A 57,671-nucleotide genomic window follows, 5' to 3' on the forward strand; every position below is an offset into this window, starting at 1 on the left:
GGGAAGCCGAGCACGATGTCGCCATCCTCGCCGGACACAACTCCTATCAGTACTTCGAGCACCGCTACGATATCGAGGTACACACTCCGTCCGGCGTGTCGCCGCAGGACGAACCGAGTATTACCGATATTTCGGAGACGATCGACCGCATCGAGGACCACGACATCGACACGATTCTTTACGATCGCTTCGAGGTCACGTCCGAGGATGAACTCCCGCCGCTCGCCGAGACGATCCTGGCGGAGAGCGCCGCGACGAACGCGGTTTCGGTCACGTCTGGGGAGGGAACACTCCAGTCCTGGCAAGGATCGGGCTGGGGGTACGTCGAACAAATGGAAGAGCTAAACGTTCCCGCGTTCAGAGAAGCACTTGGAGCGGATCACTAGTGACTGCAGTCGTCTCTCTCGAGAACGTGACGTTCGCCTACGGCGAGCAGCCGGCCGTCCGCGACGTGTCCCTTACCGTCGATCAGGGCGACTTTCTCGGCCTCATCGGTCCGAACGGCTCCGGAAAGACGACGCTCTTACACCTCATGCTCGGCCTGCACAGTCCCGACAGCGGCTCGATCGAACTCTTCGGCGAGCCCGCCTCGGCGTTCTCCGAGGGCGAACGGATCGGTTACGTTTCCCAGCAGGCGACCAGCCGCGGCGAAACGATGCCCGTTACCGTCCGCGAGGTCGTGACGATGGGCCGGTTCGCCCACTCGGGCCACAACCGACTGACCGAGGCAGATCACGATATCGTCACGGACGCTCTGGAAACGGTCGGTATCACCGCACTCGCCGACCGACAGATCACGCAGCTCTCGGGCGGTCAGCGCCAGCGGGCGTTCATCGCTCGTGCGCTCGCCTCCGAGGCCGACCTGCTCGCGCTCGACGAACCGACCGTCGGCGTCGACGCTGAGTCCCGTGACGAGTTCTATCGGTTGCTCGACTCGCTCAACGACTCGGGCATTACGATCATCCTCATCGAACACGACATCGGCGTCGTCACCGACCGGGCGAACCGCATCGCCTGTCTCAACACGGAGCTGTACCACCACGGCGATACCGAATCGTTCGTCGAGAGCGACGCGCTCACGGAGGCCTACGGGACGACCGGGCACGTCGTCGAACACCATCATTAGTCGATCGAATGCTGGAGTTCACGCCGCTCGCTGACGGAGAGGCCGGTACTGACACTGACGCAGCCGATGCCGACAACACTGACACACACCACACACGGATGCACGACACCAGACGACGACTCGAACTCGGCGGAATCGCCCTGACCGGCTTGCTCGCCGTCACGATGCTCGGATTTCTCACCCTCGATTGGCTACAGGAGTATCCGTACGCGTCGGCGCTATACGAGCAGTTCCGAATCGCCGGGTGGTGGATGGACTACTACCTCGGGACGAACGTCTTCTACCATCCCTACCTGTGGCGGTCGATGGCGACGGGTGTCCTCATCGGCGTCGTCGGGCCGCTGGTCGGGACCTATCTCGTCCACCGAGAGATGGCGTTAATCGGCGAAACGCTCGCACACACGGCATTTGCCGGCGTCGCGATCGGACTGTTGTTCAGTTCGACGACGGACTGGAGCGGCTCGCTCTTGCTCGTCGCGCTCGTCGTCGGGATCCTCGGTGCACTCGGCGTGCAGTGGCTCACCGAACGCACGGACACGTACGGCGACGTGCCGATCGCGATCATGCTCACCGGCAGTTTCGCCGTCGGTACGCTCATCATCAGCTACGGGCGCGGACTGACCGGAATCAACATCGAGAACTACCTCTTCGGCAATCTCTCCGTAATCACGCCCTCCGGAGCGCGATTGATGGGCATTCTGAGCGTCGTCGTCGTGGCCGTCGTCGCGGTGACGTACAAGCAACTGCTCTTTATCACGTTCGACGAGCAGGCTGCTCGCGTCGCCCGGCTGAACGTTACCTGGTACAACACGCTGTTGATCGTGATGACGGCCGTCGTCGTCGTCGGCGCGATGCAGGTCCTCGGCGTGATCCTCGTCGCGGCGATGCTCGTCATTCCCGTTGCGGCCGCAACGCAGCTCGCACACAGTTTCCGCGAGACGCTGTATCTCTCGATCCTCTTCGGCCAAGTCTCGATCATCGGGGGCTTCGCGCTCTCGATCTCGCAGAGCCTCCCCGCCGGCGGCTCGATCGTCGTCGTCGGAATCGCCGCCTACCTGCTCGCCGTTCTCGTTTCGGACCGATCCGCAGCTGCGGTTTCGGTTCACTGACCACCGGCACTATCCCCGTTCACCGTCCTAGTTACCGCCGATTCGTTTCGCCAGCGGTCACCGTCGCGTTTCGATTCAGTACCGCTCACCACCAGCCGGTGGGAACGCCACCCTACGTTTAACACGACTCTCGGCGAATCTACTCACGATGGGACGGTTATCCGAGCTGTTCGCACCCGATACCGTCGGCGTGATCGGCGCAACCGACCGCGAAGGCGCAGTTGGACGAGCGATCCTCGAAAACCTGCGCGACGAGTTCAGCGGCGAGATCGTGCCGGTCAATCCGAGCCACGACGCGGTGCTTGGTATCGATGCATATTCGGACGTGAAGAGCGCGCCGGCACTCGATCTGGCGGTCGTCGTCGTCCCGCCGCCCGTCGTCCTCGAGACGCTTCGTGAACTCGGCGAGTCGGGGACCGAACACGTCGTCGTCATCACGGCGGGGTTCGCCGAGACGGGCGGCGAGGGTGCCGACCGCGAGCGAGAACTCCGCGAGATCGCGGCCGAGTACGACCTCAGTATCGTCGGCCCGAACAGTCTCGGCGTGATGTCGACGCCGGTCGACCTGAACGCGACGTTCGGGCCGGAGGGCGCGTTGGACGGATCGATCTCGTTTATGAGCCAGTCGGGGGCGTTCATCACGGCCGTCCTCGACTGGGCGAACGAGCAGGGGATCGGCTTTCAGGACGTCGTCTCGCTCGGCAACAAGACGGTTCTCGACGAGACGGACTTCGTCCGCGAGTGGGGCGACGATCCGGAGACGGACGTCGTCATCGGCTATCTCGAAGACATCGACGCCGGCGACGAGTTCATCCGGACGGCCCGCGAGGTGACCGACGACACGCCGATCGTGCTCGTCAAGTCGGGTCGAACCGACGCGGGCGCGCAGGCTGCCTCCTCGCACACGGGTGCGATCGCCGGGAGCGAACGGGCCTACGAAGCCGGGCTGGAGCAGGCCGGCGTCCTGCGAGCGAACTCGGTCCAGGAGCTGTTCGATGCGGCGCGGGCGCTTTCGGGGCTGCCGGAGCCCGACACCGACGGGGTCGCCGTCGTGACGAACGCGGGCGGGCCGGGCGTGTTGACCACCGATGCGGTCGGCGACTCGACGCTGGGGATGGCCGAGTTCAGCGACGAAACGATCGCGGCGCTGACCGAGGCGATGCCCGATGAGGCGAACGTCTACAACCCGATCGATGCGATCGGGGATGCTGATACCGACCGCTTCGGCGACGCGCTCGAACTCGCGCTCGACGATCCGAACGTCGGGAGTGCGGTCGTCGTCAGCGCCCCGACGGCGGTGATCGAGTACGACGAACTCGCCGAGGTCGTCATCGAGAAGTGCGAGGAGTTCGACAAGCCCGTCGTCACCTGTATGATGGGCGGCGAGCGGGCTCGGAACGCCGAGTCGGTGCTTCGCGAGTTCGGGATTCCGAACTACTTCGACCCGGCCCGGGCGGTCGGCGGACTCGACGCGCTCGCGCGGTACCGGGATATTCGCGACCGGACGGTCGACGAGCCGGAGCGGTTCGACGTCGATCGCGAGCGAGCCCGAGAGATTTTAAAGCGAGTCGAGCGGCGAGACGACAACCGCCTCGGAATCGAATCGATGGAGTTGCTCGAGGCCTACGGCATTCCGACGCCGCCGGGCGAGATCGTCGACGATCCGGCCCGCGCTCGCGAAGTCGCCGAGAGCATCGACGGCGATGTCGTCATGAAGATCGTCAGCCCGGACATCACCCACAAGTCCGACATCGGCGGCGTGAAAGTCGGCGTGAGCGACGACGAGGTGTACGATGCCTACGAAGACGTGGTCGCCAAAGCGCGCAACTACCAGCCCGATGCGACGATCCTCGGTGTGCAGGTCCAGGCGATGCTCGATCTCGAGGAGACGACCGAAACCATCGTCGGGATGAACCGCGATCCGCAATTCGGGCCGCTCTTGCTGTTCGGCCTCGGCGGCATCTTCGTCGAAATTCTCGAGGATACGTCGGTTCGCGTCGCACCGATCGGCGAGCGCGAGGCTCGCGAGATGATCGACGGGATTCGGGCGGCCCCGCTGCTGCGCGGCGCGCGCGGTCGCGAGCCGGCAGCAATCGACGCGATCGTCGAAACGATCCAACGACTCTCCCAGCTGGTGACCGACTTCCCGGCGATTCTCGAACTCGACGTGAACCCGCTCGTTGCCGGCCCGGACGGCGTACAGGCGATCGACCTGCGATTAACCGTCGACACGGAGGAACTCCGATGACTGATACTGATACCGACACCGACATCGACACCAATACCGACACCAACACCGACACCGAAACTGAACTCGACACGGACGCCACGACGACCGAGGCCGGGGACGGGGACGGGATCGGTACCGGTACCGACACCGAGACACTCCTCGTCGCCTCACTCGAGGAAAGCACCGGCAAAACCGCGATCACACTGGCGCTTGCCCGCCTCGCACAGGATCGCGGTGAACGGGTCGGCTACATGAAGCCAAAGGGCACCCGCCTGCAGAGCAACGTCGGCAAGACCCTCGACGAAGATCCGTTGCTCGCGCGCGAACTCCTCGACATCGACGCCGAGATGCACGACTTAGAACCCGTCGTCTACTCGCCGACGTTCATCGAGCAGGCCATCCGAGGACGCGAGGACCCCGCCGAATTGCGCGAGCGGGTCGTCGAAGCCTACGAGACACTCGCCGCGGACTGCGATCGCATGTTTCTCGAGGGCGGCGGCCAGTACGACCTCGGCGGAATCGTCGATCTCACCGATGCCGACATTGGAACAGTCCTCGATGCCCGCACTGTCCTCGTCTCTCCCTACGAGAAACCCGGCGACATCGACACCCTTCTCACCGCCGCCGACGCGTTCGGTGATCGCCTCGCTGGCGTCGTCTTCAATCGCGTCTCTGGCGTTGCCTACGACCAACTCGAAACCGATGTCATCCCCTTCCTCGAAGCTCGTGACGTTCCCGTCATCGGAATCATCCCCAGCGAACGATCCCTCTCCGGGGTCACCGTCGCCGACCTCGCGGACGAACTCGGAGGGACACTCGTCGCCGAAGCCGGCACCGACAGCTACGTCGAGCGCTTCGCCGTCGGTGCAATGGGTGCCGACAGTGCCCTGCGATACTTCCGGCGAACGAAAGACGCCGCCGTCATCACCGGCGGCGACCGGGCCGAAATCCACACCGCAGCACTCGAAGCCCCCGGCGTCAAGTGTCTCATCCTGACCGGCGGCCACCGCCCATCCGGCGCTATCATCGGCGAGGCAACCGAGCGAAAGATCCCGGTTATCTCCGTCCAGACCGACACCCTCACGACCGTCGAACGCGCCGAAGACATCGTCCGAAGCGGTCGAACGCGCGACGCCGCGACGGTCGACCGGATGGAGACGCTGCTCACCGATCATACTTCAGTCACGTCGCTGCTCGACTCACCCTAAGCCATCCTGCGAGGAAAATCCCTGGCGCGTCGTCGGGCAGCTCACACGCCAGGATCTGCCGGTTTGTCAGAGGCACCCCGGCACTGACCGTTGTCCTCGAACTCTTATCCCTTCATCCGTCGAAACGTGACCCAGACTATTCTTCTTCGACTTAACTGTTTCTACGGTTTATATACTGGTGGGGGATTCGAGTTCAGATAGCTCGTTCCAAAGTGCCACGATTCACCCGACTGCGATGCGTTCTTCAGCTATCGTCAGACAGTACTGTCTGCGATCGGTCACCAGCCTTATCCCACTGTCGACCGACCACTTACTATGGTCGGAGCGCCGGGATTGCTCGCCCTCGTAGACCGACGCGAATCGCTACTTCGCCACCTCGCAGCCACTCCCGACCACCCCAGCGACCTCGCCGCTGCACTCGAGTGCTCCCGTTCGACGATCGACAGGGCACTCTCGGAACTCCGGGACGCCACCCTGGTCGAACGCGACCCCGACCAGGGTTCGTATCACCTCACTATCGCCGGTGAACTCGCGCTCGAGGAGTTCACCCAGTTCTCGACGCGACTCGAGCGGACAGCGGCTGCGAGCAACCTGCTCGCATCGCTGCCGACTGACGGCGATTGCTGGCTGCCGTGGCAATTCCTCGATTCGGCGACCGTCGTCACGAACTCCCGCGATCCTGCACGACTTGCAGCGTCGCTTCCGCCGGAAATCGACCGGCAGACGCTGCGAACTCGCGCCGAGTGTGACAGTCGTTCGGATGGAGAGCGCACGACTGATAGAGAGACGGCTACTGACACGGGGACGGGTGTGGATGCGAGTACGGGTACAGACAAAGACTCCCCACAACCACACCAGAACACAAAGACGGACCTTCCAACCCGGACGCTCCAAGCGCTGCTCGATCTCGGACACAGTCCACACCATCAGGTACTCGTCCCCGGCCCCATGCCCTGCCTCGCCAGCGCCTACCGCGCCACGGCTCCCCCGACCCCCGCCGCAGCCGCTCCCACCGACGCTGATCCCACCCGCCGTGAACTCGAGATTATCGGCCCCAGTACAGTCATCCAGGGCCTGCTCACCGAGTTTCAGACGGCCACCGCCGACGCCCTTTCGAGGGGCAACCTTTCCCTTCACGAACTCGAATCAGTACGGATACCACCGTACGGGTTGGTCGTCATCACGTCGGAGACAGCGACTGCCACTGGGACACCTGAGACACACGAAGTACCCGAGAGAGCGGAGACATCCGACACACCAGTGACGACCAACTCACCGTCAGCAACCACTCCACTCGTCATCCTCCTTGTCTGTCCCGACGACAAACTCGAGGGCTTGCTCGTCGCGACGACTCACGAGGCGTGTACATGGGCTCAGGAGCTGATCGAATCGATGCAAGAGGCGGCACAACCGCTATCAACGCCCTCTCCGGAGTGACGAGTGTGGGTTACTAACACGAGCACGAGCACGAGTTCGTCAACGAGTGACTGTCGCGTCTGACCAACAATTAAGAGTTAGCCGCGCATGGACCCAGACATGGACGACACACCCCAGGAGATAACCTCCCTCGTCGGGCGCGAGGTCTACTCGAACAGCGGCGTCTTCGTCGGCGAGGTCGAAGACCTGCAACTGAACGTTGACGGTCAGACCGTCACTGGGCTTGCACTCGGCAGCCTGAACTCGGAGCTATTCGCCGAGGAGTCGACGACTGGACAGGGCGTGATCGTGCCCTACCGGTGGGTTCGGGCGGTCGGTGACGTGATTCTCATCAACGAAGTCGTCGAGCACGTTCGGGACCCGGACGAGGAGGAGTCGGAACTGGTGGCCTGAGTCGGGTCGTTAGCTGCCGTTCGATCCTTCCGTTCCGTCGACGCCCATCGCATCGAACAGCGTTCGCTTGACCGCTTCCTCGGTCAATTCGAGCAGCGTATCCCGCGTGTCCTCCGAAATTTCGATGCCGGTAAAGATGCCGAGCGGGATCTCCGCACTGGCCTGGGTCGAGTGGCCGGCGGTTTCACCCATCTCGCCGTAGGCGTCGTCTAACACCTTGCCGATGTTGATCCGGATATCCTTCGAACGGCCCGCGAGGAAGATCGTCTCGTCGGCGATGCCGAAGACGGCCGTCGTCGTGACACCCTCGAGATCCAGCAGGTGACTCGCTGCCTGCGTCAGGGCCTCACGGTCGCGGACGAGACCGGCGTTGGAGACGAGGTGACTGCCCTGAACATCGCGGTTGGTGATCGCTTCGGCGAGCACGTCCAGCGTCTCCGGGGACATCGACGGTGATTCGACCTGTTCGAGGGTGTCGTGATTGGCAAACGGATAGAGATAGGCCGCGGCGGTGAGATCGGCGGGGGTTGTGTCGCGTTTGAAATCCAGCGTCTCCGCGCGGATACCGTAGAGCAAGGCCGTTGCGACCTCCTCGGAGACGTTCATATCGAACTCCTGGATGTACTTTGTCATGATCGTCGAGGTCGAAGACATGTTCGGCCGGATGTCGACGAACTCGGGTTCGAACTCCTGTTCGGCCTCGCGGTGGTCGATTACGGCATCGACGGAGAGATCGAGTGCAGTCGAGGTTTCGCGGTCGACCAGCGCGACGGTGTCGTAGACCGAGTGGTCCTCGATTTCGTCCCACTGGACGAGGTCGATGCCAAGGAGATTGACGAACGCGCGGTTTTCCTGGTGTCCGACGTCTCCCAGGTAGATGATGTCGGATTCGACGCCGAGATGACTGGCGACCGCCTGTAATGCGGCGGCACTCGCGATGGAGTCCGGATCGGGGCTGTCCTGGGTGATGATTCCGAGCCGCGTGCCAGTTCCTTCGACGAGTTGGGCGAGTTTGCCCGCGTTGTACTCGAGTTCACCTGACTCGAGGGCGCGGAGTGCGGATTCGGCGATGACGGAGGAGGGATTGATGACGATGTCAGCGCCGAGTTCAGCGAGCTCGTCACCGGAGACGGGATCGCTCGCGCGGGCGACGAGAAACTGGTTGTCGTTGTTGGCGCGGATGTGTTCGACGGCCTGTTTGTTCGATTCGACGTTGGAAGCGAGGATGAGGACGACGTCGCGATCGGCGACGAGGTCGGCGGCTTCGGGTTCGCGGATGTCGGCGGTACGTGCGTCTAAGTCCTGATCACGGAGGGATTCGACGCGGCTTTCGTCGCGGTCGATAATTAGAACGTCCTTGCCCTGTTCGACGAGTTCTTCGGCGACGGCGTACCCGACGCTCCCACAGCCTAAGATAGCGTAGTCAGAGATCGATGAAATGGTTACCCCCGTACTCATGTGAACGTGTGGTCGGACCGACCGCACTTAACCTTCCCGAAGAGTGTGACGTTATGATACGGTGGATAGTTCTCCGATTGTGAGTTGGTGTTATTTATAGCATTTTAGTGGGAGTTGTGACTGTGGCGTGTGGTGTGCGTTTCTGGGTTGGCGTCTGGCTCGGATCAGCGGGGGTGAACTCGTGTGAGTGTCGACGAGATGACGGGTCGTTACCGAGCGATACGGTGGTGTGACGTGCGTGGTCCCCTCTGTCACAACGGTCCTCAAGGGAAACGTATTTTACCGGCCGAGAAAAAGTCGGAGGTGAAGGGCCGGTAGCTCAGTCCGGCAGAGCGTCTGACTCTTAATCAGACGGTCGCGTGTTCAAATCGCGCCCGGCCCGCTTAATTAATTCTCGAAAGTGAGTCAGAATAACCAGCAGACGGCGTAGGGACTGGTTCTGCGCCGACGTAAATCCAGTTTGAATGGGGTAACTCAGTAAACGGCACCCGACGCTGTCTGGCATCTAAGCTGTAGTTCTCGCGCGCGCACCTTCATTCTTCGGTTGGGAGTAACAACTCTCGAATAGTCCAGAGCTAACTCTCACCTCAGACGTCGAGTTCACACAGTGGGGTGGTATACGACACATATTCTGTTGTGAGAGTCTCCTGCAGAAGAAAGAATAAGGGCATACTCTGTGTCATATCTTGTATGGACGCTGAATTCTTGGCGAAAAGTCTCAAACGTGTTTTCGATGAATGCCAAGAGGCTCAAAATCGTGAGGATACTGGACGTGTTGGAACTACTCTCGTAGAAGAGTTTAATGATTTACTTGAGAAATACAAATCTGAATACCAGGAGAACAAAATCATTCAGGAGATTGAACCAGTTGGCTTCCACAACTGGAGTGGTTCAGATGCACACCCAAAGGACGTACAGCAGGTGAAGCAGAACTGCCTGAAGATTGCGGACAGTCTGGAACTTTCTACAGATGACTTTCGAGAACCATCTACGTCTGAGAGTTTTACCACGATTCATTTCGAGGCAAACCAACGAGTCGAGCAGTCTGTCTCGGTCGAGAACGTCCTCGAGATGATCAACCAGCAGATGATGCCTGACAACGAGAAAGAAGAACTGAAAGATGTTGTCGAAGAATTCACTGGTGAGCTGGAAAAAGAGAATCCAGACAAATCCAAACTTGAGCGACTCCTCAATACGGCGCGAGAATATCAACCTCAGATTGCTCTCCAACTAGGCGCAATCGGCCTCAATAACGGTATTGACGTTCTTCTCGGTGCGACGTAACGAAGTTTAGCCTAAATCATACAAACCACTGTGTCAACCCAAGTGTCGAGACTGATTGGTTCCCCAACTCCCATCCTACCTAGAGCGTCATCGGGGCGACGTGCGCGCCAGTTTCAGCGTTACCCCACGGATTCCATCGTCTCCAACTCGTGGGGTAACTTTGCTGGCTCTGGAGCCAGCAATGTCGCAGAGTCGAGTAGCGACTCTGCTAGACTCCAAAGAGACGGTGCGAGGTGACGGACGACGTTGTCCAAGTTACCCCACAGGGTGTACTCTCTCCAAACCGTGGGGTAACTCCCTTCAATCGACGTCGTCCCGATCGAATTCGAGCGACTCCTCGTCGTGGAGTGCATTGATCAGATCATCGATCCGACGGCTGATTTCCTCGTGACGGTCGTCGAGTCGCTCCTGGATCTCCTCTAATTGCTCAGCAAGATCGTCGAACTGATCGTCCATGTCGCCGGCAAATCCTCGATCAGTCGCATCCTCATCGTTACCAAACGCCCACGCGAAGACTGTATCTAGCTTCCGGTGGATGTTCGCATGTTCGTCTTCGAAATCCCCCACCTCATCCTCGAGCGCGTTAATTCGAGATAGAAGACGACGATAGATAATACCAAGGAGCGCAGTGAGAGCACCGACAATCAGCGCTATAAGTGTATCCAGTAGTCCAACAGGGAGAGCAACGTCCGACATAGATATCTTACTATAGCGACAACTCGGCGATTTTAGAACTAAGAACAGAGTAATTCTATTATGAGAGAAACACTTATCCTGGACAATATCATCAAATAAGACATAAATGCATGTGGAAGACATCAAACCAGATCACATCATACAGGGTATTTTAATCGCAATTATAGCACCAGCTCTTATCCCTGCTATTCTAGAAATTTCTGCAGCAAAGCGAGTAGCAGTCAGTGATCTATTATCAACCGGGTTTAGTGTTGAAGGGGGATGGGAATTGAAGATGATTTTCGTTCTAATGGCCGGATTGGTTATGCTATCAATCCCATCGTGGGGAATCCTCAAGGAAGTAATCGAGGCAATCCTGAAATAGGGTGCGATCGATTGAATTCCTGTTTGATCGAATTGATCAGAGTGCGCGTCGGTTTCTGCGGACATCGCGCTGTGCCAAGATGAGCTCGGTATCGATCCGTCCGCTAATATCGAAATCGAGTGACATCGTCTCCCCGCTCCCCAGCGAGATTTGCACCTCGTCTAACTCCCCAACGTGATCCTGATACTCGGCACCGACAACTGTCCCGGCGGATCCATCCGCTGTCTCTGGAGACTGTGCTACACCGTGGTTGACTGCGAGAGAGGGATCGGAGCTATCGTTAAGTCTGTAGTAGATCCCTGCTGTGCCGAGACTTGCTTCAGTCCGGACGAGGTCGTCGAACGCGTGCTCGAGGATCCACTCCTGTGACTTCGAATTCGAACTCGACGTCCAGATTCTGACGTCGGCTACACCACCAACGAACCCGCTCGATCCGTTTGGATCATTGCCGACGTAGTTGGTAACGTCGAGCTCGTAGGGCGAGATGATCGAGTTGTTGATTGCATCTGTCTCCCACTCTACTTGGCCGTTGACGAGGACTCGTGTCGTCTCAATACTCGGGCCCCAGATTACGGACAACCGTTGGCGGTAGTCGTTATCGACGATGCCTAATGGACTTCGACCCTGCCAGTCCGGATCACCACCGTGGATCTCGATACTCCCATCACCGTAGAGCCGAATCCAGGAGGAGGGATCTTCACCGGAAATCTCGTGTATTGTGTAGTACTCGTTGTCGCCCATCGCGTCGAGGCCGTCGGGCCGAATTAGATACTCGAACGTCCAGTACCCTCCTGGATGATCCGATTCTTGAGGGAATTTGTAACTGAATTCGATATGAGAATTGCCGTCGAAATAGAGCGAGTTCTGTCCGATTTGCCCGCCATAGGGGAACGCGTCCCCCCAAGCACTCACATTGTAGGAGTAGCCAGGCATCACCATCTGTGGAACGATCTCTAGTGCTCCAGACTCATCGCGCTCAGTAATTGATTCCTTGAGGAGACGATCGGCTCGCGACTCTACTTCGGCTTCCGTTTCGAGATCGAGACTCTTCTCATACTTCTCGATCACGCCGTCGTCTCCGAGTCCGCGCTCTGCCATGAGATCGATCTCCTCCTGGTGCTCCGATGTCGCCGTGTACGATGATCCATCATCGAGTCGTGCTCCAGTGACAGTGACACTGTTAGCGTAGTCGGTGAGATCTTTCGACCTCGTCGACGATGTAATCCGCCAGTCTGGTTCGATATTGACAGTTCCCACGGGGGAGGTGTCTACTGCTTTGGCGTCGTAGTCTCGGATTGCAAAATTGTAGGATCCAAGATCGTGGAGTTCCTGGAGGATTTCGAACGTTGTTCCCTCGATCTCGGCCTCGTCAATCGCAACAAACCCTGCTTTGTCGGGGGCGAGCACTTCCGTCCGGATCACTTCGATTGGTTCTCCGTTCTCGAGCATTGGTCGGAAGAGACCGTACTGATCTGAGCCGAATTCGAAGTAGAAGTAATGGTAGCGTTGTGGGCGTTCGTGCTCGACAGTCGTCCACACCTCCTCGACGATTTCGTCCGTGCTATTCGGATCGAGATTCTTCATCCCTCCACGGAGCCAATCAGTAGGCTCGTCTGTGACGACGAGCATTGCGATCCAATCAGTCGGTTCGTCCGTCTGGATCGTCTGGAGTTGATCGCCACTATCTGGCTCTTCATCGTCGAGGACAATGTTGGCCTCTTCAAAGACGAGACGGTTGCGCTCGACAGTCACACCCTCCGTCTGGATCGAAGTAGCCGGGTTCCAGGCCCAGAGTGAGCAGTGATCTCGATCTGAGAGAAAGACGCTGTCGTACAGTTCACGGTTCGGTGGGAGGATGAGAGCGTCATAATCGAGATCCGCCCAGAAATCGACAAGTGCGTCGTAGACTGTGGTCTCGTTGTACTCGACAGTGGTAACGTTGCGATCTAACTCGACGAGCACTCCACGACCACTGATCGTTGTCTGGGCAGACTCGTAATCAGCCTCGTACGACTCGAGTTCGCCACGGAAGATGAGATCACCGTCGTAGTAGATCCAGATGTCGGAGTAGATCTCGTCACCGAAGTCGTCTGTGTAGGGGAGTGTCCCAGTCCAGGATCCCATCGAGGACGAGCCCTCAGTGACGTCGAGGCTCACAAATCGAGTAAACTCCTGGGCCCCATCGCTATCGATCGGCCCGCCAAGAGTCAAGACGTACTCAGTCATAGTCCGGCCTCGAACTCGTTTTCGACGAGCGCTCGATCAGAGTACTCTGCTCCCCGTGCCACAACGAATAGCTCGAGTTCTACTTGGCGATTAACGCCGATCGAATTGGTCGAGAAGGTTCCACTAGTAATCACACACCACCAGTCGTCGATGTCAGAGAGAACGTCTCCAGGCACAAGGTGGACAAGTTGCGAGCTATAGCTTGACTGGGGATGGATCGACTCGTGATACCAGGGTCGTCCCCGGATATCGAGCCCCGTATTCGACGTTGAATCGTTGGCGTATCGAACAAACTCGCGTAGGATGTCGATCTCACCCTCAGCCATCTCGTCGACGAGGAAAGCGATGGTGATGTCGTCACCTACACTAAAGGAAGGGAACGTATCACCAGTCGCTCCAGGGATCGTGATTGTCCCTGACGTATCAGTCTCGATGTTCCAAGAAGTATCTACCATAGTATGTTACTAAAAATAAGGAGTTACATCCGCGAGATTCGGTTCGACTTCGACTGTTCATTTTCCTCAACGACGAGTTCAGCATTCTCGCGTATGAGTTCCGCGAGCTCACCGTCGCCCTCGATCTCCAGTCGTGCCGTAATGGTGCCACCACTCACGCTCTGCATGGATCCACGAGTCGTCTCAGTCACTGTTTGTCGACCGACTTCGTAGGCCGTATCGAGGTACCCACTCAGTTTGTCGAGCGGGACGACGGCCTCCTGTCCGGCCTCACCAATCATTGCGATCGTCGCACTATCGACGATGCCACCGTCGGCTAACTGTGGGAGATCAAGTCCCTGTCCACCGACCGTTGTTGATGGGACATTGATGCTGCCACCCCCGACAGTCCACCCACTCTCCCCTGGAACTGGATTGGGGATATCCACTGTCGGAACACTCAGTCGTTGGCCCCCAACAGAGATCTCGGGGATCTCGAGCGTATCGGGAACGAGCTGGTTGAAGAGATCGACAGCACTGTCGACAGTACTTCGGATCTCCCCAAGAACCCACTCTGGTAGCTCTCGGATCATGTCCTTTACCGCCTGAATGGCAGTGTCGATGGGGGAGACAATCGCCTCCTGAACAGCACCAAATGCACCCTCGATCGCATTGGAGCCAGTCTCAGCCACCCAGTTAGCGATGTTGGCAATCGTCCCACTAACACCTCCAGCGAGCTCCTCGAGGAACCACATCAAGTTCCCAATCGTCACGTCGAAAACTGCCTGGAAGGCGTCAGAAATCATCCTGACTGCTTTTTCTCGGATCCACGTTTCGATCTCTCCCAGAGTCGTTTTGAATCCAGTAATGAGATCACTGAAGAACCCGTTAAAGTCAGAGATCGTATCGCTGATCCATCCTCTAATGAATTCGAGGATCTCGTTGAAGGTATCGGGGACGATCGAACCCCCAATCAGGAACTCGTAGATATCTTCGAAAATCCCCTTGATGAAACCGAAGATCATCTCGAAGGCTGCCGTCAGTCCCTCCCAGAAGTCCTCAGTGATGAAGTTCAGAATATCACCGAATGTTGTCTGCCAGAAATTCCAGATGATTCCGAGCGCTTCGTCGAAGTCGCCTCGGATGAGCGCGAGGACGGTGCGAATTACCGTTGAGATCGCTCGCATGGCAGTCCCGATGGTGAGCTCAAGGAAGGAGAATGTCGTTTCGACGATCGTCATTACCTCTTCACCGTGATCGTCCCAGAATGATTCGAGCCACCCGAGAACGGTTTCAACGTGATTGGCTACCACTTCGAGCGTCTCGATCACGTCTTCGACAATCGCTTCGAAGTGCGTCTCGAAGGTGTCTGCCAATCGCTTGAGGAGTGGCATCGCATACTCCTCGAAGACGAACATCAGCGTGTTGTAGATACTCTGGAGGATTGGTTCGAGAGTGTCCCAGAGTTCTCTCGCTTTATCCTGAATCCCGCCGAGATTGTTGCTCCACGCGTAGTAGAGCACACCAACAGCAGCTGCTATCGCTGCAACTGGAGCGAGAATCGGAGAGAGAGCACCAACAATTGCGGGGCCGACGCTGACTGCGATTGCTCCCAATCCGGCGAGCGTCGTCCCGACGAGGGCGATGAGTGCTGGCATCCCATCGAGGGACTCATTAAAGTCGAGGAATGCATCGACCGCAGGACGAATGAACTCGATACTGTCCGTCAGGACAGGGAGGAGTTGCTCGCCAATGTCGATTGCGAGGTTATTGAGCTCGTTTTTGAGGAGCTCAACCTGTCCATGGAACGTATCAGTCTCAGTCGCAACTTCACCAGCGAGGGATCCACCCTCCACCATCGCCTGATTGGATGTCTCCATCGCTTCTCGCATCGTATCGGCCGATTCTGCTGTATCGCGGAAGGCGCGTGCTTGAGACGTAGTGAGCTCGCTATTTAGGGTATCGAGGGCGTCCTGATTGCCACTGATGGAGTCCATTAACTCCATCATCGTCTCCTGGGGAGCCTCGTCGCGCATCGTCTCGAACTCCTCAGCAGCCACTCCCAACATATCGGCGAACATCTCGACGTTATCGGGATTCATCATCGACTCAGACACCTGCTGCATCCGCTGTGCAGCCTGTCGACTCGAAGGGGAAACCTCATTGAAGGCAGCAGAAAGGCCGAGGATCTCGTCGGACTCCAGTCCGAGCGTACTCATCGCCTGCCCAGCACGCTGGGTGGAGTCAACGATCTCGTCGGATGTCGTCTGGTAATTGTTCGAAAGTTCGTTAATGGAGTCGCCAAGCGCTCCGATATTGTCGAGTGGTTCGTCGAGAGCAGACGACATCTTTCCGAGCGCAGTGCCGGCTTCATCAGCAGAGAGCGTCGTCGCCGATCCCATCTGGCCGGCGACTCGAGTGAACTCCTCGATCTCGTCTGAGCCTTCTGCTCCCATTCTGCCGGCCTGAGTGGCTAGTCCAGCGAGTTCTTCCTGCGCTAGCGGGATTTCACCCGAAAGATCCTGAATCGCCTCAGACAGCTCTGCAGCTGTCTGTGGATCTGTCACCTTTTCAACGTCAGCCATAGCCTGCTCGAAGTCAGCAGCAGCACTCGCACTCGCAGCGAGTCCGGCAGCTCCCGCTCCAGCGAGGACACCTCCGGCTCCTGCAACGGCCGTCTCCATGTCGACCGCCGAACTCTCCACGTCGTCGAAGACATCCGCAGCTCCCTCGTCAGAAGCCGTGATTTGGATCGCTAACTCTTGACTGCCGTCTGCTGTAAATGACATCTATCTATTGAATAAAATAGTCTCAGTTCCGTTGCTGATCTAACTCTCTAATCCACTCTTTGTCCGACTCTCGGGCTTCACCTGGAACGCGCTCGTGTGGGCCACTCCCCTGGGTTTGGCCGGAGTTCTTCGCCTTCTGACGATTCTGTTCGTTTGCCCCTTCAAGGAGTACGCGCGTCTCGGGAAGTGTCAGTTTGTAGAATGACGTGTCGCCGGTAAACCGATAGCCAGAATCGTGGAGTTGTTTGATCCAGAGTGCTTGCGTCTTCAGTTCCGACTCTCGGCTAGTTCCATTAACTTTCCCAGTTTTTCTGGATCATCGATCTTCTCCAGCATCTCGAGATTCTCCATGTTGACGCCATTCTGAATGTCGTATCCAGACGCACGGAGGATCGCAGTAAGAAGTCCATCGACGCCGAAGGCAATCATGTCCTCCTCAACCATCTCAGCCGTGACGTCGAGATTGTCGTGTTCGCGAACGTCGTACCAGTGTTCGTTGAAGAGTTCGGCAACCTCTTCGGAGGCGAGCTCGTTCGGGTTGAGTCGATCACCAGATCCGCCGTACTTGTTAATGTCGCCCATCGTCATCGGGACGACTCTGACGTGCTCCTGGACGCCAGGTAGCTTCTGGGTGACTGGCTGGAGTTCGTCATCGTCACTCCGGGTGACGAAAAAGTCCTCGGGCTTTGCGATCGAAAGTTCAGAATCGTCTTGGGTAGACATTGTAATCAGTCTCGTTGGATGAGTCCGGGGTGGACTCATAGGAGTTTGCACAGAGTGTGTGTAGTGCGACAGCGGAATCAGAAACTAACTGTGGGCGTTAGTCGGCCTGGACGTCGATCGACTTGGGAGTAAACGTGTTATCGAGTGTCGAGATGACGTCCCCACTGGCAGGCCCGACAGTCCCTGGCCCAGTCAGAGCACATCCCTCGAACGTGACGGTACCCCCATCAAAGTGCCACTCGAGATCGAACGTGTTGCCCTCGAGGTGGTCGGTGAGTGCCGAGTGATATTCGAAGTTGCCGGCAACAGTCGCCGTGAACTCAGGGCTCTGCTCTCCGGTGTGAATTGCCTGCTCCGTCGTCCCCATAACGGGGTTCTTTTCGTAGCCGTTCTCGAGGGAGAAGCTGGCCGACCGAACCTCGGCAGCCAGCTGGGAACCACCCTTGGTGATCTCGTCGTCAAGGAATCGCTCGTAGTCCTCGCTGATCGGATCGGCGTGACTGCCGTCTCCGAGAGCAGGAACGCCCAGATCTCCCAGTGCACCATCGTAGCTCTCTGCTCCCTTGAGGCGGGCGAGTTCGCTTCCATCGGCGTCCTCGATGACGACGTCGCCTGCAGTCGGCTCGTCGAGCTCAATCGCGTCGATCGAATCGAACGGATCAGTCGTCGACGACTCCGTCTCCCCATCTAGGACAACTTCGGCGGACGTCGTGGCGCCGTCGGACTCGATCGTCACTGTCTGGGTGGTGTCCTCGCCCGACGTCGAGTAGACGCTGAGTGCGTCTCCATCTGGCTGTCCCACCTTGTACATCCGAACCTTCTTCGCCTCATACGCAAGCGAGAGGACGATTGGGAGAGCGCTCCCAGGATCGCCAGAGACATCGTCGATGTTCGGGTATCCACCACGAGCAACGACGTAGGTGCGAGAGTCGCCGTAGTCTGCTCGATCGACGACAGTGTGCGTGTTACGGAGATCACCATCGTCGTCACGTAGGATCGCATCTCCCGCAGGATCGAGAGGATCGCCACCGTCGTCGACGAAGAACCGCTGGAGATGGTATCCGATCGACGCAGTGTGATCCTCTGCCCCGGTAAAGTGATTCTGGACTTCGTGATCACCAAGCCCGCGCTGTTCCTCGTACTGTGCATCCGCATCCCACTGGAACGCCGTATCGAGCGTGTCCGAGTAGAGCTCCCATTCGGGATCGACTGGCGTCTCACCGGGCGTATCTTCGCGGACGAACTCGACACGGTGCTTCCGGAATCCGCTGTCTGCGTTAGTTGCTTGATTCGTCATTAGTAGTGTCTAAGTATGTGAAATATGTCATTCAGAATATGATACAAGTCTGCTCGGACGTCGATCGCTTAGGCTGATGGAGGCGTCTTCTTCCAAGCGTACTGGATCAAGAACTGGACGGAGTGCTCGGTTGGAGTGGCGTCAGTATCGATGAGCTCCGATTTCTGGCCCACAGAGAGCACCTCGAGCGAATCAGGTGACTGGTTCTGACCGATAATGCACTCGATCTCTTGGGCCATCTGATCTGCTTGGTACTCTTCAAGGCCGACGCTGTCGTAGTCGTCCCTGGATCCGGCGAAGGCTGTCACCATCACTGAACCGGAGCGGGTTTGGATCCCACCAGAACCGTCTCCAGTAATCGCACTGAAGCCGGATTGTCCGCCTCCGAATGGGCCCTCATTCGTGTTCGTCACACCAACCTGTGGGAACCCCTTGCCGTCGTCAAACCAGCCAGTGTGGATGTCCCGATCGACAAGCGAAACTGGGAGATCGGAGTTGTCCCATCCGTCGCGAAGGATATCTCGGACTTGGAGCTTGATATCCTGGATCGTCTCCGGCATTAGAGTACCTCACAGTGGACTTCGAACAGTGATCCCTGGTAGTGGTAATCGAGCGCCTTATACCGTCGTTCAGTCGCACTGTCGATGAACTCAGTCGCTCGAGTTTCGTCGCCTTCTCCAATCTCAATCTCAGCGTCGTTGGGATCGACGTAAATCGTCATGTCGCCTGCGATATCTGCCCCGTCAGGGCCAGACTCGTCTTCCGACTGCGTGTTTGATCGGATAGTTGCTGGAACAGTGTTGGGAGTGGATGACGTCTCCACCCAGTCTCCGTCAGCGTAGGGATTGTCATCGCCAGTCGGATCGTACTCGTAGTTGTAGACATCGACGTCTCTCGCCATCGACTTGTGGGCCCGGCGGACGGCTCGATTTGTCTGTCTGTAGAGATTCATTGCTTCTCCACCTCGATCGAATCCCTCAGTGCTCCAGTGTCGACGGGAGCTCTCGACTGTGCATTGTCGGCAATCTCGTTGGCGAGGGTATCGGCGATCGTGTCCGGGTCGAGATCGCTCCCAATGATTCGGTCGAGATCTCGGACAGCCTCCTCAACGGCCGGCCGGAGGAACGGTTGGGCCTGCATCTTGGACGTCCCGTACTCGACATAGATGGCGTAGTCCACTCCTGCCCGAACCGTATACTGTACCGTCCCCGATGTCCTATAGTCAAGACTGTCGAGGAGGCCGTCGAATCCAGAAATCGAGATCCCAGTCATAACTTACGTTGTCGCGATCACGAATCCACCAGGTCGAGCAAGGCGGTTAGTCGGATCGAGGAGAACCGCCTGATGCCAGTATCGATCGCCATCAGTCCCGAGTTCAGCGTCAACACCCTCATGCGAAACCGAGGAGACGCGTGGATCCTTCGACGTCGCCAGGTGGGCTGCAAGATACATCTCGATCGACGCTAAGATGCCCTCGTCGTCGCAGTAGGGCACACACCGATCCTCGACAACGCGGTGTGCGTCGGCGATGAATGCTTCGAGTTCAGCTTCACTGAGATCCGTCTCGAGCACCTCGCTAACGTCGTAGTGATTGATTCGTGTCATAATAGAGCAGAATCCTAATACGGGACGAGCTGGCTCGTTTAACCCTCGATCTTGACGCCAGCGTCGGGACGGACAGCCGTCCACCCCATCCGGGTGCGAACCTGGATGACGCGCTCGTTCGTCGTATCCTTCTCGTACTCGTTCGTCGTCATCTCCGTCCGAGTGCTCTCAATACCGTAGCTCGAGCTGTCGAACATGACGGCCTCTCCAGCACCGACGTGGCCACCGTTGTCGACATAGACGGGGACACCTGCAACCTCACCGAAGGCGCCGTCGCGGACGACATCGTCGCCCATCTCGCTGGCGCGAGTGAACTCGTCTGACTTCATCAGGTCGCCCTTCGACTCTGCGGAGACGACGAGCAGATCGGGATCGAACGCGCTCCCCTCGAGTGCAGTCATCGCATCGATGACATCGGCGTACTCGAGGTTGCCAGAAGCGTCGCCGATGACAGTGCCTTGGAGATTCTCGTAGTTGCCCTCAGCGTCGGTAGCACTGATCTCCTCGAACGCTGCTTCGTCGAGCGCGTCGGCGAGATCCTCCGCTCGCTCCTGAGTTTGGAGCGCGATAACGTCGAGGAGAGAATCCTCGATCGCCTCGTAGGTGATAGCGATCTCGACACCGTACTTGTCGTGCGAGACGCTGACTTTGCGAGTCCCATTCTCCGATTCAGGGTACTCAGTACCCTCGTCGACGATGCCCGCGTCGCGAACCTTGTCCGAGACGGGAATCTCGACAGTGTTCGAGTTGATCGCGGTTGAGTCGATCTGGCTGAATGCCTGTCGCCAGACACGGTTCTCCTGGGCGTACTGATCGACTTCGGCACGAACTGCCTCCTGATCAATAACTTCGTTACTAGAAACTGCCATTTGCGACGTGACTGCTGTCGCCGAATCGACAGCAGCGGGCCTCGTTCAATCCGAGCGTTAATCCTAGAGTATGGTGCTTCAGATGAAGCGACACTCGTTGGTGAGTTAGCTAACTCACCGTAGTTCGGCAAGGCGCTCCTCGGCGTCAGTCCGAGCAGCATCCCAACCCATCTCGTCGTATCGTTCGATCTTCGACTCGAGGGCAGAGATCTCCTCGTCAGTACCATCATCCGTCGTGGAGAGCTCGCTCTGTTCGACGTCACCAGTCTGGGGGGCCGGCGTCGACTCCTCCTGGCCAGGCGACTCGAGAACGAGCGAAGCCTCTGCCTCGTCGAACTTCTCCTTCAGCTCATCGAACGTGTACTTCTCAGCAAGCTCTTCGGCTTCGAAGAACTCCGTGTCTTCTGCGAGTCGTTCGGCATATTCGAGGCGGACACTCTCGAGTTCCCCACGGAGTTCTGCCTTCTCGGATTCGAGCGCTTCGATTGTCTTCCGGAGTTCAGCTTCAGTTTGAGCCGATTCATCGTCGACTTCCACCTCTTCTACGTCGTTCTCAGACTCTGCAACCTCTGCTTCCTCCTTGACGTTTTCGGTGTCAGTGGGAGTCTTAGATTCGTCTGCCTCAACTTCGGCTTCGTCGACGTCTTCGCTTAGCGAAGCGTCGTCGTTGCCAGCCGAAGCCGGGCTTTCTTCCGTAGTGTTTTCAGTTTCTTCAGTCATATTCGAAATCTCGTGATCTGGCTCAGGATCATCCTGTATCAGTCGAGCCACATCGTCTGCTGTAAGCGACGCTAATGCCTCGCTCGGGCTGGATCCTGCTTGGACAAAGTTAGACGGAGAACCACCGCGGGGAACGACAGAAAGATCAAGAAAGCGGACGTCCTTGACGATTCTCGCGCCATCGTCAGTCATACCGTTTGTCTGATGGATGGCGTGGATCGACACCTCAAGTCGTCCTCGAGCGATCTTCATCGCAATCTCCTCGTCGTCGACCTCCGCCTCGAAGACAATTCCGACGTCATCCTCGTAAGCAGCGTCGACGACTTCCCCGATGACGGCATCAACGTCGTTATCCACGTGGTTCTTGTTCAGTGGAACGCCAACGAGCGACTGCACGGCTGCACGGAGCTCAGTCGCCGACCAGAACTTGGGCCCGTTCTGCCCGTGAGTAACCTCAGCTTCTCCAATGGCTACCCCGTGAACGACGTAGGGCGTGTCCTGTTCGTCGAGTTCTGAACATCGTGCAATCCCAGTGGGAGAATCCACTCGGACAGTATGCTCTTGCTCGCCAGTGTTCGAATTCTCAGTAGATTCAGTACTCATACAGAAAATCAGTCAGTGATAATTACGTCGTGGAACCCGTCATTAGGAAATGTCTCCTGAGATCCGTCGGGATAATCCACGATGAAATCAGCTCGAAAACGCCCGGTGAGCTCGGATATCTCGTCTTCGCTCCAGGAGTACCTGACAATCCCTCCATTAGCATCAAAGCTAGTGGCAGCGTCATTTAGAACAGGTGATCCACCACGTGGTTCTTGGAGTCGGAATTGAACCTCGGCATCGTTGAGGTCGATCGACTCGCCGTTTTCGTCGAGTAGCACAGCCTCAAGGACAGGTGCAGTGTCTCCAGACTTGAGATAGAACGATTCACACACCACATACCACCGACGTTATTCAACAGCCATCCCAACGTTCGTGAGATCCAGAACGTCGACTGAGCCGAGATCGTACGTCTGCTCAAGTTCACTGGTGAAGATCAGATCCCCGCTCGAACTATCTCGAACGTAGATATAGTCAACAGCAACGTCAGAATCCCCAACATCGAAACTAATTTCGCCAAGATTAAGCTCAGCATTCCCATTCTCGTTCTGCGAGATGGTATGATTACTCACCGACTGAGGTGCGTAGTTGCTACCCACGGGTTCCGAAGTGATGTCAGCATACGTACTATCCTCAGCAAGTGCATCCGTCGAATTATCGAAGAGCCCTATTTCCACAGTACGTCCGTCGAACGCGCCGTTGAGAACAAGCAGCTCTCCGTCATTGTGTAGATAAGCCATAATTGTCTCTAAAAGTGCTTTACTGCGACTGTCACTGATGAGAACTACTCAAGAAACGAGCTACCCGCGTATTATCTTACGCTCTATACTAATATAAGACTTTATGCTTCCGTGAATGATATAATATTGGGAATAGAGCCCTCATTCGTCTGATCTCTCAGAACTGTATATATCAGCGTCGTTCCCTCCACTAATACGTAGATCATTCTCACCACTGACGCTCATACCATTCGATCCAACGGACAATTTCCTTACAACCTGAGAGTACTGGAATGGGGCATGGAGACTAACCGTGAGATCAATTAGAGTTGGAGTTAGCGTGATACTGGTGAATATGTTGCTCCTCTCTTGGAGTGTAGTAGTGGTATACGTAAGATCTCCACTCTTGGCGTTAGATATAGAGGAGATATCTGTTGGAATCGAAGTAGCAAACACTATCTTAGATGAGGTGGCTCCGCTTGTCTCCGATTCAGGAATCGATATCTTTGAAGAAATCAGTAGCCTTGCCTCGTCACGTTCGAACTTCCCGGAAGTGATCTCGAGAATAGAGATATCGACGACGTCAGCATGGACATCATCAATAATCCCCTGTAGTGTATTAATTTCGCTTAGTGATAATTCTGATTCAACTAGATGAACGTTTGGAGTTGCTACTGAGAACCCACTTGGTGTAAGTTCCTGAGCAGTGAGGGAAATCGTCGAGGAATCTCTGATTGTAGAGTGTGATTCCACAGCAATTGGGTGCGCTGTAGTATCCAACAGAGCGCTCTCTACGAGTGTGTGAGTCGTTTCACTCGGATTAAGGATACTCGCTCCGACTCCGATATCGACATCTTCATTGAGGCTAGTAGCCATCTCATTGGAGTCCAGAATCTCCACTCTTCCATTGTACACGACTGTGCGGTTAGTGGTCAACGACGCTCCAGTCGTATCGACAGGATCTACACCAACACCAACTCTATCCGTATCTGAGACACCCAGTCCAACCAACTCAGGCTCGCCAATCGTCACTGACGTAGGGGTTGACACGGGAGTAGAGTTTGTAGTAGCGATTATATCTGTGAATTGAGTAATGGCCAATTCAGTGAGAACCGGAGCAGTTTCAGTAGACGAGTGTCCTACTGTCTGATCGATATCCGCTGTTGCACTAATACCTCTAGTCTCGGTCGTAGACGAACTTGTGCTCTGTAGGTTCGGGATCCTCACTATTGCGTTGAGTCCCTCTGACTCGTCAACGATTATACGTAGCGGAGTGTGGGGATCAACAGATGCACTGGTGACTTTCAACGAATTATCAGCAACCGTCCGGACGACGGTATTCTTTGCTTCCCAGGCATCCTGACTCCCTGGAAGCTGTGGATGCGAGACGGTCGTGTACGACTCGTCGTCAAGCGTCCACGCTTCAGAGCCATCATCTGCGTTGTACGCTCGGATTCCGTCAGACTCACACCCCACGTAGATCGTCCCAGTCTGATCTATCTCAATCGAGCCCGAACTTGAATTGATGCTTCGCTCCCAGACAATTTCTGCATAGTCGTTGTCGGGGTGAATCGATTCAGATGGATTCTCAGCTATGTACTTGAACAACCTCGTCGAGTTTGATCCATTCGTCTCAATGAAATAGAGCGCATCATCGTCGTCAGCAACGCCATCAATCACATCATTAGAGAAAAGAGAGATGCCGTGTGGATCTGCAGTGCCTTCTGGGACGAAATATAGGATATCTTCGCCAAATACGAAGGGCTCTGGACTACTCACATCGTACCTTGGAATAACACCGACGGGATCGAAGTTGCTCCCGAGACTCTCGTCCATGTACACCGTATTGTGATTGACGTGAGCTCCCTGATCCCCTTCTCCACCAGAGACTACCAAGTATCGCTGCGATTCTGGGTATTCATCAGATGTTTCATCGTCGTATCTGACGAGCTTTGGAGAGTCACCTGCCTCATCGTCAGTTATCGAGTACTCAGGGATATCTGGCCATCCATTGGTGCCTGTGTCCTTGACGAATACACACCAGTCGTCTTCCCAGTCGGTAACTCTGTCAGTTAGAATGTACAGGTATCCCCAGTCGCTGATGTCGATATCAAGGAATTCGATGTCAGAATCACCGAACCCCGCAACATCCTCCTCTGAGACAGTCCATCGAACATTACCATCTGGACTGTAGGAGATAATCCGATCAGGTTGATTGTTGTAGAAGACGTACGCATTTCGGTCGCTATCGACAACAATGTCAAACGGTTCCTCTGGAAGACTCTTCCTCCACGAAACGTTCCCCTCGTTGTCAAAGAAGATGAGCTCACCCGTTGAGCTTGAGTAGGCGTAGTTGTACGGCTCAATCTCACTTTCCTTAGTGGTGAACACACTCGGATTGGTGATTCGAGTGCCAACCCGAGTTACGGCTGGAGCTGCTTCCTCGTTCCCAATTGGTGATGTTGTGTATACATCCCCAATTGACAGCGTACTATCAGCACTAACTATTGACGAAGCCCCCTCTGCAATGGCTGTAGACGTCGAAGCTATCGAATCCCCCTTGATGGCAGCCATACCACTCGTAGAACCCACCGAAGCCACACTATGAACGGAGGAGAATTCAGCAGTGAGAGGCGCAGCAACTCCCTCTATCGGTACTTTCGATGATGCTCTCGAATCAAGTGATAATGTCGATGCACCAATGGTATGTATCCCTGCTGAAACAGTAGAATGGCCGATCGGTAACAACCCATCACCGTTGACACTAACCGTGGCAGGAGTATCTGCTTTCGATGACATCGTCTCTGGTGTCGTTGTAGTAATAGTACTCGTTGTCGTGATCGACACAGGAGATACTGATGAAGTCTCTGAGGGGCTGTGCGGATATCCCTGTAAATCTATCTGTGATGTGATGGGCGAACCCACAGCGGTCGCTGATGGAGAGGTGACAACTGTTTTCCCAGTAGTGACGCTTGCACTCGCCGTCTCAATCTCTACTGTCTGGGTAGAGACGTGGGGTGGGAGTATTTTTGAAGACAGAGTTGTCTTCAACGCAGTTGCATTCTCTATTATTGGATCGGGACTGTCGTCAGTATCTGTGATACGAACACCATCCCAGTGAAATGCAGCTGCTTCCTTATCACCAGCTGAACCACTACTAAACCCGATACCAAGGGCATCAGCTGAGTTACTAGTGATGGTGAGCTGATCTTGTTGCGTTCCATCATAGTAGAACGTCGCGGTTGTCTCTCCAGTGGCAGTAGATCCCCAGTCAACCTCCACCTCAATCCACTCATTTTCTGGTAATACGTAATCCCCAGTGACTTCGGTTCCAGAGTACCCATCATTGAGGGTTACAGTAGAGGTTGAGTCAGCACCGACGCTCCAGGAGTTATCTTCTAATGCACCCTCGTCATTTGTATAGGCATCACAACCGAATAAGAACGAGAATTGCCCATCTAGAATCTCTGTTCGTATCCAGAGTCGAAATACGTGTCCTTGCTCTGGATACGTATTTAGTCCATCTTCTGGATCCGAATAGATCGTTGGGGTGGAATCAACTGGATCTATAAAGAGATGCGATCCTCCGGACGCAGAATCCTCTGATGAGATAGTAGCAATATCGACGTCACCATAATATTCCGTCAAATCCTCATCTTCGAAGTCGTCAATTATCTCAGCCATGTACTATCGAGAGCTACAATCTGAACAGTTCGTCATCGCTCGTCATCTCGGCGATAAGTTCTTCTTGACGTACCCACACGTTGTCAGGGATCTCTTCTTCAGTATGATCAATTTCGAGTGTATCTACGATCCCATTCCTCACATCGTTAACCAGTGAATCATCTATCTCATCAATAGTGCCAATCCGTTCTTCAACGGTGTCTACGAGTTTCCCGTCGAACTTGGAGTCAGGCAATCGGATGTGCTCGTACATGGGCAGTTCGATTCCTCCGTTGATGAACATACCAGCGAGTCCTCCTCCGTATGCAAATCCTGCAACCTTACGCCCGTCTATGACGATATCATTGCCCTGCTGACTATTCTGATCGAGATAGGCATCGTATCCGTGATCACGAAGCACATCTCGCAGCGTAGCAAAGACATCCTTCAGATCACTGAACGAGTAGCCATCACCTAGTATGAAGCCTACTGTCGGAGATGCATCTGCAAGCACAGATGCCTTCGTTGCCTTGAGATGTTTTCCTCTAACAACAGGGTATCCGCTTTCTCGAGCACTCTCGATATCAAGAAACTTAGACTCCGTCGAGTCAGGGAGATAGTAGTGTGGCTCCGTCGTCTGACAAATAAACAGAAACCCGTCGTACGTCTCATCCAGTGCACACCACATCGGAGCGCAATCAATACCGGGGCCTTCGTATCTAAATACTCTCATAATCAAACGGTTGGATGTACCTCTGGTGTCCTGCTGGTAGAGAGGTAGTGCGATTCTTGATATAGTCGTAGAGTGTGGTGTCATCCACAGAAACCTCCTTGATGTCAATCCCGTACCCCTCCTGGATCTGCGACTGTATGTCGTCTACTACATCTGGCAACAGGGTTCCTGGCTCCATCCGAAATCCCTCGACAACAGCTTCACCCTCTGTCAGCTTTTCAGCGTTGTAGTCTTCAAGGTCGATCTCGCTATCGAGTGCCCAGAGTTCGTCACAACTATGTGGATCTCTGGCTAGCTTAACACCGTATGTTTTGGGTGGAGCAAACTGCTCATGTGGTTCGCGAGTATACAATACATACGTCAGATCCTTAGTAGTCATAACGGATTAGTCCTCGAGAGATACCTTCGATCTATTATCTCCAGTCTCGACTGAGTCTGGAGTGGCCGGTTTGTCGTACAGATCCTTTAGCTCAGACTCGACAGCCTGTTCAGTCTCGCTCTTAACATTGTCAGTGCCATTCTGATTGGACTCGTCTCGATCCGGGAGTCCAAGCATATCTCTGAGTTCGTCAACACTCACAACCTCCTGTGGCTCTCCAGCGGTCGCAGTGTTGATTCCCTGTGCAAATTCCTGGAAATCGCCGATGGAGAAGTCGTCCCGCTCAAGGGGGCTCTCGTCGTGACTCTCTTCAATCTTCAGACGGATGCTATTGACGTCAGATTCAGCGTAACCGAGTTCCTCGGCCTTCCGACGGAGAACAGGTTCGAAGGTGGTTGAAAGTCGCCGTCGTTCCATCTGTACAGTCCGCTCGTACTGTGGTGACTGCTCGGAGGTAACGTCGCGATTGACATTATCCGTGAATCCAAGTTTGTACTTGGGGACAGGCATCGCAGAGAGAATCTCCTCGACGTACCAGTCGAGAATCTCCTGGATCTCGGGCACATCGCTCGAGATCGTCTCTACCTTGACATCGCCTGGAACGAAGTCCTTCTGTCCGACTTCCCATTCTCCGTCTTTGTGGGAGTCTCGATAGTTCTTAATCTCCTCCTCGGGCCAGATTCCGGCTCGAGGATTCGTGATGTCTCCGTTGGGCTCACCGAGCTTGAAGATCCAATGGGGATAGCCCTTGCTCCTCACTGCTTCCGAGAAATCACCTAACATCTGGTAGAGTTCGTCGATCTCTTTAGAGACGGGTGCGATCGACGAGTTGCCAAAAATCTCGCTTGTGTCTGGATCCTGAACGAGTTTGACGACATCGTTTTGAGACAAAAAGACGGTATCCTTGTCGTCGAATGGGCCAGTGAGAGCACCATTAGCCCACTGTCCATATGCAGCTGCCTCGCCTCTATGGCTAAGATTGATGCCGTCGAGTTCAGTATCGTCAGGTCGGATCAGCACGGCCTGATTCTCGTAGGTATAGGCTTGCACAGTGGAGGGGTTGAGAAGCCGGAAACCCCAGATTTCGTCCTCACTCTCGGCCTTGGGGACGACTTCGACGAGTGCTGTCCCACGAACCTCCTGCTGCACAATCGAACCATCGAGGATTTCGGAGAAGTCTCGATGACTCTCCCCAGCAATGATGCCAGATTGAGAGAGCCAACTCTCGAGTTCCTTTGCGAGCTCATCGTTGTCAGCATCGACGCGGTAACCCGGCTCCGTGACATCCTCAGCGTACTGGCGGATCGGAACGCGAACAAGTGGACACGTCTGATATTGCTCCCAGTATCTCTCGAGATCACCCTTGTTGGGTCGGATCGATCCAACATCCGCCCCAAGACTGTACAGCGCGTACTCTCCACGTCGATTCTCTGTCTGGACGTCTGGATCCCCGTGACTGAGTAGGGACTCAGCGACACCCCTTGATGCGCTCGAAATCCGATCTCGAAGGTTCATATATGCGACAAAACTGCAGATTCAGTAGCTGTACAATCCATATCCTGCTTCCTCGTGGGCTCTTTCCGTTCGTAGCGCCCAACACGCAAGCGCCATTGCGTCCACAAGATCGGGGGATCGTCCCATCGACGATGTCTTCTTTAATTCCTTCTTCGACGTCGCGTTCCACGCCTGTGACGATCGTGTCGACTTCTCCGTGAGCTCGATATGTCTTGAGGCAGATCGCAACTCAGACGCAAGGTCGGACTGTGGCTCGATCGCACCACTCTCAAGCCATTTGTCGATTGCACAAAGCGCCTCAGTACGCTTGTTGTGGTACTTGTGAGGCTCTATAGCATTCTCCGAACTCTTGAACCGCGTAACGTTGTATGAGCGATTGAGTTCATCTGCAATACCTGATCCTTCACCGACAGCGTCGACGATAACTGGCGTCCGATTATCTTGGATGTTCTGCTCGATAAGGCGCTTATTGACAGAGTGATCCCCTGGACTCTCGACATTCTCGAGGACGTCGACTCGAGAGGGGGTGATGCCGACTACAACTGTCCGGTCGCCCCCTCCCCGCGCTATGTCGACGCCGATTGCATCGTAGTCGGGCGTGTAGTGGGGATTGATCCCGTCCCAGCGATCCTCTGCACGGGCTACACCCTCAGGATAGAACGGGCGGACAGACTGTGCACCATCTGGCGGGAGAACGCCTAGCCGTCGTCTATAAAAGCGCTCGTCGTATCCCGACTCCTCGACGTAAGGGATCCCAGTATCAGGATCCGTTTTAATCATCTCGAGCGACTCCTCGACGCCAGGGAATCCCTTGTTCGGATGCCAGGCGTCGAAGTCCGCCACCACTTGGTCGAGGTCGACTAATCCAGGGATTGGTTTCCCCTCAATCATTCCTGCCTCGAGTTGAACATTGTGACTCTCGAATGACGAGAAGTGGATCACTTCCCATCTATCGCTCTCCATTATCTCGTAGAAGCTGTTGGATTCGTCGTATGGTGGATTCCCAATGGCGATGCACCGATCGCGACTATCCGTCACACTCGAGAGGGCACTATCGAAATGTTGGGCAGAGAGATCCGGCTTGTCGCACTCATCTAAAATGCAAAGCACCCTTTCAGCGTGTCTCCCCTCTAGATTCTCAGGGTACCGACCTGAGATAGCTTTCCAATATCGCTCGGCGTTATCCTCGAACTCGAGACGGGGAGGAGAGTGCTTCATCTTTCCTGGAAGAGGAAAACCCCTGTTTCGAGCACGCTCGAGAAGCGATCGCATCGATTTAAAAACCGTCTCCTCAAGGATCTGGTAAGATCCAGACGTCATAATCCCGATCGCGTTCGGGTTAGTGTAGATCCAGGCTAGGTTAAGGATGGCAACTGTGTACGATTTACCGGCTCCATTGGCCCCTATGACAGCGACATACCTATCCTGGGTGACGGCCCGGAGGAGCTTCTTCTGTACCTCCGCTAGATCGACCCCAAGGATGTCGTCTGCGAACCGAACATAGCGATCTTCGCCAGAAATATACGGGTCGAGAGGATGGCTACTCGCCTCTTCAGCAGACATTTGCGACGATGAAAACTGCAGAAATTAGCCTAGAACAGAGCTATTCGTTGTCAGATGCATCCTTTGCATTGGAAATCCGCTCCATCCAACCGGACTCCATTGCGTCAGCCTTGCGCGTCTCGGGGTTCTGCTCGAGTAACCCCAATTTCTCGAGTTCCTGGGTAGTATCACGCATCAACCGAGAATAGGCCTTGTTGGCCCGATCTGCAGCTTCGTCTCCACTCTGGACGAGATCTTCCTCCAAAATGTACTCGTTAGCTCGCGATCGCTTGACAGCATCGACTGCTGCGTTTCGGATCGCCTCTCGTTCATAGGCACCGACAGTGCCATCGATTCGATTCATCAAGTCGGTACTGATGTCGATCACGAGTTTCTTCTCGTTGTCCGACAGACGCTGGAAGAGCTTCGATCGATCAGAATACAGTCCATGTTTCTCGGCATTCCCGTTGTTCTCGGGTGCTCCACCATTATTCTCAGTCATTTGTATTAAAACTCCCACTATTTGCCTATATGTGCCCGATCGACGTGGTTATAGAGCAATTCTACGTTCTCGAACAGGCTCTCGCAAAAGGGACACTGTTCGAAGGGATCGGCGTCGACGTCGTCTTGCTTCATCAGAAATACGGTGTATAAGAGCTAGAGCACTACTCAGACTGGATCTTAGTTCGCTTCGTCCGGGGGTGAAGCCCGTCGATCTCTCCATCACAATCTCCACAGACGGAGACAAGATTTCGATTCTCATCTTCTCCAGATGGATCGATCTTGTGCACTATGAGATCTCCATCAGCATCACAACGAACACAGGCATTGTCATCGCGTTCAAGAACGGCTTCTTCGAGATCCGAGTACTCAGGCCCGCCCTGACTACCCTCCTCTTCAACAGCGTCACAGTAGCGCTGATGAGCAGGCAGTCCTTGCTCCTTGAACGCCTCTCCACAATACTCACATTCGACGTCGCTCACTCCTCACCACCCTCGGCTTCCTTTTTCTCTTCATGAGCTCGAAGGAGGAGTAATCCCACCCCATAGACGAAGATCGAGAAGAGGAGAATGATACGGCCGATTCCTTTGATTTCCCAGTACCGTTCCGTCTCGACAATCGACTCCATAAATCTATGAATCATACTTCAGGTGCAAGTCCAAGCTGTGTGTTCGTCTCGACGCTGACGACATCGTCCACTCCCTCATCGAAGACAGCTTCGAGTTCTGCAGAGTTCAGATCAACTTTTGTTGCGACATACGACGCGTCACTCTCGTCGAGATGGTCGACATCGTCAGCGATTGATCGAGCAGTCACCTCGACGATCGCGAGCTCGATCTCGTCGTATGAGTCGAATTCACTGAGTCGCACCGGGACAGTAACAGTATAGGTATTGATCTCGAAGCTGTCCAGTGGCGAGTCCTCAGTCTCGTTAGTCTGCATATGCGACGGCTCCGAACCAGTATCAGTTGTCGATTACAGCCGTCTGCTTGCCCTCCTGGGCGAGTTTCATCTCGTACTGGTAGACATCAGCCAGGAGCTGATCAATCAGTGTGTGATAGATATCTGCGTCTTCTCGAGCAATTCCGATGATCGTCACTTCGGCGTCGACATCAAACTCCACCTGTGTGTTCGGGAGTTCCACCGCGCTGTAGAAAATCTCTCTTGACACTCGACGATCGTCGCCGAGAACAATAGAAAACACAATTTCTGGATCAGAGCAAATCACTAGTTCGTGTATTCATATACATTCTCGATTAACATAAGACTTTACCACTCTGTGGATAAAATAAACTTAGAGCTTGGGTGGCCTGTTTGGCTCCAGGCAACAATATTAAGTTACTAGGTGAATTAGAATACAATATATCGGTGTCTCATCCTCGGAACTCGAGGATATCAACTCTGTCTTCCAACGTCGCACTGTCGCAATCATAGTACGCCCACAGATGCCGAAAGCCCCCTCATCCATCGGGTGTCGGGACAGCGGACACAGTCGGAGTAGGGAATTATCCTGAAATACTGGTGATAGTAGCTCTCTAACGAGGGTTCGGCTCGTTTGATAACGGGGATCGACATTCTATCTTGAACGTCGATCGACGGACGATGTGGTACGTAAGGGTCGTGGATCCCAATTGGACGAGTTTGCAGCTGTACAGGACGAAACAGAGTTATTGAAAAATCGATTGTTAGCTTTAGACATGAGCGTGATCTACCTCCAGATTAATCGAATCGAAGCGATCTCCAAGGAGATCGTCGACTCTTTGACTCGCGCTCTTCTGCTGGCGCAGAAGAACGCTCGTCGGAACCGCAGACGAGATGGGTGCTGTGGTGGAGTGGACAGCCCCTGTAACAGAAAAACTCGTTTAGAACGATCTATCTGATTTTATAGTAAGTATTCTATTCAAATTCTGGTTCAATTGGTTGGGTAGTCTCAAATTGATTGTTATATCTCCTAATCATCTCTCGATGTTCATCCAATTCAATGTCAAATAGATCATATACAATACCATCAATTTCCGACTCGAGATCGGCAATACTCGTACATTCTATCATCTCCTGATCGTTTACCAATTCATCAAGAGCATCTTCAGCAACACAATCTGTTAGTGGGATAGGAACTGAAACAGAGTTATTAGAATTGAGTTCAGTCCCGCTAAGTGCTTCTTTGACGTATTTCGCTTTTGCTCTGTTGTCAATAATGCCATCATCGATCACTCCATCATCTAGTACGATACTATACTCATCTGAAAGATCAGTTTGTACCACTGGATCAGCCGTATATGATGAAGATGGGGTATACGAAATAGTAGTGAACTCTCGGCCTTCCTCACGAGCTGCTGCTATGTACGGATCTGGGAACTGTGGTATTTTGATCTTGAGATCTTTTAGATGGAGTATGTCTTCTACAAGGCTCTCGAGCTCTGCTTCTTCCTCCCCTGATGGGCGAATCACTGGCCATTGTGAAGTATGATCCTCTATGTACCGATAGGCCTTGCCAGCATGTACTCTTGAGTGTTGTTTGTGATAGAATTCAGTAAGTGCTGAATTGAGGACACCTGCGATAACATATCGATCCTCCTCTGGGAGGAGGATTGCATAGACACTAACGTTGTGAGGTGCCATGATCCCGCTATCATCGAAACTGAGTTTATTATACTGAACGAGATCACCTGTCAATATCTTCGGCTTCGGTAATATTTCAATATTTTTCCTATACATAAACCGATACCACCAGAGGCTTTCTTCTAAGTCATCAACCCTTTCTGGATTCTCATTCAGTATATTAGATAACTCTTGATAATCATTAGAATCTAAAGTCGTATTTTTTAATTTGTCCTCGTCAACAATGTCGAATTTTATAGCTAATTCCTCATGAATTTCTTGACGCTCACCTGATTCTTCAGATAATGTTTCCAGAACGTTTATGTCTGTGAAATAATCCCATGTATGTGGATACTTCTCTGCCAATGATGTAGGTTCAATCAACTCTGCCTTTTGCTCCCCTTGGATATATGGTATAAATACTAATCGATTACTCCAATTTGGTAACCATCGATCGGCATCTTCTCCGGTAATGTCAATTTTAAGTAGATCTGTCTCGACCGTATATGTCCTATCTATATTCTTTGGAGATATTGTTAATTGATTTAATTCATGGAGCTTCTCTTTTGCAATACCTATGGTGGGTTCAACGACATATACTCCATCACCACTTGTTTGTACTCCAACTCGAACATTATCGCCGACTAAGTTTGGTGCTGCCTCTGGTTCGTTATTCCTGATAACCAATTTATCACCTAATCGCATCTCCATCTTAGACTCAATGCGATCAATTAATTCGTATTCGCTAGGTGGCGATACTGGCCAGATGTCTGCCAGTGGCAGATGTCGAGTTAACGGTATTCTCCCTTGTTGACTTTCGAATGTTTCGCTGTATTCTTCAGTTGCGACTCTGTCTTCTCGAACCCAGACACGATCTTGGAACCGAGACGAGTCAATAGTGAAGAAGTCAATTGTATCGGTTGGCTCTCGTGAACGGATTTTCTCGACAAGGTTGGAAATATTGCCGTCCCAATCACGAACCCTCGTAGCTGAGATCTCGTGTTGGTTTGTGAAGGAGCCATCTTCGATGAAGGACTCCCAGTCATCATTGTCGAATGCCTTCTCAACTGTGATATGACTCGAATAGTTTGTTGCATCGTCAAATAATTGGTAATCAGTAAAGTCAATAATCTCCTTGATGTTATTTTTCGCGAGAAGCCCGCGTATTTCCTTTCCGCCTTGGTTTGTAAGGTATCGATTAGATACAAGAAAACCAAGAGTGCCCCCTTCGCGCAGCATCCCTAACCCGCGTTCCATAAACTGGAGATACGGATCTGTTTCTTTCCAAGCTGAGAGATAGAGCCGTTTCATCCTCCAATCGTGTTCGTCGTCAAGCTGTTGGCTTTGTTTGGCGACCCAAGGTGGATTTCCGACAACGTAGTCATATGGCATTTCGTTCTTGAGAACCGCTCCAAGTACAACGTCCTCAATCAATTTGAGTAGACGCCCGTCGTTATACTCTTCTCTGAGTTCACGTACTGTTTCAAGGAACTTGTTTGCTGTATCGTAGAAGACACTGGAAATTTGATCGACATTATGGACACGATCAAAATAATCGTAGAAGAATGGTGCGAGATCAGCCTGTTCAATCGAGTATTCTTCATCTTCTGCATAATCCTTGACAGCGTCAAAGACTGCGCAAAGGGCAGTAAAGTAATCACCTCGTTCTCCAACTTCGTTTCCAGTCCGCTCTTGGACATGGCTAAATGTTGGAAACTCAAAATCCATTGGTTCGAACTCACTGTCACTTCGGACAGGGAGTTTCATCGTGAATTCAACAACATCATCAGCATAGTTCGTCTCTAGTGTCGCATTCCCTGCTGGTGCTTGTGACTCGTCAACTAATGAGTCTGTTCGGAATATCGGGAGTCGATGTAGCACGAGATTTGGTTCCATCTCGATTGCTTTCTTATACTCCTCAAGAATCTCGAGCATAAACCGAATCTGAGCAAGTACAACTGCAAATGGGTGAATATCAAGGCCGACAATGTGTCCTCCATTACAGAGATCCTGTAGTTCACTGGGGAGTTCTTCGTCCTCAACCCCATCAAGATACGTGTCGAGGGCCGACATTAGGAATGTACCTGAACCACAGGCCGGATCAATGAGCCGACGATATTGCGCATCTTCATCATAACCCGTTGAATCGATAATATATTCGCATAAGCTCGGTGGGGTATAGAATTCACCGAGCGTCCGTCGTGTCGTTGGATCAAAATATTGTTGGTAGAGTTCACCTAGAGGGTCCCCTTGGACAGTAGAGAAATCGAACCGAGACATCGTGATGGTGAACTCAACAAGGCTCAATCCGAAGTTTTCGATTTCAGACGGCCAATCTTCCTCCACGATTTCTCGAGAGGACATCCCTTCTAACTCTTCTGCTGGCTGAGTCCACCAATAGTAGATGTCCTGTTCGAATACTGATTCAACAAGTTCATTCCTCATTTGGCCCATTAGGCTATGTCCTGCACGTATATGAGCAATTGGTGGGATATTCCCCCGGAAATTGATTGTCTCCTCTTTAATGTGCTCAGAGATACTCACATTGGGAAAATCATAGTCCTCACAAGCCTTAGCTAGCATCAACCGTCCGAGGAAGGATTGGACTGTCTCGACGGCAAACATCACTTTGTATTTATTCGAGGCGCTACCTGCAATCTCCCGCCACGGTTTGGGCAAATCATACCAACCAGGGCCAGAACTAGAATCAGAATCTGATTTTGAGGAGTAGTATTCCAGCCAGAACTCGTATGCATCTCTTGGGAAAGTGTCTTCATCTGTCGGTGAATAATCCTGTTCCAAATAGTACTCGAGAAGTTCGTACGTCTGTTCAAGCATCTCATAGAACAGCGTGCCCTTCTCTAATCGGAAGGTGTCAAGGAACTCTTTTTGCCCCACCCTTTCGCCATCGACTAATTCACCGACAGACACTGGATCAGAAGTCTCAAAGTACGAGTCGACTTCCTCGGTTGTCGTGAAACTGTAATTTGGTTTCGATAGACGCTCAAGTTCTACGATTTCCTCATCAGAGGCGTTATCCAGTCGGGTTCGGTATTTTCGCTGACATCGGTTTCGATTTCCGCGTTCGTAAAGGATGAGTTCCTTACCATCAGTAAGAATCCCAAAATTAGCGCTAAGTGGAACAACGTACTGCTCCCAGAGTTGATCTTGATGACTCGCTAAGTCTTCATCACGAGATGGTTTCTTGAACTCGACTACGAATATTACATTTCCGTATTTGTCTTTCGCAAAATAATCGGGCCGATCTCCACCAACAATATGGTTTTCTGAACGGACATCAAGTGGTATTCCTTCATAACCTAATTCCCGAAAGAAATTATTGTCTGTAAAGACATCTGTTACTTCACTTTCTTCTAGATCAATTTGCTGTTGTACACGCTCGTAGATATTCGTCAGAGTCTCCCCTAGAGATGGCATATAGGGGGACTCGTGTAGGTTTACTTCAAAGTTGCTCTGTCGGCGTCAAATCGATAGTGGTAGGGAATAGAATTCTACCACCACTGATGGGACTTATCGATTAAGACGGGTCCTGCTAGCCGTCAATAGAGTGGGTTTGGTTTAGATTTTGGTTGACACAGAGAGTGAGGGGAGGGGGTTTCCAGGCCAGTGTAGGCCAGACAGATGCCACCCCAGTCGTTGACAAGTGGACGCCAGCCGTCAATATTGATAGTCCAGCAGAGTCGCATAACAACTCTGCGACATCAAAGTTACCCCACAGTTAGAACAAGATTGGGAGCGTGGGGTAACTTGGACAGGACGGTATCGATGTCGCCCTAGATCGGCCAGCGAACAGCTAGTAATTTTCGACAACTGTCGAATCTGAACAGCCGGCAGTCAGTCATCGATTGGGAGTAGACTACGTCGATCGCCGAGGCCATAGGGGTGGAATTGTTCTCGAGTGAGTGATCGTTGCTGTCGGGAGGGTAACAGTCGGGCCGAACGACGACGTCGCCAGCTGTCGTTGTTGTATACGACGGAATCCACAGTCATCCACTACTGGCCGTGCTCCACTACGACGGTTCGTTCTCTACTACGACGATACAGCCCTCCACTACCACTCATCCCTCTCTGCTGTCAAGGCTGTTCGATCTCGTACAGAGATGGAACAGCCGTCCAATATGGAACAGACAACTATCCAGTCCAACACTACAACTGTCTTGTTCAACACTACCGCTGTACCGTAGTACTACCAATACCACTCTACCACTGTGTCAACCCCAATCCGAACGGAATGGGGACTAATTAGGAACCTAATATGGCCCCATCCCCTGTAGTCCCCTTCCCCGCTGTGAGCTCACAGAGGATGGTTGTCCTCAAGTGTCGCCAGATGGGGATCCCCTGGCTGAGGGAATCGATTAGTAGCTAGCAAGCTATGAGAGGCAACAGGAGGCAGCTGAGCGCAATCCAGTGGCTTCCGAATGGTTTCCATCATCCTTTCCAAACAAATCGCTCTGCTAGCCTTCTATGGCGTCTCAGTCCATCACTCTCTGATTTGTTTCCCTAGTTAGAAATTAACCTCAATCAAATCTCTTCTCTAGGACTATATTAGTCTATTGACGACGTTTTTCTTTCTCGACGACCAAAACCATTCAGGATGGATTGCGGACGCTCTCAACGACTGTGAGCGCTCTCAGAATTGATCAGAGTTACCATCTGCTGCTCAATCACTCAACTCCAAGGTGAGTAGCCAGAGTCCAAACAGATATGGCCGGATAGATTTCGACGGCTGTCGAAACCACACCCTGGTGTGCGTATTGTATTGTTAGAACAATACAGAATATTTGATCTCAACAGTTACCCCACAGTTAGAGAAGATTGGAACCGTGGGGTAACGCTGGAGCAGCGCCAATTCGCCGACTGACGGCCTGCAGTCGTCTAGGTGACATCGATCACCATTTCGGGGCACGAATCTGGGTGTCAGGCCGGACGATCCCCACTCTACTCGTGACTGACGCGATCCCCAGTCGAGATCCGGCCAGCCGGATCCCCAACGAGCTCGACGTCGTCGAATTGGAGTCGACCAGTCGGGCGTCCTGTACCCTCCAGCGGTGAACTCAATTCAGACGGATGATGTTGCTTGGCCCTCCGGAGGGGCCTATCCTGTCTGCGGTAATGGAGCGTTCGTCTGTCATCGACAGACGGGCGCGACGCCTGGTGGAATGGAAGGGCGAGGCCCGCTCGAGTTCTCTCGGTGGGCCCTATCGCGCGCGGTTTGCGCGATATCCCAGCGAGAGGGCTCGTACGGAGCCGAGGGCTTCCGGAGTGTTGTACTCTGCTGCAAATCCAATCGTACCACTGTCGATGTCTCTCCCTATGGGGATACCTCCACTCCCTCCACTACCAGTACTATTACCACGTCCACCCATGCAGTGCAACACACAGAGAGAGCACTCACCCTCACACCCAAGGGGGATCACCGTGTTGGGTGGCACATGTCCATCGTAGAGTCAGTCCTTGTAGTACTCCACGAGCACCGAGGTGAGTTGCTAACGACATCGGAGATCTCAGGGCAGATTGATAACGACGTCGACGATGACGTGGATCTCGAGGATGTCCTCGCTCAACTCGAGGATCGACAGCTCGTCGAGCAGGGTGAGGGATCCACATGGACGATTGCTGGGGATCCCGACCGACTCCGACGTGTGTACGACTCCCTCCGGACAACGGAGCTCTTCAACGAGCTCTACGGCGCGGAGGATCGCGACGAGTGGGTGTCGACTGAGTAGCCATTGTCGGCGCCGACAGAGCGTCCTCGAGCTGGCGACATGTCCAGTCAGCAGATGTCGATGCCCAAGCGGGATCTCTCGGCGCCGAGTAGACGTCTGGATCCCACGTCGTCCTCGAATACTCGTTCGCCGGCCTCGACCACGACTGGGATCCCTAACGTCGGCATCGACTGTGCGTCGTCATCATCGATCACGGCCAGATCCCCGACGACGTCCTCGAGTGATCTCACATTCGTGATCGGCGTCGACGTCATCCCCGCCGAGCGCTCTATTCGCTCCCGAGACTGCCTTTACCCTCTGGGATCGGACGTCTGCTACGTTGTTTTAGACAACGGATCTTATACACGATCGTGAATAAAATTGCACACCCCTCAGACGCCCGATTCCGATTTGCATTTATATACCGTCTCAGCATGCACACTTCTCCGTCGCTCCTTTAAGTACCCGCTACGACTACTGATTGAGTGAAGAGGGGAAGAGACGAGATGTCGCAAATGACTGTACCACAGATCCCACCAGAAGCGATCAACGCTCACACGAGGGTGAGCTCGGATCGGCGTGAGCGTGCCCTCGAGGATGGAGATATCATCTCGGACGACACGGATCCCGTTCAGAGCACGACTCTCGGCTCTAAAAAGGAAGTAACGGCCCTCGGTTGGATCGGCTGGCGGTAATCTCCACCCGAGCACTCACTGTCGCAATTATGTCTGCCACGATGCAACAACAGAGTCGTACGTCTGTCGAGACGAACGACACTATCGAGATCAAGGAGGGTGCATTTACTGTCCCGGACTCGATCCGTGACGAAGGGTGTTGGATCTGCTTCCGACTTGAGGAGCGCACGGACGGAAAAACAGCCAAAGTCCCGAAAAATCCACGAATGCCAGTTAAGATGCACAACTGCGATCCCACGGATCCCGACAACGGCGTCACCTTCGAGGGAGCGATGGATGCCGTTGACGTCTCTCAGATGGAGCTCGGTGACGACGGACTCGATGGAGTCGGGCTCCAGCTGGACGGGACGCCTCTCGTCGGGATTGATCTGGACGATGTCGTCCACGACGAAGAGATCGATGAGTGGGCCTGGAGACTCATCGACGACTTCGGGAGCTACTCTGAGATCTCTCCCTCAGGGACTGGTGTCCACGTCCTCGTCGAGGGTGGGCTCGACGGCAAACTCGGCCACAAAAACGACAATCTCGGGATCGAGATGTACGAGCACGAGCGCTATCTTACCTTTACCGGACGACACATCTCTGGCACTCCTGAGACGATCGAGGAGGCACCTGAGGGCCTGATTGGTGCCCACCAGCGCAAGCACATCGGGGAGTCGTCGAGTGCGACTGACGACGATGTAGGTAACTCTGACAACACAGTCGGCATCGACGACGACAGGACTGACGTCACCCACTTGGATCTCACCGACCGCGAGTGCGAAATCGTGGAGGCTGGGTGCCGTTACGATGATGATTTTGCGCTCCTTTTTGAGGAGGGATCGACTGCCTGGGACTCGGTAAAGTGGAGCCACGATCGATCTCGAGCTGATGCCTCGCTCGCCTCCAAGATCGCTTGGTGGGGGCAGGAGGCGGACATGATCGACTTTGAACTCGATCGGGCGGAGATCGAGCACATCTTTTTGGCAAGCGATCTCGCTAATCGCCGAAAAGTAAAGGAGCGCCCCGGCTACGTTCGCCGGACGATCAGCGCCGTCATTTAGGGCACGACTGAGTTCGTCGCTATTGTCGCAAATGTCTGAAAAAGAAAACGGTAGAATCGGACTGGAAAGACTGCGACAGATCGCTCTTGTTGATGAGCATCGAGCATTCCTCAAGCGGATCGGGGACAAGACATTCCGTATCCGACATATACGCGAGGACAAGGGGACTGTGTGGACGCTCTCTAACGCCGGACTCCTTGAGGAAGCTCCGATCGACACCGGCCCTGTCAAAGACTATCAAATCTCTCAACGTGGGGAAGAGATCCTCGACGCAATCGATGACGACCGCTACCCCGCCATCCCTGACGAGGATCTGGTTTTTGCGGTTGAGCGCAACTGGGATACGATCATGACGATCGGATACCGAGTCGAGTCGTTTAGTGCGTCTAATTTTGGGCTGCACGGTAGCAGCATCCGATCTCTCCGCGATGCCGGACTCATAGAGCGCGTGGAGGAGCGCCCTCGTGAGGGGAATCTCTGGAAGTGCACCGATACGACGCTCGATATCCTAGAGGTGATCGAGGAGTGACGATCCACATCTACTGGATGATCTTGGCTGTCGGACTGCTGGCTACCATCCACCCTGGACTGGGCGCGTTTGCCGTTGGTGCATCCATCTCCTCTGTGTTAACCCAGAGTCGGCGCTGACTCTGGGCCTCTTCCATTGTCGCATGGCTGTTAGATCTGACAGCAAAACTGTTGAATCGCCTACTGATGATTCCGATTGGACTCGTGGGTTGGTCGGCGCGGACTCCATCTCGATCGAGCTCACCGATGAGGAGATGGAGGATGTCGAGGAGATCGCACGTGCTCGCAACCAGAGTTATGCTGACGGACGGACGGCAGACACAAACTACACTCCCGAGAGCGGGGAGAATGTCCACGTCACCGGCATCAAGGCCGAGATAGCGCTCTCTATCCTCTACGAGGAGGCCGAGGTAGATCGGAGCGTCTCTGCACTCGGAGACAACGGAGTCGACGCGCAGCTCCGAATCGGCAATGAGATGCTCGATGTCGATGTTAAAGCCACTACGTACGACAATGGTTGGCTGTTAATCAAGCAGGGATATGATCATGAGGAGGCAGACGCTTTCGTCGTGGCGGTCGTCGACGGTGCGACTGTCGAGTTCCGCGGTTGGATGCGAAATAGTGCCGTTCTCCGAGACGAGAATCTCGAGGAGTCTCCCACAAACGGTGCAACACACTCCAACTACACGATCCGTGATAACGATCGGTACGTGAGGATGCCTGAGCCGGATATAGAGCGATAGATTCTATACCACATCTTCCGCCTGATCCAGCGCAAGTGCGACTTTCGCAAAGCTTAGATTCCGACGAGTTGTCTTCCACTGCAGAATAGCCTCCTCATCAGCATCTGTCTCATCCCAAGAGATATCCTCAGGCTCATCGAGGCCGGTTTTCTCTCTGTATTCCCCAATCTCGTTCTGCATTTCCTGTACCTTCGTGAGGAGTGCATCCGAGTCTGTATTCTCGAGTATATCTGTTGCCTGCTCGAAGGTGAGCGACTCCCACGACCGAGAATACAACGTCGCTTGGCTATCAGCGCCAGTTTCTGTCTCGACAAACCCATCCTCAGCGAGATTCTCGAGGTGGGTTCGTGCTGTGTTCTCATCAACGAGAGCACGATCCGCGATCTCTCCTACAGTTTTTCCGTTGTACGTCCTACTAACAACGGACTTCACCCGCTGGAAGGTGGACGTCTCCGCCTCCCACTCGTCTTTGACGGTATCGTTGATATCTCCTGACATCACATTAGGACACTACTGGCTGATACCGGATAACTATGATTGATGGTGAGAGCAGCGCCCGCTAACTGATCTGTGGTGGTCGGTGGATATGGTAACGAGGGTGGTGTGCCTCTGACAGATCCGCGTCGGATTTTGTGTCGCACCAGGGAAGTGACTTTTGATTTCTCAGATAGCTCCTTATGAAATATTATGATAAATGGCCCATATGCGATGGTATATTTATTTCTACCTATAACAAAATAGATCTACCATTTGAAAAAGAACTTTTATCGAGAGAGTGCAGAATTGAAGGTGGTATGAGCAACAATACCGAGAGAACAGATGTCGCTATAACCAATGAGGCAAAGTTACGAGAGATATACAAATTAGTCTCTAGTAACATCAATGATATCCATAATATCCGGATGTCTTTGAGACGGATAAACCGACTCGGTGACGAGTCGAGTACGGGCTCGGATGTTGATCTCGATCCATTACGAACGTACGTCAATGAAGAGGGGCCAGATGTCCTTGGTGAACCAGACACGCTAAACTACCTCTTGGAGGAGTGTGGGGTCGATCCGGATGACTTAGAGAATATTAACTATATTATAGAAGAGAACAAACGACTGGAAAATGAAATCATCAGACTCAGATCCAGATTAGCTGATATTATGGAGACTCAGGTCGACGAGTCTACCGATTCCGACTAGATCACAGATTGGACATATATCCACGCCTCTTCTCCATCTTCTCTTTCTCTGTCATCTCATTGTAGTGTTTGTCGAGGACATCCCCACTGACGTCTGCTCGGTCGGATACTACTTCCTTCGGCACATCAGATCGGATCATGTGGGTGATTGATCCACGACGGAGCGCGTGGGGACTGACTGCATCATCACATTCGTGAATTTTGGCATATTCGTGCTCGTCAGTGTCACAGGAGCATTCTTTTCCTCGTGTCTGAGGAGCTGTCGCACAGTAGGCTTGCTTGCGGATGTTGCTTTTACTGACACGCCCATAGTCTGTTCCGATAAGTGGAGTCCGCCCGAAGTCGTCTGTCTTTTCTGGATGGGTGTGTTCAATCCAGTCCTCTAAGACGTGGCATGTTTCTTGCCTGATCGCGACATATCGCTCTCCGCCTGACTTGTTCTTAAGCGGTGTCCCGTACTCGGCGCGATGAGTGACTTGGATATATCCCTCTTCAAGGTCGACATCATCGATATCGAGCGAGCGGAGGGCCCCAGTCCGCATCGCAGTCCGCCACATAAGTAAGAAGATTACGTGTCGAATGCTCGCATACTCAAAGCGCTCGAGATAGGTGAGGATCTCCTCTGCTTCGTCAACCTTGATCATCACAGAACGAGCGTTTTCTCCTTTGTCTAACTCCGGTACATCCACTTTCTCGTAGAGATCGGGCTCAACAGCGTCGATTGTCTCGCAAAAGCGGAGTAGCTGCTTGATGGTACTGAGCTGCGTCCGGACACTGACGCGGTTGAGATCCCCGTCGCGTTTGCGCCAAAGGCGGAACTGGTGTAGCTTCCGACCGGTGAGATTATTGAGATTCTCTATTCCCTGCTCGTCGCACCAGCGAAGGAAGTGGTTCAGTCGCATCCGATGAGCGCGCTTGGTTGACTCCGCGAGCTCATCTTCGCGGTGATGATGGTACATCTGGACTGCTGTTTCTGGTTCGAGTGGCTCTAATTTCGACATCAGTGTGTCTCCAGATGCCAGCAACAGTGTACACGGGCGCGCGGAGGAGGCTGCACTTAACGGGGACAGGATTTGTGGTCGGCATTGACTGCACCCACTATGTCTCGCGGGAGAGCGATGACGGTCGCGTGTTATCCTAGCGGATCCTACGGATCCGCGGATTGCACGGCGCCACCGCGCCGTGACGCAATCGCGCCCGGCCCGCTTTTGCTCCGAGCAATCACGCGAGGAGCAACGCGGCTAGCGTGGTTTAAATCGCAGGGAGGTCGCGCGCAGCGGAGCGAGCACGTCCGACCGTGTGTTCAAATCGCGCCCGGCCCGCTTTCGTGACGAACAGTATTGACTTCTGTCCGACAGTATGAGCAGGTACTTGCCGCTCGTGTCGGATCTGTCTCTTCCTCACCCGTCGAGTGGTGCGTCTCATCACGCAGTGGCACCGATATTACTGGTAACAGGCACTAGTGGCGTTCCAACGCTGAACTGATGAGTGAAATCGAGATCGGTCGCCGGTTTCACCATCAGTCGACGGTTGGAACGATACTAGGGGAAGCGTCTGTGATGCACGGCAGATGAACTCCGGAACCCCTGTTCCGAACTCGAGTTCAAAAAATCGAGCGACCTGTCAATCGAGTCCTGAAGGCCGGTTACCGGTCGTCTCGAACGCCGGCGGGGAACTCGTTGCCCGATAACTGCACGGCACCGGAGTCGCTTGTGATGCGGAGAGAGTTGGCGTTCGCAATCGGTTGGGCGGCAGAGTTTTCGATCGTCACGTCGGCCGCGCCGTTGACGACGATCGGGGTGTCTCGCGTTTCGAACTCGCTGTCGGAGATGGTGTAGTTCTCGCCGCGGAGTTCGATGCCGCGCCGTCTGGTGTCGCCGGGTTGGTCGATGTCGAGTCCGGTGAACTGGCAATTGTGGCGCTGACAGAAGATTGCGTGCCGAAGCGTGGTCCCGGGTGCATCGCCGGTGACGCGGACGTTCGACAGATCGACGCCGCCGCCGTCTTCGCCGAGGATGCGAACGGCATTTGCGCTCCCGGCCATGTCGACGGTGACGTTTTCGATGGTCGTCGGCCCGTTGCCGGAATCGAGTCGGATCCCGTTTGCGGGCTGTGCACCGACGCTGATATCGGTGTTCGAAATGTTCGTTTCGTCGACATCGCTCATGACTCTGATGGCGTCGCCGTTTGGTTCTGGGACGGCGATCGTCGCGTCTTCGATGGTAAATCGGTCGCCGCCGTCGAGTCGAATCGCGTGTTGGCCCGCCGAGCCGTGTGGGTCATCGTCGACGACGACCGTTGCACCGCTGACTGCCGCGGTCGAGCCGTTGAGTCGGATCGAGGCAGTTCCGCTGTTTCGGAAGTAGCCGCCACTGATGCCGACTCGACCCGTCTGGTTCGAAGAGTACAATCCGTTATCCGGGAAGCCGCCCAGAATACAGTTCTCGAACACGAGCGTCCCGCGGTGGTTCCCGTTGACGTGGACGCCGGTCGCGCCGCGCCACATGTTGCCCTCGTTCGGCGTCTCGTCGACGTGGACGGCCCCGTCAGGCGCGTGGAAACAATTGACGAGTCCCTCGCCATCGGGGTCGAGCACGTTGAACAGACCGGGACCCCAGGTTCCGCTGTCGTGGACGCCGTCTATCCGCACGTTCCGAACGATAAGGCCATCCTCGACCTCCGCGTTAATGACACGAATACCCGTTTCCGATGCGGTCTGGTCGACGTCGAACCCTTCGAACCGAAGGTCGTTGCCGGGAACCTCGTGCGTTCCCAGTCGGAATAGTCGGTACTGTGGGCCGTCGAACTCGTGGTAGTTCGCCGGAACGAGCGTCGCGTCCTCCCCCACGAAGCCGACGTTTTCGAAGCCAGTGAACCGGAGCTGTTCGTCCATGTAGTATCGCCCTTCGGGGAACTCGAGGAGCGTATCGTCTCCAACGTGCTCTCGAAGGACGGGCGTGATCGATTCGTTTCCGTCGGGATCTGCACCGGCTTCGACGATGTCGATGACGGTGTCGTACTGACTCCGTACGTCGTCGTCGGCCGCTGCTACCGAGCCGACACTGGCAAGTGAGGCCACCGACCCGGCCGCAACGAGACTGCCTTTTAGATACGATCGTCGACTGAACTGCTGACCGCGTCCGTCGTTTGAAGTCACGTCCCCCCTTCTGGAGGTTGGGGTATTACGTATATTCCGCGTAAATTTTCTGTTAATCATCAGAGTATTCGAACGACGATTGACCGTTCGTCAACGGTAACGACTGCTTGCGATTTTGCGGGTCGCTCGCGTTCGGTTTCGCCGTTCAAAACAACGTGACTGTCTCCGCTGCTGTGGTGAGCGAAACAGTTGTACTTCCAGAACGGTTTTGGCACGCTACTGGCCATCGCTTTTCACGCTGATTTCGACATAACTGACTCTAATGCTGTTTTATATACCATCGATAGTGACTGTCAAGATTGTCACCGCTAATATCTTTGGATGAGGGGTTATTGCGCTCCTTATCCTACGATTGGACCGAATCCATGACATCGATCGCAGACATCGAGTTCTCGGCTGACGGGACCGGACTGGGCGACCTCTTCGAGGCCGTTCCCTCACTGACCTGCGAGATGGAGAGCGTGATCGCCTCGCACGGGCATGGGCTTTGGCTTTCGGGGCCATCCCAGGAGATGATCGACGACGCATTGGCGACCTCGTCCGCGATTGATGAGTACTCGCTGATCAACAGCGACGACGACCGCTGGCTGTACGACATCGAGTTCAAACCGGGAACGGTCAACGTCTTCGAGCTGGTTATCGAGGAGGGTGGGACCGTACTGAGCGCCTCCGCATCGAACGGCACCTGGCTGTTGAGCATCCGCGTTCTCGAACGGGATCACGTGAGTTCGCTCTACGATCGGCTCACCGAAGACGACGTCTCGCCGACGATCGTTCGCCTGTTCGATCTGGAGTCCGAGAGCAACTCCCAGTGTGGGCTGACCGCTCGACAGTACGAGACGCTGGTGGCTGCGATCGATCACGGTTACTTCGAGATTCCGCGAGAGGTCTCGATGCAGGAGCTATCAGAAGAACTCGATATCTCTCATCAGGCGCTGTCCGAGCGATTGCGGCGGGCCTATCGGGCGCTCGTCACGTCGGAACTCAACGTCACCGAAGACGCACCGGTCACCGAACCCATTCCCTCCGACTGACGGCACGGGTACGCGTCGCCGTCGAGTAGCGGGCTGGAACATCACCATTAATAGTTGGGCGTCTGTCCATCCGGTATGGATATCGACAGCGATGCTGGCATCCTGACAATCACTTTCGACCGACCCGAGGTCCGCAACGCGATTTCTCGCGAGACAGCAACGACGCTGGCGGAGACGATCGCCGACGCGTCCCCCGATGAGTATCACGCGATCGTTATCACTGGCGAGGGCGACGCCTTCAGCGCCGGCGGCGATATCGAGGCGATGGCGACGGAACCCGACCCGCCGCGTGAGGCCTACGAGGATCTCACGAACTCGTTCGGCCGCGTCGTCGAAGCCATGCTCGAGTGTCCGGTTCCGATCGTCGCGAAGGTGTCCGGCGACGCGGTCGGTGCCGGCCTCGCGGTCGTCGCTCTCTCGGACATCGCCTACGCCACCGAGGAGGCGACCTTCTCCTGTGCGTTCGTCCGCGTCGGCCTCATTCCGGATACCGGCGGCACCTTCATGCTCCCACACCTGATCGGCCTGCGGGCCGCGAAAAAACTCGCGTTCACCGGCGAGTTCTTCGACGCCGAGCGCGCCGCGGACCTCGACCTGATCAACGAAGCGGTTCCCGCGAGTGAACTCGATGGGCGAGTAACCGAAACCGTCGAGCGACTCAGCCGACGACCGACGGATGTGATTGGCATAACGAAACAGGCGCTACACGAGAATCTGGGCCGTCGGTGGTCCGAGGCGCTAGATTACGAGAATTTGCTTCAGGGACACGCTCGTGCGACCGATTCCCACGAGGAAGGCGTTGCTGCGTTTCTCGAGGGTCGCGATCCGGCGTTCAACGAATAGGTTGGTCCGTACCACAGATAGTTGGTGAGACGGACGTTCTTGCGGTTCCACTGTTCACGGGAGCTACTGCTGTGGTATGGACACGCAAGCCAGCGCAAGCAGCACCGTCTTGGTCGTGTTTGATAGACATTTGAGTGCAATGTCTCCACAATTTACGGACGACGACGTCGGCAAGAACGTCATTAACGCCGAGGGTGATGAGATCGGTATCATCGCCGACGTCGACCACGGCACCGCGCACGTCGAACCGAATCCTGGGATTACGGATACTATCAAGGCAAAACTCGGCTGGGGCGGAACAGACGATGCGTATCCACTGCAGGAGAGTTCGGTCGCAGATGTCACAGCGGACGAGGTCCACTTGCAGAGTGACCTGTCCGGGACAGGAGCCGGAATGAGCGGTGCTGGCGCTGGAGCCGGCACCGGCGCTGACACCGGAGCGGGAGCAGGAACAGAAATGGACACGGACACCGGCACTGGCACCGATGCCGGCTCGAGCCGAACGCGTGATACCGGGATGGATACGGACACCGGTAGGGACACCGATGCGGGAGGACGGACGGGGACGACGCGGGAGGATCGCGACGACGATAGTGGACTGATGGACGACGATGACGATGATAGCGGCTTGATCGGCGACAGTGATGACGATAACAGCGGGCTGATGGATGATGACGACGATGATAGTGGCTTGATGAGCGATGATGACGACGATGATAGCGGCTTGATGAGCGATGATGACGACGATGACCGTCGTAACGACACGCGATAACCCGTCGTCCTCACCGATCTAGTGAATCGGTTCCCCATCCCCATCCAGCAACGATTTCTCACCCGACGCGCCACCGATTGCCGGTCACTCCGGCTCGCCGTGTGACACACCGTCTCGCTCGTCCGCTCGCCGCCGCCGCAGTGCCGCTCGCGCGTTCGAGGCTTCGTATCCAAAGAGGACGCTCTCGCCGTAGTGTTCTGCCACTTCGAGTGCGCGGATCAGGTTCTCAACCTCGACGTTGACCGCGTACAACTCGATACTGAACGGCGTCTCGAGTTCACTTTCGAATCCCTTCGCGATCGTCTCGAGCCAGTAGGTCGTCTCGTAGGCCGTGTCGTACAGCGGCACGACGAACTCGTCGACGTAGTCTTCGAGGGCTGCGAGGTCGAGGCCGGCCCGCTCGTAGAGGTGTCCCGGATACGGATCAGGGTAGAGCGTCAGATAGACCCGTCCCGGAATGCGATCGGCGGCATCCGCGACGAACTCGGTGATGACGCTCGCACGCCACTCGTTTCGCTCTTCGTACTCGCTCTCTGCAAACGCCCGCTCACAGACGCCACAGCGACAGTATTCGGGTCGGGGAAACCCAACGTCGTCGAGTCTCACGTCCTCGTTCGCCTCGACGCAATCGTCGATGATTTCGAACAGCCCCTCGCGATAGTCCTCGCGCGAGGGACAGATGTAGGCCCAGTCGAAGTACCGGCGATCCCTGGTTGCGGGACGCCCCATGTCGTCGACCGGAACGAGCGACGGATCGGCGTCTGCGGCCGCGTTATCGCCGAAACAGGAGACCATGTTCACCCCGTCCGCGATCGGCTCTGCGGACCGGCCGGTCACGTCCTTGACCTCGTAGAAGCCGCGGTCGAACTCCGGCCACTGGACCTCTTCAGCGTTGCGGGTGACGACGCCGTACATAGCTCACGGTACGACGCCGTCCCCGTAAGCCGTTCGGATCGGGGTGATCGTATCCGTTATGTGTATCCACGCTCGTACGCCGACGTGTACTCATTCTGGGAGTCGTAGTCGTACGAGTACGCGAACCGACCCGATAAGTCACGATGTGAACTCGTGTGCGTTCTGTGCGGGTGTCAGAACGATGTCTCGGGTCGATTCAGTCGTTTCTAAGACGATGCAGGGTTCTTACTCGGCTGGCTCGTATTCGATTTCCTCGGTGTCGATCTCCGACGAGCTGGTGAAGACGACCTTCCAGAGGACGGCGATAACGACCAGGGCAAGCAGGACTTTAACCGTGCGTGACATATCCACCTAGAGTTTCGGTCGGCTCCTATTTAGCTATTCTGGATAGTCCTCTCGATTCGAAAATACGCATGTTCGACACCGGTGTGGCGCGTCGATAGAGTGGCCGATCAACGGGACTGGTGAACCGGCCGTTCCGGTCAGGCCGTATCGATCAGCGCTGCGATCTCCTCTCGGACGATCGTCTCGCAGTACGTACAGCGAACGCCGTCCGGGAGCACCTCGAACCGCGATGTCACGGGTTCGCCGCCGGTTGTGATGCAGTCCGCGTTCGGACACGACAACACGCCTTCGACGTACCCGGGGCGCTCGACGCGATGCTTTTCGACCACCTCGTAGTCACGAACGATATTGATCGTTGCGTCGGGCGCGATCAGCGTGAGTACGTCGACTTCGTCTTGACTCAACTCTCGACCCTCGACCTTGACGATGTCTTTGCGCGCGAATCGATTCGATGGAACGTTCATCCCGACGGAAACCTCCTCGCCCTCGGTCCCGTCGATACCGAGAATCGCGAGGACGTTAAGCGCCTGGCCGCCACGGACGTGATCGATGACAGTGCCGTCCTGAATCTTGCTTACCCGGAGTTCGTGCGCCGCGTTGTCGTCGTGATGGTCGTGATCGTCACTCATCGGCTTCACCTCCGTTACCGTTCGCGGTGTCATCCGTCGCTGTCGTTTCCCCTGTCCCTGTCCGCGTTCCATGATCGCACAAGAACAGATCGAGCAACGCCATCCGGACCGGCACGGCATTGTGTGCCTGCTCGAAGTACGCCGCGTAGTCGGTATCGTCTATCTCGGGGGCGATTTCGTCGACGCGCGGAAGCGGGTGCATAACCGTCAGATCGTCGCTTGCAGCCTCGAGCGTCTCGGTGTCGATCTGGTACTCACCCGCGACCTTCCGGTACTCCTCTTCGTCCGGAAATCGCTCCCGCTGAATTCGAGTCACGTAGAGCACGTCGAGCGAGGAGAGGACCGGCTCGAGTGCGTCGTGTTCTCGAATCTGTGTGTCCTCGCCCTGCTGGTGGAGGTCGTAGACGACCTCACGTGGGAGTTGCAGGCTCTCAGGGCTGATGAAGTGCTGGCGCGTATCGAAGTTGGTCAGCGCGTAGGCCAGCGAGTGGACGGTTCGGCCGTACTTCAGATCGCCCATAATTCCGATAGTCAGGTCGTCGAGTCCCGCGTTCTCCTGGATCGTATAGAGGTCAAGCAGCGTCTGGGTCGGATGGTGACCCGCGCCGTCACCGGCGTTCAGGAGGGGAACGTCGACGAACTCGCTCGCCATCGCCGCAGCCCCCTGCTTCGGATGGCGTAGAACGAGCGCGTCGGTGTAGCCCTCGATGACCCGAACCGTGTCGGCGAGCGTTTCGCCCTTTTTAACGCTCGAGGATTCGACGGACCCCATATCGACGACATCGCCTCCGAGCCGTTTCATCGCGGTTTCGAAGCTCATCTTCGTGCGCGTACTCGGCTCGAAAAAGAGGAGTCCAAGTAGCGCGTTTGCGTGGCGATCAGCGACCGCGTCCGGATCGGCGTCGATTTCGGCCGCCCGATCGAGAACGGTCTCGATGTCCGCCCGCGAGAGTTGTTTGCTCGTGATGAGGTGATCGTGGCGCATTCGTTCGTGTTGGCTCCTCCATTCCCCTTGAATCCCCCCATTCCGACCAGCGTTGTGACTCGTCAGTCCGTCTCGCAGTATTCCAAAGGCAAAGAATTATACACGAACTACAGAAAGACACCACAACCGTATGGTAGATCGGCTGGAAACCGGGATCGACGTGCTGGACCGAAAACTCGATGGCGGACTCCCCCCGGGCTGTCTCGTCGCGTACACCGCCGCCCCAGCCAGCCAATCGGAACTCCTGCTCTACGAGCTCACCGCCGCGCGCGGTACCCTGTATCTCTCGACTGAACGCTCCGAAGAAACCGTCCGTCACGCCGTCGAGAGTTCGCCCTCCGATGTCGGCAATCCGACGATCAGACACGTTTCCAGCGACGCACCGATCGAGGAGACCATGCAACTCATCGGTGCGCTCCCCGACGGTGCAAACCTTATCATCGACACGATGAACATCCTCGAGCGAACGGACACGGACGAGTTCATCTCGTTTCTCGACGACCTCAAAATGCAGATGCTCGATAAGAACGGAATTGCCGTTCTTCACTGTCTCCAGGGCGATGTGCCCGCGAACCGAACTCGAACCTACCACTCCGTCGACGCCGTTTTCGATCTCCAGACGGCGGTGTCCGGCGCTGAACTCGAGAACCACCTGACGATTCCGAAGTTCCGCGGTGGCGGACAGCCGACGGAGGCGATCAAACTCGAATTGGTCGAGGAGGTTGCGATCGATACGAGTCGGGATATCGCGTGAGAGGGTCGCTATACGTCTCTCGGTTTCAGTTCATGTCGCGATAATCGACACGTTCATCGCGTCTCTTGTTCCGGCGTAAACGGCGTGATCGCGGCAGTTCGCTCCGCGACCATCGCCGTCCGGAGAATGTACGAAAAGAGCAGTGCGAGTGGCACTCCCCCGATTGCGACGGCACCCGGAAAGACGATGAGCCGAACCCAGTTGCCGAAGGGCGGTCCCGTCGGTCCGGTCAGCGAGAACAGCGCTGCGATCGCGACACCGACCGCAGGAACGCCGGCGTAGAACAGGTATCGAGAGAGTCGCGAAGGTTCGACCTGCAGGTAGACGGACTTCAGGTACTGACGGGTGATATCCATCTCTCGCAGCCCGTCCCGAAGGTCGTCGAACGTCGTATCGATGGTCGGGGGCAGATCGTTGCCAGCCGTTCGACGAGGTCGTTCGAGGCGGTGGATTTCGCGTGCGAAATTGTACTCGAGTCGTCGAGTCGTCGAGTCATCGCGTCGTCAGTTCGGACCTCGGTCTGATTCTACTGCGATCTGCCCCATACGAACTGAGCGTCGGTTTCTGCGACGGACGGATACGTCTCAGTTGCCGTTGATGACTGGTCAGAAGTGCTGCTGGGAACGACTGGACGTACCGACTTACTCTTCGTCTGCTGCGCCTTCGAGTTCGTCGACGATTTCGTCGGCGTCGACGTCGGCGTCTTCGAGTGCGTCCTCGATGTCGCCGCCGCCCATGCCGCCGCCCATGCCGCCCATCATGCCGGGCATGCCCATGCCGCCCATGCCGTCGATGACTTCCTGGACGATGACGCGGTCGACACCGATCTGGTCGATGATGTCTTGGCCGATCTGCTGTTTGCCCATCATCCACTGCTGGTTCATCGTCATCTGGGGCGTCGCTTCGAGGTACAGCGTCTCTTTCTCGACGACTTCGGTTTCGAACTCAGGTTCGGCGTCTTCGTCGTCTTCGTCCTCGTCGGGTTCGACGGGGACTTCCTCTTCGACTTCGTCGGTCTCAATCCAGAGTTCGGGTTCGAGGCCGAGGTACATCTCGAACAGGCCGGCGGCCTGCTGCTCGCGGTCCTCAACCTCGTCGAGGATTTCGTACTCGTACTCGACGTCTTCGCCGGCGAGCGGGTGGTTGAAGTCGACTCGCGCGCGGCCGCCGATGATCGTGCTGATGTAGCCCTGCTGGCCGTCGACCTGGACGTTCGCACCGGGGTAGCGGTCGTCTTCGTCGATTTTCTCTGCGCTGACGGTTTCGACGTTGTCCGGGTCGTACTCGCCGAAGGCGTCTTCGGCGTCGATCGTCACGGTGCCGGAGTCGCCGGCCTCGCTGCCGACGAGTGCATCCTCGACGCCCTCGAAGATGTGGCCCTCGCCGATGACGATCGTGCGCGGCTTGAACTCCTGGTTTTGGTCTGCGACACCCTCCTCTTCGGCGACCTCCGGATCGGTCGTATCGACCAGTTGGTCACCGTCGGTGGTGTATGCAGTGTACTCGAGTTCGACGAAGTCGCCGTTCTGAAGCCCTTCGGCTTCGTCAGCGTCTCCGTCGGCTTCCGCTTCGACGTCATCGGCCTGCTCATCGAGCTCGGCCTCCTGTTCCTCGGTCATACGTGGTACGTCCCGCCGTCGACATTTAAGTACGACGCTTTGGCTCGAGAGCGAGGACGGCCGGGATAGTCGAGTCGGCGAATGGGACCAGCAGAGCGACCGATACTTACTGGCGCCGCTCGTTCGAACGAGCATGTACGAGGTCGAAGTCAAGGTGCCCGCGACGCTCGAGGTCGTCCGGGCACGACTCGAGGATGCACCACTCGAGGTAACGCCGCAGGGGGCTGTCGTCCAAACAGACACGTATTACGACGCACCGCACCGGTCGTTTCCCGAGACGGACGAGGCGCTTCGGATCCGGAGCGAGCACCACCAGTCCAGTCCGGCTGAGCCGAGCGAGACGGCCGAATCTGACGCCGGTCCCCACGACACCGCCCACGAGACGCGCGTCACCTACAAAGGCCCGCTCGTCGACGAGGAATCGAAGACCCGCGAAGAGATCGAAACCACCGTCGGTGATGCCGAGACGTTCGACGCCGTGCTGACGAACCTCGGGTTCGAGGCGGCCGCAACGGTTCGAAAGGAACGCGAGCGATACGCGGTCGTGCCCGCGGATGGAGCGGCGGACGAGTTCGAGTTCACAGTCACGCTCGATGCCGTCGATGACGTTGGCGAGTACGTCGAAGTCGAGACCGAACTCGAGGACGAGCGTGCGCTCGAGTCCGCCCGAAACGGCGCGTACAACGTCCTTCGCGCACTCGAACTCGACCCGGACGATCAGATCCGGACCTCGTACCTCGGGTTGTTACTCGAGTCGTGAGCGCAGTCGCCGACCGCGACGTCTTCTGGATAACTCCAGGGTATTTTCCGGCGCAGCACTGTTTCCGCAAGTTATAGAAACTCGCTCCGTTTAGTGCCGGTAATGAGCGAGCGGAACATCCGGGTCGAGCCAATCGACCGGCAGGCCGTCGAGGATCAGGAGGTCGAAATCGTCGAGCGAAAGGGGATTGGACACCCGGACTCTATCTGTGATGGGGTGGCCGAGAGCGTCGCCGGCGCGCTCGCCCGCGAATACCTCGACCGTGTGGGAGAAGTGCTTCACTTCAATACGGACGAGACGCAACTCGTCGCGGGGGAGGCGGCACCCGCCTTCGGTGGCGGCGAGGTCGTCGATCCGATCTACTTGCTGATCGTCGGCCGCGCGACCAAGCACTACGAGGGACAGACGATTCCGACCGAGACGATCGCGCTGCGGGCAGCACGCGAGTATCTCGAGGAGACGATCCCCCAGCTCGAATGCGGCGAGGACATCGTCGTCGACGTGAAACTCGGCGAGGGAAGCGGGGATCTACAGGACGTATTCGGCGAGGACGAGGTGCGCGTCCCGATGGCCAACGACACCAGTTTCGGCGTCGGCCACGCGCCGCTGACCGAGACGGAGCAAATCGTCTCCGAGGCCGAGTCCCGACTCAACGGCGAGTTCGCCGCGGAGAACCCCTATCTGGGTCCGGACGTGAAGATCATGGGCAAGCGGGAAGGCGACACGATCGACGTCACCGTCGCGGCGGCCATGGTCGACGAGTTCATCGCGGATCTCGACGCGTACGCGGACGCCGTCGAGTCGGTCCGCGAGTTCGTCGCCGAGGTCGCGAGCGAACACACGGATCGCGAGGTCGCCGTCCACGTGAACACGGCCGACGACTACGAGGAAGGGTCGATCTATCTCACCGTCACCGGGACCTCGGCCGAACAGGGCGACGACGGTTCCGTCGGCCGCGGTAACCGCGCGAACGGGCTCATCACGCCCAATCGGTCGATGTCGATGGAGGCCACGAGCGGCAAGAACCCGGTCAACCACATCGGGAAGATCTACAACCTGCTCTCGACCCAGATCGCGGAGGAAGTCGTCTCCGAGGTCGACGGCATCCGCGACCTGCGCGTTCGCCTGCTTAGCCAGATCGGTCGCCCGATCGACCAGCCCCACGTCGCCGACGTGCACGTCGTCACCGACGACGGCGTCGCCCTCGAAGACGTGACGGACGAAATCAACGCGATCGTCGATACCGAACTCGCGAACGTCACCGAGATCACGCGCAAGATTATCGACGGCGAACTGACGACGTTCTAGTTTTCGGACCCCTATTCCGTTGCGTTCTCGGCTGTTGATTCCGCCGACGCCGACAGTTGGCGCACGGTCGAGCGGACCGCCACAACGCTTTCTCGCTGTTCGCGCGTCGACTCGGAGATCGTCTCGAGTTCGTCGCGGAGGCCGTTCATCTCGTCGACGGCGAGGTCGACCGTCGCGGCGATTTCCTCGCTGCCGGCGGCCTGATCGTCGATCGCGGTCGCGACTTCGCCGACGCCGGCCGCCGCGTCGTCGATTGCGGTGGCGATGTCGTCGAGTCGGGCCAGCGCGTTTTCGACGCGGTCGACGCCGTCGTCGATTCGGTCGGTCGTCGTCTCGAACTGGTCGGCCGTGGACTCGATTTCCGCCTGCACGTCCTCGATCGTCGCCTCGATCCGGCCCGCCTGT

56 protein-coding genes and 1 tRNA gene (1 of these 57 running past the window's edge) are annotated in these 57,671 nt (G+C 55.6%); 21 read left to right on the forward strand and 36 right to left on the reverse strand.

Annotation, left to right across the window (positions count from 1 at the left end; translation table 11 throughout):
- The 7 genes from C481_RS10725 to C481_RS10755 all read left to right on the forward strand — a co-directional run.
- A partial coding sequence (locus tag C481_RS10725; RefSeq protein WP_006109225.1) for a metal ABC transporter solute-binding protein, Zn/Mn family occupies positions 1 to 386 on the forward strand: 386 nt, incomplete at its 5' end.
- The gene (locus tag C481_RS10730) at positions 386 to 1,126 is read left to right on the forward strand and encodes a metal ABC transporter ATP-binding protein (protein WP_006109226.1); all 741 of its coding nucleotides are present in this window, start codon (positions 386 to 388) and stop codon (positions 1,124 to 1,126) included. The genes C481_RS10725 and C481_RS10730, both read left to right, overlap by 1 nt.
- A 98-nt stretch (positions 1,127 to 1,224) precedes the next feature.
- A complete protein-coding gene (locus C481_RS10735; RefSeq protein ID WP_049904608.1) occupies positions 1,225 to 2,235 on the forward strand; it encodes a metal ABC transporter permease in 1,011 nt (336 codons plus the stop codon).
- Between the two features lie 148 nt (positions 2,236 to 2,383).
- The gene (locus C481_RS10740) at positions 2,384 to 4,483 is read left to right on the forward strand and encodes an acetate--CoA ligase family protein (protein ID WP_006109228.1); all 2,100 of its coding nucleotides are present in this window, start codon (positions 2,384 to 2,386) and stop codon (positions 4,481 to 4,483) included.
- Entirely contained in the window at positions 4,480 to 5,673 is a 1,194-nt protein-coding gene (locus C481_RS10745) for a phosphotransacetylase family protein (RefSeq protein ID WP_006109229.1), read from the forward strand. The genes C481_RS10740 and C481_RS10745 overlap by 4 nt, the downstream gene beginning before the upstream one ends.
- A 315-nt stretch (positions 5,674 to 5,988) precedes the next feature.
- Complete coding sequence (locus C481_RS10750; protein WP_006109230.1) at positions 5,989 to 7,110, forward strand: helix-turn-helix domain-containing protein; 1,122 nt, start codon at positions 5,989 to 5,991, stop codon at positions 7,108 to 7,110.
- Between the two features lie 87 nt (positions 7,111 to 7,197).
- The gene (locus C481_RS10755) at positions 7,198 to 7,503 is read left to right on the forward strand and encodes a PRC-barrel domain-containing protein (protein ID WP_006109231.1); all 306 of its coding nucleotides are present in this window, start codon (positions 7,198 to 7,200) and stop codon (positions 7,501 to 7,503) included.
- Between the two features lie 9 nt (positions 7,504 to 7,512).
- On the opposite strand, the gene C481_RS10760 is transcribed toward C481_RS10755, so the two are convergent.
- Entirely contained in the window at positions 7,513 to 8,961 is a 1,449-nt protein-coding gene (locus C481_RS10760; RefSeq protein ID WP_006109232.1) for a DHH family phosphoesterase, read from the reverse strand.
- Between the two features lie 308 nt (positions 8,962 to 9,269).
- Between C481_RS10760 and C481_RS10765 the strand changes: the two genes are divergently transcribed.
- A tRNA-Lys gene (locus C481_RS10765) sits at positions 9,270 to 9,343 on the forward strand.
- 308 nt (positions 9,344 to 9,651) lie between these two features.
- A complete protein-coding gene (locus C481_RS10770; RefSeq protein WP_006109233.1) occupies positions 9,652 to 10,245 on the forward strand; it encodes a hypothetical protein in 594 nt (197 codons plus the stop codon).
- Between the two features lie 300 nt (positions 10,246 to 10,545).
- Here C481_RS10770 and C481_RS22445 read toward each other — a convergent pair whose 3' ends face one another.
- Positions 10,546 to 10,701 carry a hypothetical protein gene (locus tag C481_RS22445; RefSeq protein ID WP_206537176.1) on the reverse strand — a complete coding sequence of 52 codons (156 nt, stop codon included), beginning with the start codon at positions 10,699 to 10,701 and terminating at the stop codon, positions 10,546 to 10,548.
- A 346-nt stretch (positions 10,702 to 11,047) separates the two neighbouring features.
- Here C481_RS22445 and C481_RS21705 point away from each other — a divergent pair, with 346 nt between their 5' ends.
- Positions 11,048 to 11,305, forward strand: a complete 258-nt coding sequence (locus C481_RS21705) for a hypothetical protein (RefSeq protein ID WP_006109235.1) — start codon at positions 11,048 to 11,050, stop codon at positions 11,303 to 11,305.
- A gap of 36 nt (positions 11,306 to 11,341) precedes the next feature.
- On the opposite strand, the gene C481_RS10780 is transcribed toward C481_RS21705, so the two are convergent.
- From C481_RS10780 to C481_RS10895, 24 genes are all read right to left on the reverse strand, one after another.
- Positions 11,342 to 12,934, reverse strand: coding sequence for a LamG domain-containing protein (locus C481_RS10780; RefSeq protein WP_152422171.1), 1,593 nt, complete (start codon positions 12,932 to 12,934; stop codon positions 11,342 to 11,344).
- Positions 12,935 to 13,527: 593 nt separating this feature from the next.
- A complete protein-coding gene (locus tag C481_RS10785) occupies positions 13,528 to 13,986 on the reverse strand; it encodes a hypothetical protein (RefSeq protein WP_006109237.1) in 459 nt (152 codons plus the stop codon).
- A 23-nt stretch (positions 13,987 to 14,009) separates the two neighbouring features.
- On the reverse strand, positions 14,010 to 16,754 hold the full coding sequence (locus tag C481_RS10790) for a phage tail tape measure protein (RefSeq protein WP_006109238.1): 2,745 nt from the start codon (positions 16,752 to 16,754) through the stop codon (positions 14,010 to 14,012).
- A 267-nt stretch (positions 16,755 to 17,021) separates the two neighbouring features.
- Positions 17,022 to 17,477, reverse strand: coding sequence for a hypothetical protein (locus tag C481_RS10795; protein WP_006109239.1), 456 nt, complete (start codon positions 17,475 to 17,477; stop codon positions 17,022 to 17,024).
- 97 nt (positions 17,478 to 17,574) lie between these two features.
- Complete coding sequence (locus C481_RS10800; RefSeq protein WP_006109240.1) at positions 17,575 to 18,774, reverse strand: hypothetical protein; 1,200 nt, start codon at positions 18,772 to 18,774, stop codon at positions 17,575 to 17,577.
- A 68-nt stretch (positions 18,775 to 18,842) separates the two neighbouring features.
- Complete coding sequence (locus C481_RS10805; protein WP_006109241.1) at positions 18,843 to 19,334, reverse strand: hypothetical protein; 492 nt, start codon at positions 19,332 to 19,334, stop codon at positions 18,843 to 18,845.
- Entirely contained in the window at positions 19,334 to 19,726 is a 393-nt protein-coding gene (locus C481_RS10810; protein WP_006109242.1) for a hypothetical protein, read from the reverse strand. The genes C481_RS10805 and C481_RS10810 overlap by 1 nt, the downstream gene beginning before the upstream one ends.
- Positions 19,723 to 20,046 carry an HK97-gp10 family putative phage morphogenesis protein gene (locus C481_RS10815; RefSeq protein ID WP_006109243.1) on the reverse strand — a complete coding sequence of 108 codons (324 nt, stop codon included), beginning with the start codon at positions 20,044 to 20,046 and terminating at the stop codon, positions 19,723 to 19,725. Before C481_RS10815 ends, C481_RS10810 begins: the two co-directional genes overlap by 4 nt.
- A 3-nt stretch (positions 20,047 to 20,049) precedes the next feature.
- On the reverse strand, positions 20,050 to 20,379 hold the full coding sequence (locus C481_RS10820; RefSeq protein WP_006109244.1) for a hypothetical protein: 330 nt from the start codon (positions 20,377 to 20,379) through the stop codon (positions 20,050 to 20,052).
- A gap of 38 nt (positions 20,380 to 20,417) precedes the next feature.
- Positions 20,418 to 21,248, reverse strand: coding sequence for a phage major capsid protein (locus C481_RS10825; RefSeq protein ID WP_006109245.1), 831 nt, complete (start codon positions 21,246 to 21,248; stop codon positions 20,418 to 20,420).
- A 114-nt stretch (positions 21,249 to 21,362) separates the two neighbouring features.
- Entirely contained in the window at positions 21,363 to 22,571 is a 1,209-nt protein-coding gene (locus tag C481_RS21710; RefSeq protein WP_152422172.1) for a hypothetical protein, read from the reverse strand.
- A gap of 8 nt (positions 22,572 to 22,579) precedes the next feature.
- Positions 22,580 to 22,903 carry a BppU family phage baseplate upper protein gene (locus C481_RS10840; RefSeq protein WP_006109248.1) on the reverse strand — a complete coding sequence of 108 codons (324 nt, stop codon included), beginning with the start codon at positions 22,901 to 22,903 and terminating at the stop codon, positions 22,580 to 22,582.
- A gap of 15 nt (positions 22,904 to 22,918) precedes the next feature.
- Entirely contained in the window at positions 22,919 to 23,308 is a 390-nt protein-coding gene (locus tag C481_RS10845) for a hypothetical protein (RefSeq protein ID WP_006109249.1), read from the reverse strand.
- 141 nt (positions 23,309 to 23,449) lie between these two features.
- The gene (locus C481_RS21715; protein WP_152422173.1) at positions 23,450 to 26,971 is read right to left on the reverse strand and encodes a hypothetical protein; all 3,522 of its coding nucleotides are present in this window, start codon (positions 26,969 to 26,971) and stop codon (positions 23,450 to 23,452) included.
- A gap of 13 nt (positions 26,972 to 26,984) precedes the next feature.
- Complete coding sequence (locus tag C481_RS10860) at positions 26,985 to 27,638, reverse strand: lipoate--protein ligase family protein (protein ID WP_006109251.1); 654 nt, start codon at positions 27,636 to 27,638, stop codon at positions 26,985 to 26,987.
- A 31-nt stretch (positions 27,639 to 27,669) separates the two neighbouring features.
- Positions 27,670 to 28,062, reverse strand: coding sequence for a hypothetical protein (locus C481_RS10865; RefSeq protein ID WP_006109252.1), 393 nt, complete (start codon positions 28,060 to 28,062; stop codon positions 27,670 to 27,672).
- Between the two features lie 6 nt (positions 28,063 to 28,068).
- The gene (locus tag C481_RS10870) at positions 28,069 to 29,577 is read right to left on the reverse strand and encodes a phage portal family protein (RefSeq protein WP_006109253.1); all 1,509 of its coding nucleotides are present in this window, start codon (positions 29,575 to 29,577) and stop codon (positions 28,069 to 28,071) included.
- 21 nt (positions 29,578 to 29,598) lie between these two features.
- Positions 29,599 to 31,140: a hypothetical protein gene (locus C481_RS10875; protein ID WP_006109254.1), complete on the reverse strand. Its 1,542-nt coding sequence runs from the start codon at positions 31,138 to 31,140 to the stop codon at positions 29,599 to 29,601.
- 40 nt (positions 31,141 to 31,180) lie between these two features.
- Complete coding sequence (locus C481_RS10880; protein WP_006109255.1) at positions 31,181 to 31,621, reverse strand: hypothetical protein; 441 nt, start codon at positions 31,619 to 31,621, stop codon at positions 31,181 to 31,183.
- Between the two features lie 163 nt (positions 31,622 to 31,784).
- Entirely contained in the window at positions 31,785 to 32,102 is a 318-nt protein-coding gene (locus C481_RS21720) for a hypothetical protein (protein WP_152422174.1), read from the reverse strand.
- On the reverse strand, positions 32,099 to 32,248 hold the full coding sequence (locus tag C481_RS21950; protein WP_161605630.1) for a hypothetical protein: 150 nt from the start codon (positions 32,246 to 32,248) through the stop codon (positions 32,099 to 32,101). Before C481_RS21950 ends, C481_RS21720 begins: the two co-directional genes overlap by 4 nt.
- Positions 32,249 to 32,259: 11 nt before the next feature.
- On the reverse strand, positions 32,260 to 32,562 hold the full coding sequence (locus C481_RS10885; RefSeq protein WP_006109256.1) for a hypothetical protein: 303 nt from the start codon (positions 32,560 to 32,562) through the stop codon (positions 32,260 to 32,262).
- Positions 32,563 to 32,584: 22 nt separating this feature from the next.
- Positions 32,585 to 32,743: a hypothetical protein gene (locus tag C481_RS10890; protein WP_206537177.1), complete on the reverse strand. Its 159-nt coding sequence runs from the start codon at positions 32,741 to 32,743 to the stop codon at positions 32,585 to 32,587.
- A 773-nt stretch (positions 32,744 to 33,516) separates the two neighbouring features.
- Complete coding sequence (locus tag C481_RS10895) at positions 33,517 to 37,659, reverse strand: Eco57I restriction-modification methylase domain-containing protein (protein WP_152422175.1); 4,143 nt, start codon at positions 37,657 to 37,659, stop codon at positions 33,517 to 33,519.
- 2,015 nt (positions 37,660 to 39,674) lie between these two features.
- On the opposite strand from C481_RS10895, the gene C481_RS10900 reads away from it, so the two are divergent.
- Positions 39,675 to 39,968, forward strand: coding sequence for a MarR family transcriptional regulator (locus C481_RS10900; RefSeq protein ID WP_152422176.1), 294 nt, complete (start codon positions 39,675 to 39,677; stop codon positions 39,966 to 39,968).
- 47 nt (positions 39,969 to 40,015) lie between these two features.
- Here C481_RS10900 and C481_RS10905 read toward each other — a convergent pair whose 3' ends face one another.
- Positions 40,016 to 40,222 carry a hypothetical protein gene (locus C481_RS10905; RefSeq protein WP_006109260.1) on the reverse strand — a complete coding sequence of 69 codons (207 nt, stop codon included), beginning with the start codon at positions 40,220 to 40,222 and terminating at the stop codon, positions 40,016 to 40,018.
- Positions 40,223 to 40,623: 401 nt separating this feature from the next.
- On the opposite strand from C481_RS10905, the gene C481_RS10915 reads away from it, so the two are divergent.
- The 3 genes from C481_RS10915 to C481_RS10925 all read left to right on the forward strand — a co-directional run bounded on the left by C481_RS10915 (position 40,624) and on the right by C481_RS10925 (position 42,956).
- Complete coding sequence (locus C481_RS10915) at positions 40,624 to 41,685, forward strand: hypothetical protein (protein WP_152422177.1); 1,062 nt, start codon at positions 40,624 to 40,626, stop codon at positions 41,683 to 41,685.
- A gap of 31 nt (positions 41,686 to 41,716) precedes the next feature.
- Positions 41,717 to 42,214 (forward strand): hypothetical protein, encoded by a 498-nt coding sequence (locus C481_RS10920; RefSeq protein WP_006109263.1) that lies wholly within the window; start codon positions 41,717 to 41,719, stop codon positions 42,212 to 42,214.
- A 208-nt stretch (positions 42,215 to 42,422) separates the two neighbouring features.
- A complete protein-coding gene (locus tag C481_RS10925) occupies positions 42,423 to 42,956 on the forward strand; it encodes a hypothetical protein (RefSeq protein ID WP_006109264.1) in 534 nt (177 codons plus the stop codon).
- A gap of 3 nt (positions 42,957 to 42,959) precedes the next feature.
- Here C481_RS10925 and C481_RS10930 read toward each other — a convergent pair whose 3' ends face one another.
- The gene (locus C481_RS10930; protein ID WP_006109265.1) at positions 42,960 to 43,454 is read right to left on the reverse strand and encodes a winged helix-turn-helix domain-containing protein; all 495 of its coding nucleotides are present in this window, start codon (positions 43,452 to 43,454) and stop codon (positions 42,960 to 42,962) included.
- Between the two features lie 296 nt (positions 43,455 to 43,750).
- Between C481_RS10930 and C481_RS10935 the strand changes: the two genes are divergently transcribed.
- Positions 43,751 to 44,146 (forward strand): hypothetical protein, encoded by a 396-nt coding sequence (locus C481_RS10935; RefSeq protein WP_006109266.1) that lies wholly within the window; start codon positions 43,751 to 43,753, stop codon positions 44,144 to 44,146.
- 1 nt (position 44,147) lies between these two features.
- Here the strand turns inward: C481_RS10935 and C481_RS10940 are convergent, their stop codons facing one another.
- Together C481_RS10940 and C481_RS10945 are read right to left on the reverse strand one after the other, a co-directional pair.
- Positions 44,148 to 45,146, reverse strand: a complete 999-nt coding sequence (locus tag C481_RS10940) for a tyrosine-type recombinase/integrase (protein ID WP_152422178.1) — start codon at positions 45,144 to 45,146, stop codon at positions 44,148 to 44,150.
- A gap of 644 nt (positions 45,147 to 45,790) precedes the next feature.
- A complete protein-coding gene (locus C481_RS10945; protein WP_006109268.1) occupies positions 45,791 to 47,224 on the reverse strand; it encodes a hypothetical protein in 1,434 nt (477 codons plus the stop codon).
- Positions 47,225 to 47,667: 443 nt separating this feature from the next.
- Here C481_RS10945 and C481_RS10950 point away from each other — a divergent pair, with 443 nt between their 5' ends.
- The 3 genes from C481_RS10950 (at position 47,668) to C481_RS10960 (ending at position 49,951) form a co-directional block, all read left to right on the forward strand.
- Positions 47,668 to 48,336, forward strand: coding sequence for a helix-turn-helix domain-containing protein (locus tag C481_RS10950; RefSeq protein WP_006109270.1), 669 nt, complete (start codon positions 47,668 to 47,670; stop codon positions 48,334 to 48,336).
- Positions 48,337 to 48,411: 75 nt separating this feature from the next.
- On the forward strand, positions 48,412 to 49,179 hold the full coding sequence (locus C481_RS10955) for an enoyl-CoA hydratase/isomerase family protein (protein WP_006109271.1): 768 nt from the start codon (positions 48,412 to 48,414) through the stop codon (positions 49,177 to 49,179).
- A 139-nt stretch (positions 49,180 to 49,318) separates the two neighbouring features.
- Positions 49,319 to 49,951 (forward strand): hypothetical protein, encoded by a 633-nt coding sequence (locus C481_RS10960; protein ID WP_006109272.1) that lies wholly within the window; start codon positions 49,319 to 49,321, stop codon positions 49,949 to 49,951.
- A gap of 84 nt (positions 49,952 to 50,035) precedes the next feature.
- Here C481_RS10960 and C481_RS10965 read toward each other — a convergent pair whose 3' ends face one another.
- The 3 genes from C481_RS10965 to pyrB all read right to left on the reverse strand — a co-directional run bounded on the left by C481_RS10965 (position 50,036) and on the right by pyrB (position 52,825).
- Entirely contained in the window at positions 50,036 to 50,866 is an 831-nt protein-coding gene (locus tag C481_RS10965) for a hypothetical protein (protein ID WP_006109273.1), read from the reverse strand.
- Between the two features lie 482 nt (positions 50,867 to 51,348).
- Positions 51,349 to 51,840 (reverse strand): aspartate carbamoyltransferase regulatory subunit, encoded by a 492-nt coding sequence (gene pyrI / locus C481_RS10970; protein WP_006109275.1) that lies wholly within the window; start codon positions 51,838 to 51,840, stop codon positions 51,349 to 51,351.
- Positions 51,833 to 52,825: an aspartate carbamoyltransferase gene (pyrB, locus tag C481_RS10975; protein WP_006109276.1), complete on the reverse strand. Its 993-nt coding sequence runs from the start codon at positions 52,823 to 52,825 to the stop codon at positions 51,833 to 51,835. The genes pyrI and pyrB overlap by 8 nt, the downstream gene beginning before the upstream one ends.
- Positions 52,826 to 52,955: 130 nt before the next feature.
- Between pyrB and C481_RS10980 the strand changes: the two genes are divergently transcribed.
- On the forward strand, positions 52,956 to 53,579 hold the full coding sequence (locus C481_RS10980) for an RAD55 family ATPase (protein WP_006109277.1): 624 nt from the start codon (positions 52,956 to 52,958) through the stop codon (positions 53,577 to 53,579).
- Positions 53,580 to 53,632: 53 nt separating this feature from the next.
- Here the strand turns inward: C481_RS10980 and C481_RS10985 are convergent, their stop codons facing one another.
- Positions 53,633 to 53,935 (reverse strand): hypothetical protein, encoded by a 303-nt coding sequence (locus C481_RS10985; RefSeq protein WP_006109278.1) that lies wholly within the window; start codon positions 53,933 to 53,935, stop codon positions 53,633 to 53,635.
- Between the two features lie 285 nt (positions 53,936 to 54,220).
- On the reverse strand, positions 54,221 to 55,198 hold the full coding sequence (locus C481_RS10990) for an FKBP-type peptidyl-prolyl cis-trans isomerase (RefSeq protein WP_006109279.1): 978 nt from the start codon (positions 55,196 to 55,198) through the stop codon (positions 54,221 to 54,223).
- 133 nt (positions 55,199 to 55,331) lie between these two features.
- Here C481_RS10990 and cyaB point away from each other — a divergent pair, with 133 nt between their 5' ends.
- The gene (gene cyaB / locus C481_RS10995; RefSeq protein WP_006109280.1) at positions 55,332 to 55,958 is read left to right on the forward strand and encodes a class IV adenylate cyclase; all 627 of its coding nucleotides are present in this window, start codon (positions 55,332 to 55,334) and stop codon (positions 55,956 to 55,958) included.
- A gap of 102 nt (positions 55,959 to 56,060) precedes the next feature.
- Positions 56,061 to 57,266 (forward strand): methionine adenosyltransferase, encoded by a 1,206-nt coding sequence (locus C481_RS11000; protein ID WP_006109281.1) that lies wholly within the window; start codon positions 56,061 to 56,063, stop codon positions 57,264 to 57,266.
- A gap of 11 nt (positions 57,267 to 57,277) precedes the next feature.
- On the opposite strand, the gene C481_RS11005 is transcribed toward C481_RS11000, so the two are convergent.
- Positions 57,278 to 57,671: the 3' portion of a methyl-accepting chemotaxis protein gene (locus C481_RS11005; RefSeq protein ID WP_006109282.1), read on the reverse strand. 1,082 nt of this gene lie beyond the right edge of the window; only the last 394 of its 1,476 coding nucleotides appear in the window; the start codon falls outside the window, past its right edge; its stop codon occupies positions 57,278 to 57,280.

Source organism: Natrialba asiatica DSM 12278 (assembly GCF_000337555.1).
Classification (GTDB): domain Archaea; phylum Halobacteriota; class Halobacteria; order Halobacteriales; family Natrialbaceae; genus Natrialba; species Natrialba asiatica.

Coding starts and splice junctions, on each gene's coding strand:
- C481_RS10785 (WP_006109237.1), bottom strand. CDS start 13,986: ATGGTAGATACTTCTTGGAACATCGAGACTGATACGTCAGGGACAATC.
- C481_RS10985 (WP_006109278.1), bottom strand. CDS start 53,935: ATGGATATCACCCGTCAGTACCTGAAGTCCGTCTACCTGCAGGTCGAA.
- C481_RS10820 (WP_006109244.1), bottom strand. CDS start 20,379: ATGACACGAATCAATCACTACGACGTTAGCGAGGTGCTCGAGACGGAT.
- C481_RS11000 (WP_006109281.1), top strand. CDS start 56,061: ATGAGCGAGCGGAACATCCGGGTCGAGCCAATCGACCGGCAGGCCGTC.
- C481_RS10755 (WP_006109231.1), top strand. CDS start 7,198: ATGGACCCAGACATGGACGACACACCCCAGGAGATAACCTCCCTCGTC.
- C481_RS10930 (WP_006109265.1), bottom strand. CDS start 43,454: ATGTCAGGAGATATCAACGATACCGTCAAAGACGAGTGGGAGGCGGAG.
- C481_RS10900 (WP_152422176.1), top strand. CDS start 39,675: ATGTCCATCGTAGAGTCAGTCCTTGTAGTACTCCACGAGCACCGAGGT.
- C481_RS10770 (WP_006109233.1), top strand. CDS start 9,652: ATGGACGCTGAATTCTTGGCGAAAAGTCTCAAACGTGTTTTCGATGAA.
- C481_RS21710 (WP_152422172.1), bottom strand. CDS start 22,571: ATGAGTACTGAATCTACTGAGAATTCGAACACTGGCGAGCAAGAGCAT.
- C481_RS10865 (WP_006109252.1), bottom strand. CDS start 28,062: ATGACTACTAAGGATCTGACGTATGTATTGTATACTCGCGAACCACAT.
- C481_RS10895 (WP_152422175.1), bottom strand. CDS start 37,659: ATGCCATCTCTAGGGGAGACTCTGACGAATATCTACGAGCGTGTACAA.
- C481_RS10980 (WP_006109277.1), top strand. CDS start 52,956: ATGGTAGATCGGCTGGAAACCGGGATCGACGTGCTGGACCGAAAACTC.
- C481_RS21705 (WP_006109235.1), top strand. CDS start 11,048: ATGCATGTGGAAGACATCAAACCAGATCACATCATACAGGGTATTTTA.
- C481_RS10860 (WP_006109251.1), bottom strand. CDS start 27,638: ATGTGGTGTGCACTGGATGAGACGTACGACGGGTTTCTGTTTATTTGT.
- pyrB (WP_006109276.1), bottom strand. CDS start 52,825: ATGCGCCACGATCACCTCATCACGAGCAAACAACTCTCGCGGGCGGAC.
- C481_RS10875 (WP_006109254.1), bottom strand. CDS start 31,140: ATGTCTGCTGAAGAGGCGAGTAGCCATCCTCTCGACCCGTATATTTCT.
- C481_RS22445 (WP_206537176.1), bottom strand. CDS start 10,701: ATGGACGATCAGTTCGACGATCTTGCTGAGCAATTAGAGGAGATCCAG.
- C481_RS10940 (WP_152422178.1), bottom strand. CDS start 45,146: ATGTCGAAATTAGAGCCACTCGAACCAGAAACAGCAGTCCAGATGTAC.
- C481_RS10960 (WP_006109272.1), top strand. CDS start 49,319: ATGTCTCCACAATTTACGGACGACGACGTCGGCAAGAACGTCATTAAC.
- C481_RS10800 (WP_006109240.1), bottom strand. CDS start 18,774: ATGACGAATCAAGCAACTAACGCAGACAGCGGATTCCGGAAGCACCGT.
- C481_RS10760 (WP_006109232.1), bottom strand. CDS start 8,961: ATGAGTACGGGGGTAACCATTTCATCGATCTCTGACTACGCTATCTTA.
- C481_RS10965 (WP_006109273.1), bottom strand. CDS start 50,866: ATGTACGGCGTCGTCACCCGCAACGCTGAAGAGGTCCAGTGGCCGGAG.
- C481_RS21950 (WP_161605630.1), bottom strand. CDS start 32,248: ATGGAGTCGATTGTCGAGACGGAACGGTACTGGGAAATCAAAGGAATC.
- cyaB (WP_006109280.1), top strand. CDS start 55,332: ATGTACGAGGTCGAAGTCAAGGTGCCCGCGACGCTCGAGGTCGTCCGG.
- C481_RS10740 (WP_006109228.1), top strand. CDS start 2,384: ATGGGACGGTTATCCGAGCTGTTCGCACCCGATACCGTCGGCGTGATC.
- C481_RS10955 (WP_006109271.1), top strand. CDS start 48,412: ATGGATATCGACAGCGATGCTGGCATCCTGACAATCACTTTCGACCGA.
- C481_RS10845 (WP_006109249.1), bottom strand. CDS start 23,308: ATGGCTTATCTACACAATGACGGAGAGCTGCTTGTTCTCAACGGCGCG.
- C481_RS10745 (WP_006109229.1), top strand. CDS start 4,480: ATGACTGATACTGATACCGACACCGACATCGACACCAATACCGACACC.
- C481_RS10990 (WP_006109279.1), bottom strand. CDS start 55,198: ATGACCGAGGAACAGGAGGCCGAGCTCGATGAGCAGGCCGATGACGTC.
- C481_RS10790 (WP_006109238.1), bottom strand. CDS start 16,754: ATGTCATTTACAGCAGACGGCAGTCAAGAGTTAGCGATCCAAATCACG.
- C481_RS10810 (WP_006109242.1), bottom strand. CDS start 19,726: ATGAATCTCTACAGACAGACAAATCGAGCCGTCCGCCGGGCCCACAAG.
- C481_RS10920 (WP_006109263.1), top strand. CDS start 41,717: ATGTCTGAAAAAGAAAACGGTAGAATCGGACTGGAAAGACTGCGACAG.
- C481_RS10870 (WP_006109253.1), bottom strand. CDS start 29,577: ATGAACCTTCGAGATCGGATTTCGAGCGCATCAAGGGGTGTCGCTGAG.
- C481_RS10815 (WP_006109243.1), bottom strand. CDS start 20,046: ATGACTGGGATCTCGATTTCTGGATTCGACGGCCTCCTCGACAGTCTT.
- C481_RS10905 (WP_006109260.1), bottom strand. CDS start 40,222: ATGACGTCGACGCCGATCACGAATGTGAGATCACTCGAGGACGTCGTC.
- C481_RS10935 (WP_006109266.1), top strand. CDS start 43,751: ATGAGCAACAATACCGAGAGAACAGATGTCGCTATAACCAATGAGGCA.
- C481_RS10825 (WP_006109245.1), bottom strand. CDS start 21,248: ATGGCAGTTTCTAGTAACGAAGTTATTGATCAGGAGGCAGTTCGTGCC.
- C481_RS21715 (WP_152422173.1), bottom strand. CDS start 26,971: ATGGCTGAGATAATTGACGACTTCGAAGATGAGGATTTGACGGAATAT.
- C481_RS10950 (WP_006109270.1), top strand. CDS start 47,668: ATGACATCGATCGCAGACATCGAGTTCTCGGCTGACGGGACCGGACTG.
- C481_RS10780 (WP_152422171.1), bottom strand. CDS start 12,934: ATGCTCGTCGTCACAGACGAGCCTACTGATTGGCTCCGTGGAGGGATG.
- C481_RS10805 (WP_006109241.1), bottom strand. CDS start 19,334: ATGCCGGAGACGATCCAGGATATCAAGCTCCAAGTCCGAGATATCCTT.
- C481_RS10795 (WP_006109239.1), bottom strand. CDS start 17,477: ATGTCTACCCAAGACGATTCTGAACTTTCGATCGCAAAGCCCGAGGAC.
- C481_RS10750 (WP_006109230.1), top strand. CDS start 5,989: ATGGTCGGAGCGCCGGGATTGCTCGCCCTCGTAGACCGACGCGAATCG.
- C481_RS10880 (WP_006109255.1), bottom strand. CDS start 31,621: ATGACTGAGAATAATGGTGGAGCACCCGAGAACAACGGGAATGCCGAG.
- pyrI (WP_006109275.1), bottom strand. CDS start 51,840: ATGAGTGACGATCACGACCATCACGACGACAACGCGGCGCACGAACTC.
- C481_RS10735 (WP_049904608.1), top strand. CDS start 1,225: ATGCACGACACCAGACGACGACTCGAACTCGGCGGAATCGCCCTGACC.
- C481_RS10885 (WP_006109256.1), bottom strand. CDS start 32,562: ATGCAGACTAACGAGACTGAGGACTCGCCACTGGACAGCTTCGAGATC.